Annotated in this window: 38 protein-coding genes, 1 tRNA gene and 2 pseudogenes (1 of these 41 only partly in view); 15 read left to right on the top strand and 26 right to left on the bottom strand. The window is 38.5% G+C overall.

Annotated features, from left to right (window positions below; genetic code table 11):
• The first annotated feature begins 30 nt into the window (after positions 1 to 30).
• The 8 genes from M2265_RS21010 to M2265_RS20975 are packed head-to-tail and all read left to right on the top strand — an operon-like array spanning position 31 to position 17,854.
• Positions 31 to 7,014, top strand: coding sequence for a type I polyketide synthase (locus M2265_RS21010; RefSeq protein ID WP_132770896.1), 6,984 nt, complete (start codon positions 31 to 33; stop codon positions 7,012 to 7,014).
• A gap of 19 nt (positions 7,015 to 7,033) precedes the next feature.
• Complete coding sequence (locus M2265_RS21005; protein ID WP_132770897.1) at positions 7,034 to 11,311, top strand: type I polyketide synthase; 4,278 nt, start codon at positions 7,034 to 7,036, stop codon at positions 11,309 to 11,311.
• Positions 11,299 to 11,598 (top strand): acyl carrier protein, encoded by a 300-nt coding sequence (locus M2265_RS21000; RefSeq protein WP_033564928.1) that lies wholly within the window; start codon positions 11,299 to 11,301, stop codon positions 11,596 to 11,598. Before M2265_RS21005 ends, M2265_RS21000 begins: the two co-directional genes overlap by 13 nt.
• Positions 11,589 to 12,371, top strand: coding sequence for an alpha/beta fold hydrolase (locus tag M2265_RS20995; protein WP_132770898.1), 783 nt, complete (start codon positions 11,589 to 11,591; stop codon positions 12,369 to 12,371). The genes M2265_RS21000 and M2265_RS20995 overlap by 10 nt, the downstream gene beginning before the upstream one ends.
• Complete coding sequence (locus M2265_RS20990; protein ID WP_132770899.1) at positions 12,364 to 14,769, top strand: glycosyltransferase; 2,406 nt, start codon at positions 12,364 to 12,366, stop codon at positions 14,767 to 14,769. Before M2265_RS20995 ends, M2265_RS20990 begins: the two co-directional genes overlap by 8 nt.
• 3 nt (positions 14,770 to 14,772) lie before the next feature.
• Entirely contained in the window at positions 14,773 to 16,044 is a 1,272-nt protein-coding gene (locus tag M2265_RS20985) for a condensation domain-containing protein (protein ID WP_132770900.1), read from the top strand.
• The gene (locus M2265_RS20980; RefSeq protein ID WP_132770901.1) at positions 16,041 to 17,288 is read left to right on the top strand and encodes a condensation domain-containing protein; all 1,248 of its coding nucleotides are present in this window, start codon (positions 16,041 to 16,043) and stop codon (positions 17,286 to 17,288) included. Before M2265_RS20985 ends, M2265_RS20980 begins: the two co-directional genes overlap by 4 nt.
• The gene (locus tag M2265_RS20975) at positions 17,285 to 17,854 is read left to right on the top strand and encodes a hypothetical protein (protein ID WP_132770902.1); all 570 of its coding nucleotides are present in this window, start codon (positions 17,285 to 17,287) and stop codon (positions 17,852 to 17,854) included. Before M2265_RS20980 ends, M2265_RS20975 begins: the two co-directional genes overlap by 4 nt.
• A 111-nt stretch (positions 17,855 to 17,965) precedes the next feature.
• On the opposite strand, the gene M2265_RS20970 is transcribed toward M2265_RS20975, so the two are convergent.
• The 14 genes and pseudogenes from M2265_RS20970 to M2265_RS20905 all read right to left on the bottom strand — a co-directional run bounded on the left by M2265_RS20970 (position 17,966) and on the right by M2265_RS20905 (position 38,916).
• Entirely contained in the window at positions 17,966 to 18,565 is a 600-nt protein-coding gene (locus tag M2265_RS20970; protein ID WP_132770903.1) for an HdeD family acid-resistance protein, read from the bottom strand.
• Between the two features lie 388 nt (positions 18,566 to 18,953).
• Positions 18,954 to 20,240, bottom strand: coding sequence for a sensor histidine kinase (locus M2265_RS20965; RefSeq protein WP_132770904.1), 1,287 nt, complete (start codon positions 20,238 to 20,240; stop codon positions 18,954 to 18,956).
• Between the two features lie 551 nt (positions 20,241 to 20,791).
• A complete protein-coding gene (locus tag M2265_RS20960) occupies positions 20,792 to 21,583 on the bottom strand; it encodes a DUF1080 domain-containing protein (RefSeq protein WP_132770905.1) in 792 nt (263 codons plus the stop codon).
• 27 nt (positions 21,584 to 21,610) lie between these two features.
• Complete coding sequence (locus tag M2265_RS20955) at positions 21,611 to 22,768, bottom strand: Gfo/Idh/MocA family protein (protein ID WP_206368406.1); 1,158 nt, start codon at positions 22,766 to 22,768, stop codon at positions 21,611 to 21,613.
• A gap of 20 nt (positions 22,769 to 22,788) precedes the next feature.
• Positions 22,789 to 23,826: a TIM barrel protein gene (locus M2265_RS20950; RefSeq protein WP_132770907.1), complete on the bottom strand. Its 1,038-nt coding sequence runs from the start codon at positions 23,824 to 23,826 to the stop codon at positions 22,789 to 22,791.
• Between the two features lie 24 nt (positions 23,827 to 23,850).
• Positions 23,851 to 25,062 (bottom strand): hypothetical protein, encoded by a 1,212-nt coding sequence (locus M2265_RS20945; RefSeq protein ID WP_132770908.1) that lies wholly within the window; start codon positions 25,060 to 25,062, stop codon positions 23,851 to 23,853.
• Positions 25,063 to 25,085: 23 nt separating this feature from the next.
• Positions 25,086 to 26,150, bottom strand: a complete 1,065-nt coding sequence (locus M2265_RS20940; RefSeq protein WP_264599364.1) for an aldose 1-epimerase family protein — start codon at positions 26,148 to 26,150, stop codon at positions 25,086 to 25,088.
• A gap of 1 nt (position 26,151) precedes the next feature.
• Complete coding sequence (locus M2265_RS20935; RefSeq protein WP_132770910.1) at positions 26,152 to 28,833, bottom strand: c-type cytochrome; 2,682 nt, start codon at positions 28,831 to 28,833, stop codon at positions 26,152 to 26,154.
• Positions 28,834 to 28,877: 44 nt separating this feature from the next.
• On the bottom strand, positions 28,878 to 30,359 hold the full coding sequence (locus M2265_RS20930; protein WP_132770911.1) for a RagB/SusD family nutrient uptake outer membrane protein: 1,482 nt from the start codon (positions 30,357 to 30,359) through the stop codon (positions 28,878 to 28,880).
• A gap of 10 nt (positions 30,360 to 30,369) precedes the next feature.
• A complete protein-coding gene (locus M2265_RS20925) occupies positions 30,370 to 33,657 on the bottom strand; it encodes a SusC/RagA family TonB-linked outer membrane protein (RefSeq protein ID WP_132770912.1) in 3,288 nt (1,095 codons plus the stop codon).
• Between the two features lie 562 nt (positions 33,658 to 34,219).
• The gene (locus M2265_RS20920) at positions 34,220 to 34,627 is read right to left on the bottom strand and encodes an alpha/beta hydrolase (RefSeq protein WP_132770913.1); all 408 of its coding nucleotides are present in this window, start codon (positions 34,625 to 34,627) and stop codon (positions 34,220 to 34,222) included.
• Between the two features lie 683 nt (positions 34,628 to 35,310).
• Positions 35,311 to 35,468: pseudogene (locus M2265_RS27035) on the bottom strand (IS982 family transposase); the annotation flags it as partial.
• A gap of 377 nt (positions 35,469 to 35,845) precedes the next feature.
• A complete protein-coding gene (locus M2265_RS20910) occupies positions 35,846 to 38,287 on the bottom strand; it encodes a tetratricopeptide repeat protein (RefSeq protein WP_243655439.1) in 2,442 nt (813 codons plus the stop codon).
• Positions 38,288 to 38,839: 552 nt separating this feature from the next.
• Positions 38,840 to 38,916, bottom strand: a tRNA-Pro gene (locus M2265_RS20905).
• A gap of 342 nt (positions 38,917 to 39,258) precedes the next feature.
• On the opposite strand from M2265_RS20905, the gene rplS reads away from it, so the two are divergent.
• From rplS to M2265_RS20870, 7 genes are all read left to right on the top strand, one after another.
• Positions 39,259 to 39,606 carry a 50S ribosomal protein L19 gene (gene rplS / locus M2265_RS20900; protein ID WP_021189535.1) on the top strand — a complete coding sequence of 116 codons (348 nt, stop codon included), beginning with the start codon at positions 39,259 to 39,261 and terminating at the stop codon, positions 39,604 to 39,606.
• 156 nt (positions 39,607 to 39,762) lie between these two features.
• Positions 39,763 to 40,863, top strand: a complete 1,101-nt coding sequence (locus M2265_RS20895) for a carbohydrate-binding family 9-like protein (protein ID WP_132770915.1) — start codon at positions 39,763 to 39,765, stop codon at positions 40,861 to 40,863.
• A gap of 137 nt (positions 40,864 to 41,000) precedes the next feature.
• Positions 41,001 to 42,125 carry an acyltransferase family protein gene (locus tag M2265_RS20890; RefSeq protein ID WP_132770916.1) on the top strand — a complete coding sequence of 375 codons (1,125 nt, stop codon included), beginning with the start codon at positions 41,001 to 41,003 and terminating at the stop codon, positions 42,123 to 42,125.
• A gap of 163 nt (positions 42,126 to 42,288) precedes the next feature.
• Entirely contained in the window at positions 42,289 to 43,923 is a 1,635-nt protein-coding gene (locus M2265_RS20885) for a CTP synthase (protein WP_132770917.1), read from the top strand.
• 15 nt (positions 43,924 to 43,938) lie between these two features.
• On the top strand, positions 43,939 to 45,750 hold the full coding sequence (yidC, locus tag M2265_RS20880) for a membrane protein insertase YidC (RefSeq protein ID WP_021189531.1): 1,812 nt from the start codon (positions 43,939 to 43,941) through the stop codon (positions 45,748 to 45,750).
• A gap of 131 nt (positions 45,751 to 45,881) precedes the next feature.
• Positions 45,882 to 46,670, top strand: coding sequence for an META domain-containing protein (locus tag M2265_RS20875; protein WP_132770918.1), 789 nt, complete (start codon positions 45,882 to 45,884; stop codon positions 46,668 to 46,670).
• Between the two features lie 202 nt (positions 46,671 to 46,872).
• On the top strand, positions 46,873 to 47,760 hold the full coding sequence (locus M2265_RS20870; RefSeq protein WP_132770919.1) for a helix-turn-helix domain-containing protein: 888 nt from the start codon (positions 46,873 to 46,875) through the stop codon (positions 47,758 to 47,760).
• Here M2265_RS20870 and M2265_RS20865 read toward each other — a convergent pair.
• From M2265_RS20865 to M2265_RS20810, 12 genes and pseudogenes are all read right to left on the bottom strand, one after another.
• On the bottom strand, positions 47,757 to 48,560 hold the full coding sequence (locus M2265_RS20865; protein ID WP_132770920.1) for a DUF2490 domain-containing protein: 804 nt from the start codon (positions 48,558 to 48,560) through the stop codon (positions 47,757 to 47,759). The genes M2265_RS20870 and M2265_RS20865 overlap by 4 nt on opposite strands.
• Before the next feature lie 106 nt (positions 48,561 to 48,666).
• Positions 48,667 to 49,563 (bottom strand): urea transporter, encoded by an 897-nt coding sequence (locus tag M2265_RS20860; protein WP_132770921.1) that lies wholly within the window; start codon positions 49,561 to 49,563, stop codon positions 48,667 to 48,669.
• 50 nt (positions 49,564 to 49,613) lie between these two features.
• Complete coding sequence (locus M2265_RS20855) at positions 49,614 to 50,405, bottom strand: urease accessory protein UreD (RefSeq protein ID WP_132770922.1); 792 nt, start codon at positions 50,403 to 50,405, stop codon at positions 49,614 to 49,616.
• Between the two features lies 1 nt (position 50,406).
• Positions 50,407 to 51,045, bottom strand: a complete 639-nt coding sequence (ureG, locus tag M2265_RS20850) for an urease accessory protein UreG (protein WP_132770923.1) — start codon at positions 51,043 to 51,045, stop codon at positions 50,407 to 50,409.
• A 14-nt stretch (positions 51,046 to 51,059) separates the two neighbouring features.
• Positions 51,060 to 51,749, bottom strand: coding sequence for an urease accessory protein UreF (locus tag M2265_RS20845; protein ID WP_132770924.1), 690 nt, complete (start codon positions 51,747 to 51,749; stop codon positions 51,060 to 51,062).
• Positions 51,750 to 51,754: 5 nt separating this feature from the next.
• Positions 51,755 to 52,252: an urease accessory protein UreE gene (locus M2265_RS20840; protein WP_132770925.1), complete on the bottom strand. Its 498-nt coding sequence runs from the start codon at positions 52,250 to 52,252 to the stop codon at positions 51,755 to 51,757.
• A gap of 2 nt (positions 52,253 to 52,254) precedes the next feature.
• On the bottom strand, positions 52,255 to 52,845 hold the full coding sequence (locus tag M2265_RS20835) for a hypothetical protein (protein WP_021192447.1): 591 nt from the start codon (positions 52,843 to 52,845) through the stop codon (positions 52,255 to 52,257).
• Between the two features lie 61 nt (positions 52,846 to 52,906).
• On the bottom strand, positions 52,907 to 54,628 hold the full coding sequence (gene ureC, locus M2265_RS20830) for an urease subunit alpha (RefSeq protein WP_021192448.1): 1,722 nt from the start codon (positions 54,626 to 54,628) through the stop codon (positions 52,907 to 52,909).
• Between the two features lie 65 nt (positions 54,629 to 54,693).
• A pseudogene (locus M2265_RS20825) lies at positions 54,694 to 54,999 on the bottom strand (urease subunit beta); the annotation flags it as partial.
• Between the two features lie 21 nt (positions 55,000 to 55,020).
• Positions 55,021 to 55,323, bottom strand: coding sequence for an urease subunit gamma (gene ureA, locus M2265_RS20820; protein ID WP_021192450.1), 303 nt, complete (start codon positions 55,321 to 55,323; stop codon positions 55,021 to 55,023).
• A gap of 177 nt (positions 55,324 to 55,500) precedes the next feature.
• The gene (locus tag M2265_RS20815) at positions 55,501 to 55,887 is read right to left on the bottom strand and encodes a hypothetical protein (protein WP_132770926.1); all 387 of its coding nucleotides are present in this window, start codon (positions 55,885 to 55,887) and stop codon (positions 55,501 to 55,503) included.
• A gap of 124 nt (positions 55,888 to 56,011) precedes the next feature.
• Positions 56,012 to 57,671: the 3' portion of a TonB-dependent receptor gene (locus M2265_RS20810; protein WP_021192452.1), read on the bottom strand. It continues 779 nt past the right edge of the window; 1,660 of the gene's 2,439 nt are visible here — the last part of the coding sequence; its start codon lies off the right edge, out of view; its stop codon occupies positions 56,012 to 56,014.

Genomic DNA, 57,671 nt, shown 5'->3' with positions numbered 1-57,671 from the left:
ACCTGCTACCATTTCAACATCATCAATGTAATGAGAAATTTAACCATATTTGGATTAACCCCTTTTGAAAAGCCTGACATCAACCTTATGTATAAATTACATCAGGCAGGTGCAATTCCATTCTTAAGTTTAGGACATCAGTTAACAACAGCTCAAGAGGCGTTGCAACAACTTGATCACCTAGATATACCTGCCTGTGGTATTTACTTTCCAGACGAAAGTTTTACATCACTTCAGATTCCGGGAAAAGTACAATATATTATTCTTCCATCTGTGACCGTGACTAAGCCAGCTTCAGATCTATCCGTTTTTTACCAGGTAAATAGCTTAGAAGAGGCAAAATCTGCCGAAAAATTAGGTGCGGCAGGAATCATCGTAAAAGGCAACGAAGCTGCTGGCCTTGTTGGTTACGAATCAACTTTTGTCTTATTTCAACGTATAATCAAAGAAATTAAAACTCTACCTATATGGGTTCAAGGTGGTATTGGTGTTCATACTGCAGCTGCAGCAATGGCTTTAGGTGCTGCTGGTATTGTATTGGATAGCCAGTTGGCACTATTTCCTGAAAGTAGTATACCTAAAAGCTTAAAAGAGCTTTGTTCAAAACTAAATGGCACAGAAACGAAGATTATTGCAAATCATAGGGTGTTGGTTAGACCAAACTCCCCTGCTTTACCAGAGGAAATTAATGCCGAAAATCTGAAGCAATATTTCAAAGACCTTGATCCTACCCATAGCTATATACCAATGGGACAAGATATTTCATTGGCCATAGATCTATATGAAGATTTCAAAAGTCTAAAGAAATTGATCTTTGGATTCAAGGAGGCTATGTATGGCCATTTGAAACAGGCAAAGACGTTAAATGTCATCAGCAAGGATAATATTATGGCCAAAGAACTTGGTCTACGTTACCCAATTGCACAGGGTCCTATGACGCGTGTCAGTGATGTTCCAGCTTTTGCCAGTGCTGTTTCTGAAGCAGGAGCATTATCTTTTGTCGCACTATCCCTACTAAAAGGAGAGCAAGCAAAAGCTTTGATCATGGAAACTAAAACCCGCGCTGGTGAAAAGCCTTGGGGGGTTGGTATTTTAGGTTTTGCTCCTCAAGAGTTAAGAGATGAGCAATCTGCCCATATACTAGCCGCAAAACCTCCGGTGGTATTAATTGCCGGTGGAAGACCTGCACAAGCAAAAGTCTTTGAAAAAGCGGGCATAAAAACTTTCCTTCATGTGCCTTCGCCAGCACTTTTAGATATCTTCTTAAAGGAAGGGGCTAAAAACTTCATCTTTGAAGGTCGGGAGTGTGGTGGACACGTAGGCCCCCTTTCCAGTATGGTACTTTGGGAAAAACAGATTGAACGTCTTTTAAAGGAAGATCATCCCGAAAACATCAGTGTGTTTTTTGCAGGTGGCATCCATGACGCTCTTTCAACTGCTTTTGTATCGATTATGGCGGCACCACTAGCTGCCAGAGGTGTAAAAATTGGTGTCCTTATGGGTACTGCTTACCTTTATACACAAGAAGCAGTAAGCACGGGGGCTATTCAACAGGAATTTCAGAACCAAGCACTGCACGCAAAAGATACCGTTTTATTAGAAACGGCGCCTGGACATGAAACCCGCTGTCTTAATACTGCTTTTGCTACCCATTTCAATACCGAAAAAGCAAAATTGCTAGCCGCAGGGCTCGATAAAAAACAAGTGTGGGAACAACTTGAAAAATTAAATGTAGGCCGCTTAAGAATTGCAGCTAAAGGTATAGAACGTCAGGGGGACAAGCTTGTCACTATAGCGAAAGATGATCAATTAGACTTGGGTATGTATATGATTGGACAAGTTGCGACGATGCAGAACCAAGCGCTATCACTTACTGAACTTCATGAAAATGTGAGTGCAGCTAATTTTGTTCATATTCAACAAGCCGTTTTACCTGAAGAACCTGCATCACTGGAAAAACCGTTGGATGTTGCTGTTATCGGTATGGAATGTATATTCCCGGGTGCAAAAAACCTTGAAGAATATTGGCGTAATATTATTTTAGGAAAAGACAGTGTAACAGAAGTTCCTGATGAGCGCTGGAATAAAGATCTTTATTATCACCCGGATGTAGATGGTCCTGATGTTTCGCATTCGAAATGGGGCGGTTTCATTCCTAAAATTGATTTCGATCCCTTAGCATTTGGAATTCCACCGCAATCGCTAGCCGCTATTGAACCTACTCAGTTATTAACACTGCTTGTTGCAAAACGTGCTATGGATAATGCTGGATATGCCGACAAAAGCATTGACAGAGAAAACATTTCAGTTATCATTGGTGCCGAAGGCGGTAATGATCTCGCCAATAGTTATAGTTTTAGAGGATACTATAAGCAAGTTTTTGGAGAACTGCATGAAGAAGTAAAAACAGCATTTCCACATACAACGGAAGATTCTTTCCCAGGTATTTTAGCCAATGTAATCGCAGGTCGAATTACAAATCGTCTTGATCTTGGTGGCCGCAATTTCACTGTTGACGCAGCTTGCGCATCCTCATTGGCAGCGGTTGATCTGGCTTGTCAAGAACTGATTTTAGGAAAATCAGACGTTGTGTTAGCAGGTGGTGCCGATTTACATAACGGCATCAACGATTACCTCATGTTTTCAAGTACACACGCACTTTCACGTAAAGGCCGCTGTGCAACATTTGACAGTGATGCCGATGGTATTGCATTAGGTGAAGGTGTTGCTATCTTAGTCTTAAAACGATACGAAGATGCTCTTCGTGATGGTGATCGTATCTATTCTGTGATTAAAGGTGTAGGTGGATCGAGTGACGGTAAAGCATTAGGTCTTACTGCTCCAAGAAAAATTGGTCAAGTACGTGCGCTAGAGCGTGCGTACTCACAAGCAGGTATTAGTCCCGCACGTGTCGGTTTAGTAGAAGCACATGGTACAGGAACCGTAGTCGGTGATAAAACTGAACTAAGTGCCCTCACCAATCTTTTCAGCAAATCGGGAGCACTGCCCGGCCAGACACATTTGGGATCTGTGAAAACTCAAATCGGACATACAAAATGTGCGGCTGGTTTAGCAGGCCTGATCAAGGCTTCCTTAGCCGTATACTATGGCGTAAAACCTCCCACCCTACACCTCAAACAGCCAAATGCATATTATAATGCGCAAACGAGCCCATTTGCATTTTATGCTGAAAGTGGCTTATGGAATGATAAGAATCGTTATGCGGGTATTAGTGCCTTTGGTTTTGGTGGTACAAATTTTCACACAGTCATCGCTAACCATCCTACCGCAGATAAGAACGCTACTTTACAAGCTTGGCCATCAGAGCTTTTTGTCTTTCGAGGAAAATCCTATGAAGAAGCCAAAAATCAACTGAAACAGATCAAATCTGTATTAGATACCAACGATGAACTTCCACTAAAAAATATTGCTTATAGTTTAGCCACAGGCTCGACTGATCCGATTCAATTAAGCATTGTTGCGGATAATGCAGAAGATTTAATGATGAAAATTGAGTTGGTACTCTCAGGTATTGAAAGTAAAGACACGTACATCGTCAATAATAAACCTGGTAAAGTTGCCTTCCTCTTCCCCGGACAAGGTAGTCAGCGCATCAATATGGCGCGCGATTTATTCGTGGTATTTCCAGAAATGCGCCAATTATTGGCCGATCATCCGGAACTAGAACAAGTCGTCTTTCCGTCAGCTACCTTCAATGATAATGATTTAAAGCAACAAAAGGAAACCATTAAAGATACCCGTTTAGCACAACCCCTTTTAGGTATTATAGATCTTGCCATTGCAAAATTCCTGAAGTCATTAGGCATCGTGCCCGATATGCTTGCTGGTCATAGTTACGGTGAACTACCTGCTTTATGTTTTGCCGGTGTATTTGATGAAGAAAAATTAGTTGAATTAAGTTTGAAACGAGCTCAGTCTATTTTAGACGCAGTAGAAAATGGCGATCCAGGTACGATGTTAGCTGTGAATGCTGGAACAGGCCGTCTAAAATCTATTGTTGATCAGGTAGATAATTGCTATCTCGTTAATTTCAATGCACCATCGCAATGTGTAGTAGCAGGAAGTTCCATTGGTATCAATAAACTAATGGAATTATTAAAACAGGAACGGATTTCTGCAAAAAAATTAGAAGTAGCCTGTGCTTTTCACAGTCCACTAGTTGCTAAATCAAAAGAACTATATCACAGCGTCCTAAAAGATGTAGCTTTTCAGGATATGCAAATTCCTGTTTGGTCTAACACATCTGCTACCTTATATCCAATAAATAGTTCGGATATCAAAACCAGATTAACGGATCATTTAGTAGAACCTGTCCGATTTGTGGAAGAAATTCAAGCCATGTATACCGCTGGCGCACGTATATTCATCGAAGTCGGTCCTGGAAAAGTACTAACAGGTTTAACAAAATCCTGTTTAGATAAAGACGAGGTAGCACTTCATGTCGAAGACAGCAGCCGGAATAAATTGACCCATCTGCTAGGTATGCTCGCACAATATCTCAGTACAGGCCGCAACTTTAAAATAAGTCAACTTTTTGAAGGTCGCGACACAACTTTTATTCAAATCGATCAACCCGAAATTTACAAAAAAAATCCTGCTATTTGGCGTGTAAATGGCCAATCTGCCCTACCAACTACGGGAACATTGCCAACCAATGGTGCATTACCAATATTAACTCCTTTACAAATGAACAACTCTGCCAATCAACCGGCCTCTTCGTCTGATAGTCAACTTGCTACCGAACGCATGTTGCAAGAATATCTGAACAGTATGAAGATGCTTATACAGGCACAACGCGATGTGATGCTCACTTTTTTAGGACAAAATCCGGGCATAAATCCCATTCCGCCCCATACTCCTGCCATACCTAACACAATCATCGACTGTTCGGCAACACTTCCTGCTGCACCCATCATACAGCAGTTAACAACAGTAAATCAAGTAAAAACAGCTCCAGCTAAAGACATCAAAACTATATTATTACAGATAGTCAGTGAAAAAACTGGTTATCCACAGGAAATGCTTGGTATGGAAATGGATCTTGAAGCAGATCTAAGTATCGACTCGATCAAAAGAGTTGAGATTATCGGAACACTTCGTACCGAACTTAATCTATTTTCTGATGATCATAGCAATGAAGATACCATAATGGAACAATTAGCAGCGATCAAAACCTTAAGCGGTTTAGTTTCTTGTCTAAAAGAATACACAAGTACAGCAGCGACATCCGAAATCGAAACAGCACCTAATGAGACCATAGATTTAAAAACTCAAGTCCAGGATCAGCTGAGCCTTCAACAGCTCCAAACAGCAATATTGGATATTGTAAGTGAAAAGACGGGATATCCAAAAGAGATGCTCGGGCTTGACTTAGATCTGGAGGCCGACTTAAGTATCGATTCCATTAAACGTATGGAGATCATCAGCGATCTCAAAACCAAAATTGGTTTTGGAGACGATATGGAGCAAGCAGATGATTTGATGGAAAAACTCGCAGCTATCAAAACGTTGAATGGTTTAGCAACTTGGATTAAGGACATCAGTCAAGATGAGCCTGTACCAAGCAGCTTGTCACGCCTAAGCCTTGGATTAGCTCCAGCAGACTTACCATTAACACAAAACATGGACCTTATAAAAGGAAAACGCTTTGCCATTACACAAGATAATAGTGCTCAAGTAGCAGCAATAAAAAGTAATCTGGAGAAATATGGTGCTCATGTAGAATTGATCGACATCAATACCGAAATAGCTGATTTTGATGGACTCATCATGTTACACCTTTTCACATCTACGGTCAAGCATACCATCATTGATTATATTTCGTTAATTCAGAAACTTGATTTTGATAAAGCGAAGTGGGTATATTTAATTTCAGACACTTCATCACATCTTGGTGAAGTTAAAGATGTCAATGTATTGAGACATTATCAGGGTTACGCTGGTTTATTCAAAAGTTTAGCGAGAGAATTTGATCACACGACTTGTCGATTGATTAATTTAAGTACACCGCTAGGGACTGAACAAATTGCAGAGATAGTGCTAAAAGAAATCCTAACAACAGAAAAGCAAGCGGAGGTCATCTATAAGAATGAACAGCGCCACCGGATGGATTTGACACCTTCACCATTTCCGAACAGTCTCGACAAAGCACAGATCCAACTAGATTCAAAATCTGTCGTATTAGTACTTGGTGGCGGACAGGGCATTACTTCCGAACTTGTGAAACACATGGCTGAAGCACACCCTTGTACGTATATTCTGATCGGCCGTTCAGCCGATCCAAGAATCGAATCAGCTGAACTGAAAGAAATGGAAGGTATGACGACCAAGGAGGAAATTAGAAGCTATCTGATTCAAACTGCAAGATTCACTTCTCCTGCTCAAATCGAAAAGGAGACTGTACGAATTTTCAAAAACAATCAAATCCTACGTACGATCCGTCATATGGAGTGTCTTGGAAGCACGGTCGTTTATCAATCCCTAGATCTTTGCGACGAACTAGGACTAAGCGCTTTATTAAATAGTATCTATACGGAATATGGGAAAATAGACGGGGTCATTCATGGTGCCGGTTTATTAGAAGATAAACTTTTCAGACAGAAGACAGCAAGCTCATTCAGCCGTGTTTTTGATACAAAAGTAAAACCATTACGTGTACTTGCAGAACAGTTACGTACTGATTGTCAGTTTGTCGTGTTGTTTTCAAGTATTGCCTCCGTTTACGGTAACAAAGGCCAGACCGATTATGCCGCAGCCAATAGCGTTATGGATGATTATGCGCAAGCATTAAACCAGCGCATCGCTGGTAAAGTGATTTCAATCAACTGGGGTCCATGGAAAGGTGCTGGCATGGTTTCTCAATCTTTAGAAACAGAGTATGAACGTCGTGGTATTTCATTAATTCCTTTAAAAGAAGGAAAAGAAGTTTTTCTGAATGAAATAAATTACGGAACGGAAAATCAAGTGTTGATTATGTCGGGAAACAATTGGTAAACATCGGTATAGAATAATTATGACAAATACAGATGTTGCGATCGTTGGACTATCATGTGTCTTCCCCGGAGCAAAAGATGCAGCTACTTTTTGGCAAAATATTGTCAATAAAGTTGATGCGACGCAAGAAGCTCCAGAAGATCGGATCGACCCCGTTCATTTTAGTAAAAACAGCAATGCAATAGATCGCTTTTATTGTAAGCGAGGTGGTTTTATCCCAGACTATACTTTTGACCCAACTGCCTTCGGTATTTTACCGTTGGCAGTGGAAGGTACTGAGCCTGACCACCTATTAACACTCGATCTCGTACAAAAAGCGTTGGAAGATGCGGGTGTATTCCGTAAACAGGTATCACTTGAGAAAACCGGTATCATCATTGGTAAAGGAAACTATGCTGGCCCAGGTGCGACTCGTGCTATTGAGATCGTACGTACCGGTGAACAGATTTCTTCTTTACTACAAGAGCTACTGCCAGAAGTATCTTCAGCAGACCTAGAAAAAGTCAAACAAGCTTTTCAGGAACGTAAAGGACGCTTTAGTGCCGATACAGCCATGGGATTAATTCCCAATTTGGTCGCTTCTCTAGTTGCCAACCGCTTCAATTTAGGTGGTGTTGCATTTACAGTCGATGCTGCTTGTGCCAGTGCGCTAATTGCTGTTGACCATGCGGTACGGGAACTCCACCGAGGACGATGCAATATGGTTGTCGCCGGTGGTGTACATACAGGTCAAAATGCAGCCTTTTGGAGTATTTTCACACAACTAGGCGCCTTATCCAGACAAGAAAAAATCAGACCTTTCAGTAAAGATGCCGATGGGTTATTGATCGGTGAAGGTTGCGGTTTTGTTGTTTTAAAACGATTAGAAGATGCGATTCAGGATCAAGATAAAATATATGCTGTCATAAAAGGTGTAGGTGTGAGTAGTGATGGTAGTGGCACTAGCGTCATGAGTCCATCTGTCAAAGGTCAGTTAAAAGCTCTTCAACAAGCTTGGAGCAATGCCAATCTCGATGAAAAACAAATCGGATATTTAGAGGCACATGGTACAGGAACACCCCTTGGAGATAAAACAGAACTGCAGACTTTAGCGCAATTTTTCGGAAAGGATGACGATGCTCAAAGCGCTGGTATTGGCTCTGTCAAATCAAACATAGGTCACGCCATGCCTGCTGCAGGTATAGCAGGATTGATCAAAACCTGTTTGGCACTTCATCATGACATTTTACCACCGACACTGTACTGCGAAGATCCAAACGCAGACATGCAGCTCACCCGATTTGCTCCTGTACAGGATGCTAAAAACTGGTCTCAGACTGGTTTGCCTAAAATAGCGGCTGTCAATGCTTTTGGATTTGGTGGTATCAACGCGCATGTCGTGCTTGAAGGCTATGATATGCCGAAAAAAGATCCAGTTCTGCTTCTTGCGAGAAACAGTCAAGAGGAACTTCTTATAGCTTTGCAAAACAACGAGCATACAGTCGGTGAAGGTGACCATCGGATTGCAATCTTCGACCCGACTCCAGAACGAATACAAAAAGCAGTGAAGATTGTCTCTAAAGGCAACCCGTGGCGCAGCAAACAGGATATTTGGTATACCGCAACACCTCTACTAAAAAATGGTGGCAAAATTGCCTTCGTATTCCCAGGCTTAGATGGCCTTGCAAAAGGCGAAGTAGATACTGTGAGCCGTTATTTTGGATTGACAGCACCCATCGAAACTGAGGGTGAAGGATTATTAACAGAAGCATTAGCTATTTTTAATAAGTGTAGCATACTGGATAGCGCTTTAAAAAAATTGGGCATATACCCTGATATGAATGCTGGACATAGTTTGGGCGAATGGCTTGCGGGCTACTCATCCGAATTGGCAGAAGCGAGCTCTGTAACAGCCTTGATCAATGTACTCCATCCATCAACTTTTGAATTAAAAGATTCAAAATTTATTGCGATCGGTACGGGTATTGAACAGATATCACCCATTATTGAGCAGATACCTAATCTCTATATTTCGAATGATAACTGCCCACACCAAGTCATCCTTTGCGGTAGCAATACTGCTCTAGATACTTTGGTGCCTATATTAAAATCGAACCAGATATTTCACCAGATATTGCCCTTCCAGTCAGGTTTTCATACACCATTTGTGGCCGACAAGCTTGATGTGATCTTAGCGGGTATGGATCAGGTTCGTTTCCAAGAGACAAAAATTCCCTTATGGTCAGCAACAACCTTAGCACCCTATCCAAAGGATCAAAATGCAATCAGAAAATTAAGTGCCGAGCATCTTGTACAACCGGTTCGTTTTCGAGAACTGACTAAAAAACTCTATGAAGAGGGCGCACGCTTCTTTATTCAGGTCGGTGCCGGCGGGTTAATCGGTTTTATTGATGACACATTAAAAGGTAAACCATTCAGTACAATTACGTCAAGCGGTCCTACTCGTTCAGCACTGGCCCAGTTACAACGTGTCATCAGTGCTCTTTTTGTTGAAGGTAAGACCGTCGCACTAGATTTTCTAGATTTGCACGCAACCACAACAACAAAGTCAACAGCAAACAGCATAAAACTTCAACTGGGTTTACCGATTATCCGGAACTTTAACGAAGTTAAGTCCTTAGCCAAATCATTTGGAACAGCAGCACCACTACGTGCTACAACTAGCAAAGTTAGTCATCCGCTTGTCCAAGCCTTTCAGGAAAACATAGCAGATATGATCAGTATGCAAGAAGAAGTATTGGCTCTTTTCCAACAGCGTTCTGAGAACAATTTATTGAACAGTACCACTGCTCCCCTAACTCCAGATACAGCGCACTCACCTTCAAGCGTAAGTGTCGTTCATGCACTAGCAAGTACAAGTTTCACTAAACTTTTACAAGTCAGTTTAGACAGCGATCCGTATTTAATCGATCATAGTTTGCTTAGACAGCCTGCTGGTTGGACACCTGTTTCAGATATGGAACCGGTCATTCCGATGACGATGATCTTTGAGCTACTAGCGGAAACAGCACAGGCTGAAATACCAGGAACACAAGTACATAAAATTAAGCATGTGAATGTATTCCAATGGATGAATGTGGCAAAGACATTTGAGAAAACCATAAAAGGTGAATGGCGAGCATCACATCATGCCTATCTAGATATTGAAAATTTTGCGAATGCCGAGGTCCTTTTAAAAAGTTCAGCAATACCAGTACCTGCATTCAATTTATCTATTGGAGATTTGTTACCAATCCATAGAACACCTGAAGAAATCTATGAAAATCATATGTTTCATGGACAAGCCTATCAGGGTATCACAGAAATTATGGCCGTTGGAACCAAAGGTATCATTGGTATGATTAAAGGTAATGGGGGGAAAGGATCATTATTGGACAATGCAGGCCAGTTATTTGGTTTGTGGTTACAGCTCACTTTAACGCAAGATCGGATCGCTTTTCCTGTTAAAATCAGAGAAATTGAATTCTTCGAAGAGATGCTTGACCAAGAAGGTATGTTTGAATGTACCTGTATGCTGACGGAGTTAAATGCAGAATTTGCTATTGGAGAAATCATACTCAAGCGAGATGGAAAAGTATGGTGTGCGATCAGTGGATGGCAAAACCGAAGACTGGAAATTGATGACGCCTTATGGAACGTTTCCATGTCCCCTTCGCATAACCGTTTATCTGAGCAAATAACTCCTGAAGTATTCTATTTCCACCAAGCTTACTCTCGAGTTGCATCTTGGGATTTTGTACTTAAGCGTTATTTCAACCAAACAGAGAAACAACACCACGCGAAGTTGATGCCCAATAAACGAAAAACCTGGATGGTTAGTCGAGTAGCAGTAAAAGATGCTGTTCGTCACCTTTTACTCAAACAAAAAGGAGATGCACACTACCCCATTACTTTTGAAATAAGTACTGATGAAGCAGGTAAACCCTATCTTATTGGTGAGGCTACGGATAACATCCACGTTTCATTAGCCCACAAAGGAAAAGACGCCGTTGCTATTGCACGCTATGATAGACCAGTAGGTATTGATATGGAGATTATAGAAGAACGTAGCGCTGGATTCTATCCACTGGTATTTACCGATGCTGAGCTCCAATTATTAAAAGAGAGAAATCAAGCAGAGTGGACGACCCGCTTTTGGGTAGCCAAAGAAGCCTATGGAAAATTCATCGGTAAAGGACTACAGGGAAATCCCAAAGCATATGCTGTCGAAAAAATTCTTGACGATCACCTGTGGATCAACAATATTGAAATTAAAACTATAAAACATAATAATTATATTATCGGATGGACACTGTAAACCCAACATTAAAAATGAACCACGAAGAGTTATTCACACTTTTAAAAGGTTTTATTACAGAAGTAATAGGTGAAGAATTTGTAGAAGAAATGGATATCACTCCTGAAAGCTCTTTTACAAAAGATCTGGAAATGGACAGTATTGAGATTGTATCATTTTCAGAGAAAATCAAAACATATTTTGGCGATCAAATCGATTTTACAGGATGGTTATCTTCTATGGATCTAGATCAATTGATCAACCTTGACCTCCGCATGATTATCAACTATATCTACGAATGCCAATAATTGACATAAACAACAAAAAAGTTCATATACAAGAGCTAAACAAAGGTGCTAAGCAAACCGTGGTATTGATCCACGGTATGTTTAGCAATCTTTCTGTTTATTATTTTAATATTGCGCCAATCTTGGCGCAGCACTTTCACGTGGTGATGTATGACTTGAAAAGTCATGGAATGAGCGAACGTGTTTTGACCGGCTATGATCTGGATCATATGGCGACGGACCTGTTAGACCTGATGGATCATCTGCAGCTCGAGCAAGTATTCCTAGTTGGTTATAGCTTTGGAGGTCTTATTGCCTTAAAAACCGCTATAATCAGCCCAAGTCGCATACAGAAACTCGTTATCATGGAAGCTCCTGATCCACAAGATGAGAAAGCACGTGATATCATCGAAGAGTACAGTAAGGAATTTCTGGAACACTACGTCGCTAACTTTACCGATACGACTAAAGTCAAAATGGGTAAAAGACAGATGGAAAAAAACCATCGTCAATATGAATTCTTGTTTCAACAAACCAGTATCAAAACAGATATGGTCACGGAGAAGCATTTTCTAGAAGACATTCGTCATGCGCAATTGCCCATGCCGTCCCTATTGCTGTATGGAGCTGATTCAAATTGCAGACCAACTGGCGAATGGCTAAAAGAGCAGATCAATCATGCATCACTTAAGTTAATACCGGGTGATCATAACATTCCTATACAAGAACCTACTCGTATAGCAGAAACCATCGTTCATTTTTTCACCAACATCTTTATCAAAAATTATGGCTAAATATGTATTCGTTGTTCCACCTTTAACAGGCCATGTCAATCCAACCTTAAGTATCGGTGCCGAATTACTGCATAGAGGGCATGAAGTTGCATGGATCAGCCTCGATAAAAACCTGATTTCCAAGCTTCCAGAAGGCGGACAACTACTACTCATTCAATATGATCAAACGGATGATGAAAAACAGGCAAGTGAACAATACCTGGACATCATTTCCCGAAAGGTCGTTTATGGTATCGATAGTATCAAGTTTTTATACGAAGACGTTCTCATCCCCCTAAATAGACACTGCTATAACGGTATCATTACCTTATTAAAAGCATTCCAACCAGATTTGATCATTTCAGACCAGCAATTATTTGCAGGTCCAATTGCGGCAAAAACACTTGGAATCCCATATTGTACCACTGTTACAGCTCCAGCAGCTATTAAAATCATGAATGAACTGCCAAAAGTTCACGAATGGGAAGTCAATCAAATCGTGGCATTACAGCAAGAATTAGGAATTCTTGACGCGCATTCATTGGCCTGTTCTGATTTAATGACGCTTGTTTTGACATCCAAAGATTTCTTTGGTGAAATGGAACTAACTTCAAATTATCAATTTACGGGTCCTGTTTTGACAACGCGCCGAACATCAAGTCAATTTGATTGGGATACATTTCATAAAGATACCAATAGAAAGATCTTGGTCAGTATTGGTACAACTTTCGATCATGACCATAAAAAAGCATTTTTTCAAAAAATAATTGATGCATTCCAAGACGAACAAATTATGGCAGTAGTCGTATCAGATCCTAAGCTTTTTGACCAATGGCCAGATAATTTCATCGTCTATGAGCAAGTACCGCAATTGGAGCTCTTACCACATTTAGATGCTGTTGTTTGTCATGGTGGTCACAATACAGTTTCCGAAACATTAATTCATGGCTTACCACTAGTTGTTATCCCGATTGCATACGACCAATCGCATGTAGCTGGTCGTGTCGTACGTACAGGTGCTGGTGAACGTTTAAATTTTAACAGATTTAAATCGCATCACTTAAAAGATGCCGTTTACACCATCTTGGATGATCCAAGTTATCGCAAAGCTGCTCAATCCGTTGGTCAATCATTTATTGATGCTGGTGGCACTTCCACAGCTGCAGACTTATTAGAACAAACAATCACGACCATAACAGCTAAATCCATGATAAAATCTAAATTTTTATTTGTTATCCCTCCGTTTTTTGGACATATCAGCCCGACATTGAGCGTAGGAGCAAGTCTTATTGCCCGTGGCCACGAAGTCAAATGGTTTGGTATTACCCCATTGGACAGCAAACATATTCCAGAAGGAGGATCTTATTATTATCCTGAAGAAGAACTTATTCCGCATCAGAATGAAATTAAACGTATTCTAAAAAGACAGGATGACGGCCCAGCCTGTTCAGGTCCTGAAGTCATGAAACTAGCATTAGAGGAAACATATGTTCCATTTGCCAAAATGATGATGCCAGGATTAACGCGTCTAACGCAAAACTGGCAACCTGATGTCATCATCAATGACTGTATTACTTTTGGAGGAGCACTTTTTGCGCACAAACACAATATTCCTTGCGTTACGACTACTCCTGTCCCTCCGGATGTAATGGGTGATACCGAAAAGAGCGCACCCAAAATATTCGAATGGCAGCAAAATCTGATCAAAGGACTCCAAAAAGAAGTGGGCATTTATGATGAAGGAATTTTTATTCATTCGCATAAATTAAATATGGTATTTACCTCACAGGCTTTTGCCGGTTTTGATACCGTTCCACCGCACATGAAATTTGTCGGTCCAGTAAAAGGACGTCCCAACGATGCACCTTTTGATTGGGAAAAGTTAAATGCATCTACCACACCAAAAATATTTGTATCATTAGGTACCCTGTTGGTCGATATTCGAAAAGCCTTCTTTGAAAAAATCATTGCAGCCTTTGCCGATCAACCAGTCACTATTGTAGCAGCTACTCCACCCGAAATTTTTGACGAATGGCCTTCCAATTTTATCGTAAGCAGTTTTGTACCCCAATCAGCATTAATGCCACACATGGATATGGTTATCTGTCATGGTGGTTTCAATACGGTTAATGATACTTTCCGCAATGGATTGCCGATGTTAATTACTCCGATTGCCTATGATCATTTTCATATCGCAAAATTAATTGAACAAGCAGGTTGTGGTATCAGTATCCGATACAAACGATTACGAGTAGAAGCACTACGTGAAACCGTTTTTGAATTATTGGAAAATCCTAAATACAGAGATGCTGCTAAAGAAGTGTTAAACACCTTTACCGCTGCTGGCGGGAATGACAAAGCGGTAGCATTGTTAGAAAATTTTGCAGAAAAAGAACAAGCAACATTAGCGACAGTATAAGGTATGAAAAGAAAATTGTTATTTGGAGAACGTATGCTTTTGGGTGATGGAACAGAACCCTTCAATGCGGTTATTCCATTTAGACTAAAAGGATCGTTTGACGAAGCAGCCATTCAACATGCTTTATTTAGAATTCAAGAAAAACATCCTTGGCTAAAAGCACTTATTAGTCATGATCAAAAACAAATACCTTGGTTTGAAGTACCCCAAAAGGATATTCCAATACCAATACGCGTAATAACCAGAAAAACAGATGATGATTGGTTACATGAATCAAAAAAAGAATGGAATACATCATTTGATGGTCATAAACTGCCCCTGATAAGATTCATCTGGATAAAAGGACAAGAAGTTTCCGATATGCTGTTGGTTTTTCACCACTGTATATGTGATGGTGGTTCTGCTATGTCCTTGTTGCGCGAATTTCTAGTCGTACTGGACAACCCTACTGTGGATATTGGTATAGAGAAGCCCATATTTGGTATTCAGGACGTCGTTCCTCAAAACTTACTTGCTAGTCGTAAACAAAAGTTCAAAGCCAAGTTCATCGGCCGTTTGGCCGCTACTGCTATTAAATTTATTCCTATTGGCAAAAGAACAGTCGAACGTAAAGAAGACTACCTGATTCACTGGAAATTTGACAAAGAATTAAGCAGACAAATCATCACCCATTGCAAATCAAAAGGTTTCACAGTCAACACATTCCTATGTGCGATCTTACTTCAAGCATTTTCAAAAGTAAGAGGAAAGGCAGCTTTCAACAAAGTCTCCTGTCCTGTGGATATTAGAAGATTTGCCCCACAGATAAAGGACGATCATCTTTTTGCATTTGGACTCATGATAGTATTATCCTCGAATAAAAAGATAAGTTTCGAAGACAATCTACATTTCATGCAAGAAAGCGTAGACCGCAAAACCACTAAGCTCAATCCCTACATCACCATGATGGTTATGGAATCAGCACATGATGCTTTAGATAATTTCACCAAGTTATTAAAAAATGGAAAATCATCGAATGATTGTATGTTTTCAAATTTAGGTCGCATTCAAATTCCACATGAGTATAAATCCTTTACATTGGACACTATTTTCAGTCCAACTGTCATCGGTCCATTGGGAAATACGACTACACTTGTAACATCCACCTTTAGAGACGAAATGGATTTTTCCTTTGTTGCAAGCGAAGGATATTTACCACATGCAGAAGCATTAGCTATGCGAGATGAAATAAACCAAACGATCCAACTACAACTAGATTCTTTGATAACAGCATGATAAAGAGAAAATTATTGATGGTAGAGAGGATCATGTATGTGGACTCTACTACACCTTTAAATGCTGTTTTTACAGCAAAAATCAAAGGAGAATTATCAGAAGCACAGATACATACCGCCTTAGTTAAAATACAAAAAAAGCATGCATTACTAAGAGCAACAATAGATAATAGCAACGAGAAGCAACCACTCTTTGTTGAACAGAAAAATATTGACTCCATCCCACTTCGTATCATTGAACGAAAAACGGATCAGGATTGGCTTACCGAATCGGAAAAAGAATGGTATCGTTTATTTGTAGAAAAAAACAAACCATTAGCACAACTAGTTTGGCTCAAAAGCGACTGCGTATCCGAGATTCTTTGGGTCATGCCCCACTGCATCTGTGATGGCACAACAATCGCCAACTTAATGCGCGAGTTTCTTTGTTTACTGGATGACCCATCGTTATCATTAGAAACGTACAAGCCCTACCAGTCTATCCATGAATTCCTGCCTGTGGAATACAGCAGTAAAAACAAAAAGTTCAAATCAGAATTCTATTTAGGGTTAGCGCGATTATTTTTTCTAATAAAACGATGCAGCAAAAAAAAAGCTTCGGACGCCAATTATGCCCTACACTGGAAATTAGATCTGCAAACTACCAATCAAATCATTAAAAAATGTAAAACGAATGGTATCTCGGTACATACTTTTATTTGCGCCGTCTTTATGCAGGCATTTCAACAAATACAAGGGAAGAGTGCCAAGGGCAAAGTAATTAGCCCTGTTGATATCCGTCACTTTATACCAGAAATCAAAGAAGACCATGTATTTGCATTTGCACCTACAGTCGAACTCACGTTGAAATCAGGAAGTCTATTAGAAAATGCAAAAAGAATCAAACAAGACCTCCTGCATAAAATAAACAAAATGAACGTAAGAGAACTTCTTTGGGTAGGCGAACAAATGCACCCCATTGTCCAGAAAATGATAGCCATACTGCGATCAGCTCCAGGTGGTCATGATATAACCCTGTCCAATATGGGTAAACTCAATATACCAGATAACTTCAAAAATTTTGAACTTGAAACACTATATAGTCCTACAGTTGCGTTTCCTTGGCTCAACCCGAACACACTGGTTATAAGCACTTTTAAGAACCAAATGGATTTCATATTGATGTCTAATGCCGATTTTCTAACTAAAGATCAAGCTATTGCAATTAAAGATCAAGCGACGCAATTATTAAACGAGCCTTTATGAAATTTAAATTTCCCACCCCTCGTCCTAAAAAAATAGCGAAAACAACGCTTAGCCGCTTTTTAAGAAAACGTATGATCTATTATGTTGTTCCCAACATCCTGTTCAATACCCTCGTGGCTTATGCTAGTTTTCAGGAAATTGGATTTACACATTTTTTTGAAGGACCGCAAAGTCTTGCACGTCTAACGTTGCCTATGGCCATATTTCTACCGCTGATTCTAACAGTCGATATCATCAAAAGAGTAGCAGTGGCCGCAGATCAAGGTGCCATTGAATACCGTATTGCTGACGAATTGAATAAAAATAAGTTTATGGCTAGGTTAGGTATTCTACACGCCGTAGTAACGGGTCTCTTGATTTTAAGTTTCTTACTCTTTGCACAGTTCAGCTTATCAAAATATTACAAATTAGATCCGCTAGCAATGGCAATTCTAGATGGTGTCCTTGCGGGTATATTATCCGTTCTGTTCACTTATTTACCTATTTGGAAACTAAAAAAACATTTTTATAAGCCCGAACCGGACATAAAAGTGAGTTCAAATGAGCAGGACTCTATTTTACAGTAAAAATCAAGAACATATACAACACTTATCATGTATCTGTTATACTAAGTAGAATTTATCGACAATTGACTTAATTAAAAAGCGCAAAGGGTGTTGCGCTTTTTATTCCAAAATCTAATTTATTTCGCTATAGCGATTGTCTCTATTATCCAGATTTTCATTGATTTTCTTTAATCTTCGACCAATAAGGCTTAATACTACATGCATGACCCCTACCGTTATTAATCCTATCCCCATCCAGATACCAATGGTAATACCTGCTATTAAGGGGTTCCAAAGCAACAAGAATGAAAACAAAACTCCCAAGATACCGGTAAACAAGATCCAGCCCCAATTACCAATTCCAGCACGTTTGATCTCAAATGCATTAGCTATCGTAGCAATAGATCTAAATAATAACCAAACTCCAATAAATACCGATAACATCAATGCTGTCAATCCCGTATTGGCAATAAGCAATACACCAATAAACAAATTCAGCATACCACCAACCAAATGCCAACCCCAATTATCACTGTTCTTACGGTTCGATAATGCATAAAACAATTCAAATACGCCACTGATCAAAATCCCGACACTTAAAAATATACTCAAAGCCAGAAAAGAGCTAAAAGGTGCAGCCGCTGCATAGACACCCACTATAATATACAATATGCCAGCAATTAAAGGTAAATACCAGAATTTTAAAACCTTTTGAACAATACTTTTCTCCATAATTCGTGTGTTTTTAAATGTTAAATATAAATTGGAAGATCATTACTTGTAGATCTACACTGACTATTTACATTAGATTTAGTTATTTTGTTTAATGATTTAAAAAAAACTTTTTAAAAAAAAGTTCAAATACTAAAAATTTTATTTTCATATCTCAAACGAATAAATACTCAATTAACCTTAAAAACCTTTTTTCCATATTGAAGATTTTCATATAACTAGATTCCTTAAATAATAAATTTATACATTTATTCTCACAAGAGAGAATAAATGCAAGTTAATAAACCCCAGTTATTCAAAAAATGGAAAATGAAATTATCGCTTGAAGTGGTTTTATATGTCAATAAGTCTCTATTTAATATATTGATACCCCATTAAAAAAGGACTACTAACTATTTTTAGGTAATGAAACGGCAAATACTGAACCTTTATTTAACTTACTTTCTACCCGAATAGTTCCTTCATTCAATCGGATAAATTCAGCACAAAGAATTAACCCAAGACCAAACCCCCTTTCTCCTATCGTCCCTTTTGTAGATAACTGAGAGGAGGTAAACAACATATTTATTCGGCGGTCATCCATTCCCATTCCCTCATCTTTAATAAAAATATCAATCATGTTGCCTTTAACATCGGCAAAAACCTTTACACGTCCGCAAACCTCACTAAATTTGATCGCATTGCTCAATAAGTTTCTTAAGATAACAGCCGTCTGATCATAATCAGCAAAAAGACTCATGGACTCAGGAATATTTATATCAACCGTAAGTTGTTTTTGTCGTACAAGGAAATCAAAAAAATGGAATAATTCCAGCACTAAAGGCCGAAGTAAAAAAGTAACTTTTATAGTTTGAATTCCCTGCATCCCCCGCACACTCCATCGTAATAAATTGTCCATAACCGAGCCCAATTGGGAGACTTGATCTTTCAAAAGACCGATAGTTTCGATTCTTTCATTATGCGTCAGCAAATCCTCATGAAACATCTGCAGTAAATTTTCAAGTGTTACCATAGGACTGCGAATATCATGTGCCAAAATTGAAAACATCTTTTCTTTATCCTTATTTAAAGAAAATAAGGCTTGACGCTGTTTTTCAATTTCTTGCTGATAGGTACCCTGGATACTTTTAAAGAAACTCACCACACCGACTATCAATAGAATCCCTACAATCATATTAGCATAAGCCTGTTCTGGAGGAACGGGAGATCCCAGTAAAGGTGGTTGAGGAAATAAAATCACGGCCCCACATGCTATAAAAATTAAAAAACATAAAGAAAACCTGATCCATTTGTTATCAATCATCAAGCTGGTCGTGATCAGCAATGCCACCAGAAAGTATTCGCCACCGTTATGAAAATACAATCCAGCCACAGTATAGATAATTAATCTTGAGATCACCATTACTAGTCGTGCACTCAGATACTTTCGATACTTATTTAATATAAGCACTGTTGTCGCATCGCAAACATTCAATAAATTTAGAAAAGAAAGAAAATAACGTTCATTACCGAAATTAACAATAGCATAACTAAGCATACAGCACATTCCTATCCAATTTAAGATATTGATCAGCTTAGTATACTGAGATTCAACATAAGACATTTCAGGGTCAACCCCTACATTACTAAGCCGATATAGGATATTCTTTACATATACAGATAACGTATTGGCCATTAATTTTTGATGGTTAATTTGGATATTAAATCTAGTACAATTTTCTATTTAGGTACTTTCCTGCTTTATTAAAATAGATATGAAATACTCCCCCATTACAAGAGAACTTCATTATCCGAATTCATTCAAATAGAACATCTACTAAACTAATGAAATACTTTCCGGGTATGATCTCTTCATTTGAATGGAGAAAGTAAACGAGATTCAGAATTTACGAAACAAAACTAGTAAAATTTATAAGGTCTTTCCAACTTTTTATAACTGAACTAAAATTCGACAAAAACACTTCGTATTAAGAGATAAAGAGAGCTAGTCCTATTTCAATGGCCTATGAGAGGAACCTAAAAAATGAGAAACACAAATAAACAAAAAGCACAACGTGAAGTTGCGCTTTTTGTTCTTAAACCTAATTTCAAATCCATTGGCAATTAAGGTAAATTAACCAAAAGATTGTTATGCATAAAATCTATTTAAATATGCGGCATATAACACAGATCATAATGACCATATAATCATTTTTTAAAAAAATTATTTAAAATGATTATGATAATTTAGTCCAACATTTTAATTTTCATATCTTTATATTCGATTTTCATCGGTGGTCCCACATGAACCTGTACACCGATCAACCCTTTTTGCTTCCGATGCAACTCATCATTATCAACAACTTCAGAAATCAATTTTCCATTGATATAATGGGATAACTTATTGCCCTTTGCAACAATTTCAATTTCATTCCAATCGCCCACTTTAACCGCATCCGCCAATTCTTTAGCAGTCGCCAAAGTATCTCGCACGATCAGGGTACTCCAGGCATTTCCTTTCGAAGCGCCAGATTCACCTGCAGTTGGATTCGGTATCTCTGTTTGCTGTCCACGATAAGCTAGCGTAGTACGATTACGTTCCTCATAATTCTGACCTGTATAATGATGTTGGCCATCAATATCAGCCTGATACCCCTTCAGTGCATAGGGTAATTCCGTAAAACGTTCACTACGATAATTGATACCACTATTGCCATCAGCAGAAATTCGGAATTGGGATTTTAGTACAAAATCCCCCGGTTCACCACCTTTCCAGATTAAAAAAGTATTATTCTTTAAAGGTTCTGCATCAGCTTTAATTTCACCAATCAATATACCACTCTCCATACGCCAATAGCTACTGTCTCCCTCCCATCCTTTCAATGTATTAGAATCAAGCATTGCGACAAACCCTTCTTGTACTGAACTATCAAGAACGGTATGCTGCCCCTGATCATGTTTCGTATTTCCGGCATTGCAGGCCAGCATCAAAAGCGAAGCTGTAGCAGTCAGATATCCATATTTTATCATCTTGTTCATTGTTATGAGCTAAAAGTTAATTTAACATTAATTGTTCCAATCTACATCAGTGTCCGCCCAACATTTGTTTTTAGCAGACAATAAAACGGCTTCACACACCTTTTGGGTCTCATAGGCATCTCGAAAATTAGGATGACATTCTTCACCAGTTTCTACACTTTTTAGAAAATCTGCTACTTGATGAACAAATGAGTGTTCATAACCGATGGATAATCCCGGTACCCACCATTTATCCATATAAGGTTGATCACCATCGGTCACATGAATCGAGCGCCAACCTTTAACGATTGACTCATCCGCATTATTAAAATATTCCAATTTATTAAGATCATGCAGATCCCAACGTAATGAGCCTTTCTCACCATTAATTTCAAATGTAAAGAGCGCCTTATGTCCTCGAGCATAGCGGGTAGATTCAAATAATCCCAAGGAACCATTATCAAAATGACAGTGAAATATACAAGCGTCATCAATTTTGACATCTTCCATTTTCCCAGTCTCCTCACGTAGACGTTGCTTCACAAAAATTTCTGTCATTGCAGAAACATCTTTAATACCACCATTAAGCCACATGGCCAAATCAATACAGTGCGCTAAAAGATCTCCTGTCACACCAGAACCTGCAGCTTCGGCATCCATACGCCAAAAAGCTCGGCCTCCCTGTGGTAAATTTTCATTTATAGTCCAGTCCTGCAAAAAGTTCGTCCGATAATGAAAAATCTTACCCAACTTTCCACTTTCCACTAGCTGTTTAGCTAGAGTAACAGCTGGCAGCCTGCGGTAATTGTACCATACCGTATTCTTAACTTGACTTGTTTCCACAGCCTTGACCATCTGCGCCCCTTCCTCAAGATTTCTAGACAAAGGTTTTTCACATAAAACCATTTTTCCTGCCGCTGCCGCAGCTACAGCTATTTCCATGTGCATATTATTCGGAGTACAAATATCAACCGCATCAATATCATCACGACTGATTAATTTTTTCCAATCCGTTTCATAAGATTCATAACCCCATTGCTCAGCAAAAGCGATAACCTTATCCTCACTTCTAGAACAAACCGCTTTCAAAATAGGTTTGTATGCTAAATCAGGAAAGAAATCACCAACCCGCTTGTACCCATTGGAATGAGTTCTTCCCATAAATCCACAACCGATCAATCCTATTCTAAGTTCTTTTTTCTTCATAACAATTAGTCTATAACCTTTTACACCGACCATCCATGTGCATTTCGCACTTTAATCATGGTTTCCAGAATTGAATTCCAGGTCTCTTGTTTATGCATCACTTCATTTGGAAACATACAGCCATCCCAACAAATGTGGTCGAAAACTTTGTTTGGGTTACCATTCTCATCGCGCAACCAATATCCAGCATCCTTTACAATATCTAGCTTACCATTCGGATCAGTCGGCAAACAATGTCTTCCCGTTTTATCATGCGAACCCGAGCCAAATACGGTTCCATCATTCTGAGCAACATGAAAATCTATCGTCCATGGACGAAGCTTATCTGTCAAGAATTGAAGACCACGTTCCAGCTCGGCTCTATCTTCCCATTGAAAATCAGTTTTAAGAATCCGGTCCTTAGGTTCATTATACCCCAGTAGATATAAAAAAGTATGAGACATATCTGCCTGAAACCCCATATTATCCCTATCCACCATCTCCAGCGTTTCCAGCATCGTTCTCCAACTTTGCATGCCACCCCAGCAGATTTCCCCTTCCGCAGCAAGTCGTTCTCCATACGTAGCTGCTACGTCACATGCACGTCTAAATGTTTCCGCAATTATTTTGGTATTTTCAAGAGGATTTTTAGCCCATTCAGCTACGCTGGTAGCCGAGTCGATCCGGATCACGTTATTAGTTCGAATACCTAGTTTTCTTAGTTTATAACCAAACTCACTTGCCTTTTGCACAACAGCTACAAAGCGATCCCTATCTGCTTGAGTACCCATCGCAGAACCACCATCAGGTGGCCAGATCGGTGCAATCAAAGTACCGATTTCTAAATTATACCCCCCCACTTTGTCCACAACAAAATTGACATTGTCATCTGTAGGATCTAATTTTACATGTGCATTGAAAAGACCTAGATCAATGCCATCAAACTTGACACCATCAACATTAGCATGAGCTGTTTTTTCTAAAAGCTCATCCAAAGAAATAATAGGCTCATGATCGCCCTTGCCTACAATACCTGGCCAGGTCGCATTGTGCAATTTTGGAAAATTGTTCTTGCTCATCTGTACGTTTTTTATCTTTAGTAATTAAGACTCCATTATCAAATCCGGATTATCAGGTCCAAAATGTTTCAACATGACGATCGGATCTGTTTTCGAATCATTTTTAATGATGACACCTTTCATCGCAGCCGATTCTGAAACAAAATATTCGTCGTAGGTCAACTGCCCATAACGGATCAGAGCCGGTGTTTCCAAAGTCCAATCATTCAACTTACCGTGCCCCTGCATCATAATTAATCCATAAGCCGCATTATCGGTGATCGTAACAGTTTGACCAGGAAAAACAGTCAATTCTTTTGCACTAAAAGCTGTCGATTTATAGCATATCCATTTCTCACTATAACCAGATTGCTCCATCTCAGCAATTGCCTTGACCGGTTTAGGGTACATAAATCGGTTCTCCATCATATTGGGATCGACATTTAGATCCCAATCTATAATGTCCATTAAAGCATCATAATCACCCTGCTTATTATCAGGAACTCCTTTCCATAACAATTCCTCTGGAATGATCGCCTCATTAACCAAGGATTGATACATAGCAAAAACATCAGAAGCTTTTTGTGGTTCATATGTACACATACTACCTGGAGCATGCAATAATCCAGGAGGGACATCCCAGCCGGTTCCAGGTTCTAAACGGTAGGCTTGCGAGTAATTTGTGATCTTATTATCTCCTTTACTGAAATTTTCCAGGCATTCTTTGATCTGTGCTTTTGAGGTTCCGGGCGCTATACCCATAAAAGTATAAGGAAAATCGCCTCCATGGTTATTTAGCTGTGGAGGAAAATAGTACGCTTCAGGTTTGCCCGCTTGCCCAATCAAAGCCGCTTTCTCATCGTTATGGTGAATATGGTGGGGTAGTGGCCCCATGTTATCAAAGAATTTGGAATACATAGGCCAGCTTTGGTAATCAGACCAGATACGATTTCCAATCAATCTTTCTTTGAGATAAGAAACGCAATCCGACAACAAAAGTTGTTTAATCTCACCATCATGTTCATACACCACGAAACTAAGACCTTCAAATTCACCCGTCAAAGGACCATTTTTCGCAGGGGTAGTAGAAGACAGCCACCGCTCATCGATACCGCCACGTTCACCACCCAATACATAATAATCGTCTGGATGAAGTTTTATCCTTCTTCCAGGTACACAAAATGACCTAGGCACCCAGTTTGGCGCCAATCTAAAAATCCCTTTACCTTGTTCAAAAGCTTTTTCTATATTTTCCATTCCATCGTATTTATGTTTATAATCTACATGTTATCTTTAAAGACCTGAATTTCTTCAAGTGTATCTAATATGCTCAAAGAAAGTTGATATACTTTTTTTTCCTGAGGTTTAAGAAAAATCAGTTCTTTACGTTCACGCATCATCTTTTGCCCCAACGGTGGATTTGTACCCGGTTCTAATCCAGTCACATATTCCCCAGGGCCCCAGTGTTGCCAATTGGTCAACCAAGGAAGCTGTTCTTTCTTAAAAGTTAGCGCAACCGCAAAACCCAGCTTTTCATTAAACAGCCCACAATGGCTATTTCCTTTCTGATCGCTTTTAGGAGATATAAACACCGCTTCTTCTCCTGCTCCCCGATGATCTTCACGTGGTTCTTGACAGGTTTTAAAATCATAGCCTGCTTTAAATATTTTATTGGATTCACCTGATTCCCGTGGCAGCCATTTTCCATTCCAAAGTAATTGAGTACCCGCATCCACAAGAGGCCAACCAAAGTTAAAGTGGTAGAGCAACATGTGTGGTGCATCCATATTACCAACATTTTGGACCACATCTTCAATATGTATTGTAGGATCCCCGAGGTAACATCGGATTGTCCGAATCAACTCAAGAGGATGTCCAAGAGGATGTCCCTGTAGTATCCTCCCAGTGATCGATATTTCAAGATCTCCATTTAACAAATCCGGTTGTTTTATATGAATAATTTCTGCGGGAATATTACTAATCTGATCATGTAGTCCTCGACTTCCAAAAACATCCGCTTCAGGACCACCAACATGAGTAAGTCCACAAGTAACCAACAATCCACCACCAAAAGTGCGTAACCAATCTGCTCCCTTATCCGAAAAAGGTTGCGGTGCAGTTACACCCAACTTACTGATCCAGCTCAAATTAAATTGGTTGAAATAAGCATCCGCAATATCCATAGCTCGATCTATAACAACTTTAAAACGCAATCCCGTACCTGTATTTATCCAGGCAATACGGGTACCACGTCCCCGTCCATTATCCAAAACCGAAGTCTCGATACCACCGACCTGTGCCACATGAGACACTTTTTCCAACCAATCTTTCTTTGAAAAATCCACTTTATTTATTTTTCTTTTTATATACATCACTATTCTCATTTCCTCCCGACATGAGGTATGCCATTAGATCCCGTAGTTCCTCAGGATTCAAGACATTTAAAGTCCCTGGAGGCATAATGGATACTTCGGAGACTTTGATGTCCTGAACATCTTTTTTTGCAATTTCCTTCGTTAACTGCGGTGCATAAGGATTTTGCGAAATGGTATAACTCTTTTCACTTTCACCCATCAGTCGTCCCATTTGCTTAGTTCCATCTTTCAGATGAAAAACTTTAGATTCATATTGATCAGAAATCACTTTGCTAGGTTCAATCATCGCTTCCAACATATCTTTAGGAGAGAAACGTGTTCCCAGTTGAGTAAGATCAGGTCCAACCGAACCACCCGAACCTTTCATAGTATGGCAAGAAGCACAGCGCAAGGCAACAAAAAGCTCACCCCCTCGTTTGAAATCACGTATCTCAGTATTATCATTAATATATTTGAGCGCTGTATCGATCTTCCAATCTCTTCCTGGCCCTTTGGCATTCTGAACTTTTTCGGCTAGTCTATTACCCGATTGATTAACCAATGAATCACCAGAAATCTTACTGTAATAGGCCAATTTATCCTTATTTACATGACTCAGTGCAATTTTTCGGGCTTTATCAATAAATCCGATGTAGCTATTGCCTCCTTTGTAACCAAAACCTTTATAGAACCACTTGAAATATTCATCATGCAATTCTGGGGTCCAACCCGTATGTGCAGAACTCAACATCGTTGCTAAAAATATCTGTTGCGCAGGAGGAATATTGGCCAACATGTCAGCGATATCCAGACCATACTGTGGATTACGCAAAATAAGATTGGAAGAACTCATAAAACTGGTATTGGTCGAATCATCCTTTGCTGAGTATAGTAATGGTACAGTCTTAGGTACAACACTCGCATCGCCAATAGCTACCAATACTTTTCCCAGTTCACGATTGACAAGGTTTATCTTCGAAGGATATAAACCCGCTAATCGCTCCGAAAGTAGAATACGTTGCGATTCAACAGGTGTCCCCATTCGAGCTATACTGACCTCATAAACACGCAAGAGATTTAAAAGCATCTGTTGCGGAAGCTTCCTAATGTCAATAGTTGCCAGCTTATTAAACATTTCTGCTTGTAAAGATTGATCTCCATTTCTGGCCAGAGCCAACATCGCTTCGGTGAGACGGAGTACATTTTTTTCCTGAAAAACAAGATGCTTCCATGTATCCACGGGTTGATGCTCCACTGCAATGCGTGCTGCATAACGAATAAAACGATCTGGATCACCAAGGTATTTCCACACTTTCTCAGCAGTGCCTGGTGCAGATGGTTTATGAAATTGTTCAATCTCGCGACGCAAGGCAATCCCCTTAGGAATTTCATTTTTCGTTTTCTTAGGCTCAATATCAGCATGTCCCTTATAATACACGCGATAAAGATCAGACTCCAACTTTCTCCCCCCTGTCAAAAAGTATAAAGCACCATCAGGCCCAATCTCTCCAGATGTCAATGCAAGTGGAGATCCCGATATAAATTCTTCCGCTTTTGCCTCATAAGTCGCTCCTTTTGGTGTTAACTGAACAGAATAGATAATACCAAAACTCCAGTCAAATGCCAGAAGACTATTTCTATACTTATCCGGAAATTTCGCTTTGCTTGCATAGAGAAGATTCGTTGGCGAGCCCTGTCCGATATTCAGCGTACCCGGTAGGTTATCGGGGTAACTGGGATCCCATTTGGCATTACCAGTCCTCCATCCGTACTCAGCACCACTTGTTACATGACAGATCCTTGTTGGGCGATACCAAGGCATCCCAAAATCCCATTCCATATCCGAATCGTAGGTAAACATTTCGCCATCATCATTAAAAGTAATATCAAACGGATTTCGATACCCACCACTAATCATCTCCCAGTGCTTACCTTCAGGATCAGTTTTAGCAATCCAGCCCCCCGGTTCTTTACGATCGGTGGCATGACCCTGTGGATCTACGATATGAGGTAACAAATTATCGTGATGCCAGTTTGAGGGTAAACGATAGGCATCCATCTTGGGCAAATCAGTATGATTACCCGCAATTAAATATATCGCCGAATCAGGTCCAAGCACAACACTATGCGGTCCATGTTCACCCTCACCATTTAAGGCCAATAATTGTGTAATCTTATCCAGCTTATCATCCTGATTTGTATCCTGTAAACGGTACAAACCACTACCTTTCGAAAGCTGCTCATCCGGATTATGGTTCACCACCACATATAGACTGTTGTGGGCCCATAACAAACCTTGAGCAAATCCAATTCCTACTTTCGTCGAACTAGTATCAGCCGGATTATCTAATGGAAAATCTAACTTTTCAATCTTAGGTTTCATCGTACTATCTGAACCTATAGGTGGCAATTCGATACGGAACAATGCTCCATACTGATCCGAGGTAATCATCCTCCCCTTATCATCAAAGGTCATCGCGACCCATGATCCCTGTTTATTATCCGACGGGCTATAGATATGATCTACTGCAAAACCCTCAGGTAAAACAATTTTCTTAGTCTTCGGATTCTCATCCTTAGTACCTTCATCTTTAATTTGTTCACGACATGCCCCCGCCAAAATGAGCAGGAAAATGGCAAACAACACGAGCTGCATGTTATTAATTTTTCTCATTGTTATTTGTTAAGCTGATATATTGTTTTGATTTAGATCATGGATTAATACCCCGTGTTTTGTGAAATCCCATTGGTTAGCACTTCACGCTGTGGAATAGGAAACAATAACTTAAAGGGCTGCACATTATAGGAAGCCGAGCTTAAGCGCGAAAGACGTTTTTTCTCTTCCACTCCGTGAGCATTTAAGACTTCTTCCGCCTTTCCCATACGTAACAACTGGTACCATCTATGGCTCTCAAAAGCAACCTCGACACGCTGTTCCTTTGCAATAGCATCCCGTAAACCTTCCTTGGTCAAACCTGATAAAGGTTCCAATCCTGCTCGTTTACGTACCAAGTTTAAGTTTAGATAAGGATTTCCAACCCCAGACTCATTTTGCGCCTCTGCCAACATCAATAAGACATACCCATATCGGTATACTGGCCAGTTCTCATTGGACCGTCCATCTTCAATATAAGGTGCATGATAAAATTTCTTGATGAAGGGCATTTTTCCACCAAAAGCGATTGCCTCTTGATAGGACGCATTTGAAGGATCATCGAACAAGGCTATTGATTTATCCTTCCGCAAATCCCCCGCTTCATATAGGTTATATATACTTGGCGTTGGAATATTAGATCCACCAAGATTTCCAGAATACCCCACTAACTTCAACTTGCCATTTCGGGGTCCGAACATATAAATAAAATTACTATTCTCACCTTCAACAGATTGATCATATTGCACTTCAAAGACAGACTCCTCATTATTTTTATTATTCGGGTTGAAACAGTTGGCATAATCAGGCAATAAAGCATAGCCCAATTGCGTGACTTCCTGAAAAGCAGAAGCAGCTTCAGCAAATTGCTTTCTTGTTAAGTATACCTCACCCAATAGCGTTAAAGCAGCGCCCTTAGTAATACGTCCGGCATTATTCTTATCATAGCTATTTGGTAGATTTGCAACTGCATCCTTAGCATGTTGTATAATTACACCGTATACTTCTTCGACCGATGCCTTACCTTTGGTAAAAGCATCCGTTGGATTCGCAACTTCCTTCGTGTGTAATGGAATTTCTCCGAATAAGCGTACCAAATGAAAGTAGGTGAAAGCCTGTAAAAACTTCACTTCACCTATATATCGCTTTTTCAAACCTTCGTCGGCAAAAGAAACCTGATCAATTCGGCTAAGGATAACATTAGACTCTTGTATAACACTGTATAATGTTGCCCATACAGTATTGATATAATTATTTGAAGAGGTTATCAAAAATTCATCTATCTCTTCCCTTTGTTGCGCCCCTCTATCGGTTTCATCATATTGATAGTTGGTATTATCAGCAACCATTTCAGTCATCGCCCAAAAATCACTGGTGTACAAACCTTGTAAGCGGCCATAGACCCCGTTCACAGCGCGAAGGACTTGTCCTTCATTTTCATAATAATTATCACCGCTGGAAAATGTATATGGTTTAACATCTAATAGGTGATTACATGAGGAGAAGCTTAGTAGTCCCAAACTCAATAAAATATATTTTATATTCATAACAGTAGACTTAAAAATTGAAATTTAATCCGAGTGTATAGATTCTTGGAACTGGATAAGCAGAGTAGTCAAGTCCTTGCACCAATGGACTAATATCACCTCTATTAATGTTGGTCCCTTCTGGATTACCATCATACCCCGTAATCAAGAAAGGATTTTGAATATTTCCATAGACTCGAATGTCCTTGATAACTCCCTTTATACTTTTAGGAAATGTATAACCGAAATTGATATTACGGATCCATACATAATCCGTTTTCTCTATAAACAAGGAATGCGTATCGCGATACATAACACGGCCCCTGCCTGTACCATTTGTAGTCGGAACTAATCCACTACCAGGATTTGCTTCAGACCTCCAACGATCTGCCACCTCTTTACGTACATTAAAAACCCCATCAATATTATCCGTGTAAAAACGCGTGGCATGCAACATCTCTTGTCCCATTGATCCGACCATCAGCACACGCAGGTCGAAATTTTTAAAAGAAAATGTATTGGTCATACCCCATGTAAAATCAGGATACGGATTGCCTATGACGTCAAAATCATCGTTCGGTGTAATCTCTCCATCACCATTCACATCCCGCATCCGAAGATTGCCTGGAATAGCCCCTGGAAATGAAGCATATTTCTCTAGGTCAGCTTGATTTTGATAAATTCCATCAACCACATAGCCGATGATCATACCAACAGGCTGTCCGATTCGGGTAACATTAGTAAAGTTACCTTCCGAACTTGCCCCAGAGAAAATCGGATCAGTGCTTCTTCCTAAAGCAATCACTTTATTCCTATTGAAAGAAATGTTGAAATCAGTATTCCATTTAAAGTTATCATTGGTAATATTGATGGAACTCACGGAAAATTCAAAACCGGTATTTTCAACATCCCCTCGGTTTTCTGTTACAGAAGAAAAACCAGAGGACTGGGGAATCGGCGTATTTAACAATAAGTCTAAAGTATTACGCTTGTAGTAGTTTGCTGCAATTGTCAGACGGTTATTTAAAGTCGCAAAATCTAAACCTACATTTAACTCTTTCATCTTTTCCCAACCTAAGAAACTATTACCTAAGCTGTTCATAATACGACCTGGTGCCAAACTACCACCAAAGACATAATTACCCGTTCCAATACTACTTAATGGCGCATAATTAGAAATATTGAAATTACCACTTCTACCGTATGATGCTCTAAGTTTCAATTCATCAACCCAAGTCGCATCTTTTAAGAATTTTTCTTCTGACAGCCGCCAGCCTAGTGCAACAGATGGAAACGACCCCCATCGATTATCTTTACCAAATCTCGAAGAACCATCCGAACGGAAAGATGCGGTCAGGATGTATCTATCTTTAAAAGTGTAATTTACACGGGCCAAGTAAGAGATTAATGCCCAATCTTCAATGCCCGTACCACCTGTGATCCTAGCCGCTGCATTTAAGGTCTGAATATCATCATCCGGGAATTGCGACCCATTGAACCCTGCCGACTTATCTTTTTGGGACTGAATGGAGTAACCCGCCAGCGCACTTATTGTATGACCATTATCCGAACTGTAATCATAAGTTAATGTATTCTCATTTGCCCAATTGATATATTGACCACGTGTATAGTTTCCACTGGGAATCGACGGTCCTGGAGCATTTTGGTTTGCTAGAGTTGAAGGTCGAAAGTATTCACCACTTTCATCCTGATAATCAACGTTAAAAGTTGTCTTAAATTTTAGTTTAGGAAGAATGCTATACTCCGCATAGGCACTCATCAAAATTTTCATTTTGCTGCTTTTATCAACACGTTCATTCAAGAACATAACTGGATTAGGGTTCCCAAAAGTACCCGGTGAAACGATATATGGATTGTAAGTACCATCTGCATTATAAATGGTAGAAACGGGTGTGGAAATTTCGAAAAATTCATCCCTACCCTGCCCACTAACACCTCCTTTGAGATAAGATAATGTAGGTGCAATATTCATCCCCAATTTTAATTTATTAGAGATATTGGCATCTACATTACCCCGGACGGAAAACCTTTCAAAACCAGTGTTTAACATCACCCCCGATTGATTCAGGTAACCTGCCGAAACAAAAGAGCGTATCTGTTCATTCCCTCCACTAAAACTCACATTAAAATCAGACATTGGTGCAATTCGGGTAACTGCATCATACCAATCTACACCAGCCCCTAAAGTTTCAGGATTACGATATTCCTCTGGAATATCATTTAATGTAGGCTCCCTACCTTCCTCATATCGGATTTTATCTTCTATAGCCTCTTTACGAAACTGAGCAAATTCCATAGCATTCATCATATTGGGACGACCTTTTTTTGGTACTTCCTGAATACCTGAACTCGCCGCAACATTGATCTTCAATTTTCCAACTGTACCCTTTTTCGTATTGATCAAGATAACACCATTAGAACCTCTCGATCCATAAATTGCTGTTGCAGATGCATCTTTTAATACAGTCATAGATTCGATATCACTGGGATTTATTGCCGTCAAAGGATTTGAGCGTTCGCTTGAAGAAGACGGAACCGGAAATCCATCAATAACATATAATGGCGATCCTCCTGCTCCGATAGCACCAATTCCACGTATACGAATCCTGGGACCACCTCCTGGTGTTCCATTGGAGGTACTTACCTGAACACCTGAAATCTGGCCCGTTAAGGCTTGATCAGGACTAGCAATAGCTTGCCCCCGAACATTATTCATCGATACCGATGCGATAGATCCAGTAACATCCTTTTTCTGTTGACTACCATATCCCACCACCACAACTTCATCGATGTCTTGTGACATACTGATTAGTGTAACGTGCTGCTCTCCTGCTTTTGTAATCACAATTTCTTGGCTAGAATAACCTATATTCCGAAAAGACAAACTTTGGCCTTTATTTAAAGTTATGACATAGCTCCCGTCCTCAGCAGTAGATGTGGCAACATCTGTACCTTTGACCTGTATAGTAACACCCGGGATAGGAAGTCCTTTTGCATCACGTACGATACCGCTAACAGTAATTTGCTCTTGGATGTTGCTACGGGTAATTCTAGCTGAATTACTATTAAAAAGCATTCCATGATTTTCCTCCAAATCAAAGACACGACCCGAATAACCCACCACTGAAGCTTGAATATGAGACAGTTGAATAGAAAATATTCCAGACAATAATAATGATGCTTTCAAAAGACTAGAACGTCCTAGTAGCGGATTTGAAATTTTTTCAGTCTGCGTTCTACATAAATTTTGGACTGTAAAATTCTCAGTTATTTTTTTGTTAAATTGATCATATTGCATAACTTTGCAAGGTTTGATGGTTTTAAGATTAAGAGTTTAGACGCTCTCTATTAATTTAAAATAAGGCCTTAAATGCATACCGATGGTGCTAGAACACTATCGGTTTTTTATTCAAGCTCGTTCTTAGTACGATTCTTCTCCCATACCTAAACCTCCTTTTTTATTAAAGTTTTTCATTCTATATTCTATTAAAGATATTAGGACCCAGGATAAAAGGCACCTATAAGTTGTTTATAATCAAAAGTATAAGGGTTGCTTTTTTTAGCTACCTCAAATATAAAAATCCGATATAGCTTAAGCATCCTGCACTATCCTGACTGACAATAAAAAATTAAAAGCAATTTGTTAAAAAGGGCTAATCAACGAAAGTAGAAGCATGTTTTTATAGAGAATCACCCATTTTCATTTCACAACAGGTAGATTGATGACATACTAAATATGGTTCTTTTAATGTCACAAATAGCCACATAAGATTTCTGTAGGGCTACATTAATCTTTTTGATAGATTCCATATTGTTACTTTAAGCTTATGGGGAGAAAAGATGGATAATCTATCGAATAGTTACTTGAGCAGTCTCTTTATCCACGTCAAATATGTTTCATTTTTGGTAAAATCATTATGTCCTTCGCCAGGAAGGGTGATAAACCGATCTGTTGGTTTTATAAATCTTGATAATTTCTTTGAGGAACCATAATATACAGCATCATCAGCATCTCCGTGTATCAGAACTAACTGGTAGGTTATTTTCTTCAAATAACTATAAATTTCCAACTTAAATGAGTTATTTACAATTTTAAGAGCTGGTACCAACTGATGTATCCAATCCGCTATTGAATAATAAGGGGCTTGTAAAATTACCATTTTCGGCTGGTTGTGAGCACTAAGGAATGATGCCGCTCCAGACCCAATGGATTGCCCTATTACCACTATTCTGTTTTCACTATATTTGGCTTTTAAAGTGTCATACATCAATTATACATCGTCGTATAATTGTTCCTGATTGGTCACTGTTCCCCCACTCTTACCATAACCCCGATAGTCCAGCAAGCAGAAATCATAACCTATTTTGGTATTTACACAAACGTAGGTCCTCTCTTTAATTTTTAGGTGCAGCAAACGAAGATCAGATGATTAACAAATTATACTTTTTAACATTACTTGTTCAGTGTTTGTTCAGTGCTTGCTCAGTGATTACTCAGTGTAGACTGTATCAATATTGACTGATTACTGTCTAAAAATTGATTAAAAATTGCTATTAGCTAAAATTTGGTATTAGGATGTTCCCGTTTTAATGTTTATCTTGATTATCTGTAAACTAATCAGGTAATTATGGCAATCATCAAAAATGGCGTTAAGGGGACTGTTTCCGGGAAAGCAGGTTCTGTTGTGGTTGTCTTAAAGAAAACAGGAAATTATTTGCGTTCTCTTCGTCGCGTTAAAAAATGAGCACCTACACCTGAGTAACTGCTGAGTAGAACACGCTTCAAAATTGTTAGGTCGCATATTAGTATGTTAAATCCCATTATCAATATTGGTTATAAGGCATACAGCTATCCTAAGCGGGCATATGATGTGGCGATGTCTTATGACTTGAACGAAACACTTAATACTTTTACTTGGTATAGAAATTTAGTAATAACCCGTTGTGCATTTTAAATAATACTGATTTTTAAATTATTGATATTTCTGATGAATATATTTTTGCCTATGTATTAAATGATGTTATAGCTATAATCTTGGTCAAGATTCTGGTTTTGAATCCATCGAAAGATTTAGCATAATTAAGCCTTATCATGAACTGATCACACATTTAATGAAGGTAAGCGTAATTGGATAGCAATGTTATAAAAATATGCTAACTTAGCTATATGAAAAAGATAACTTTAATACCTTGTTTATTTTTGTTTTCTCGCCAAAATGAAGCTAAAAAAAACAATGATGTTGCTATACAGTGGCATTTGTAAACCTACTATTCACTTGCTATTCACTTTGTAAGTCCTCATCGCACTTTCAATTTGACTCTCTTCTGTTATATCAGGATATAAAAATAACTCGGCACCTGAATGCTATTCACACCGGACACTATTTTCAGTCTTACTGCTATTGGTCCTTTGGGAAACATAACTATACTTGTTACGTCTACCTTTAGAAACGAAATGAATTTTTCTTTTGTTTCACAAGCGAAGGTTACTTATTGTTCAATTTCTTTAAACGTTCTTTTGCTGACGGAATGATATCATCTTTTTCTTCATAATTTTCAATTACACTTTCCAACGTACTCTTCGCCTGCAAAGTATTGCCTTTACGCGCATAGCTATCAGCAAGCAATAGGAAACTCTTGGCTTCCCAGTATGCATTTTCTTCCTCACTATTAATCACCTCAAAGGCAGTTTCAATGGCTTTGTCGTATTCCTTGTTATCATACTGCAGTTGCCCAACACGGTATCGCGCTTCTGCGCCAACCGCCTTTTGGCTCTTCAGAGCAGCCAGATTGAGTTCCTTCATGGCAGACACGATGTTCTTTTGTTGTAGCAATACCCTTCCACTGTATAAATGAGCTTTAGCAATTTCCTCCTGCGATGCGCCATCGTAATCTTTTATCAACTTCGCATACTTGGCCATCTGCTCCATGTCGCCGAGTTCGAAATAACACATCATCAGGTTACTTATTGCGTAACCATAGTTCTTTTTATAATCTGAATTGAGTTCCAATTTTTTGAGGTGCACAATCGCCTCGTTGTATTCTTTTAGATCAAGATATAGGGCAGCCACTGTCAGCAAGGTGTTTTCTGTATACTTGCTTGTCCAGTCGTTTAGGATGATATTCAGATCGTGCAGTGCTTCCTTTGGATGCCCAGTGCGGTACGAACTCACCCCGCGGATGTAACGGGCATATTTTTCTTGTTTGGGCTTCGGAAATTTATCAAAATACGCATTGATGGCTTCCACCGAAGCTGCGTATTGCTGCTTGGCAAACAGAGATTGGGCTGCTTGAAAAGCCATATTATCTTGCTCCGCAGGGCTCAGGTTACTGACATTGGTGCCGATTGCGTAATGAATATAGCTCGTAGCATCCCCTTGGTCTAGGTAGATGTTTTCAATAAAACGCATCGCTTGCTGTGCCTCATTGGTTTTGGAATATTTCTCCACAACACTTTTGAAAGTGGCTTTCGCCGCTTCGGAATCATCTTTATTATACTGCACGAGCCCTATGGTCATCAATGCGCGGGGCACATAGCTGCTGCGCGGGTATTTTTCGATCATCCGTTGCAAACCATCGATAGCGCGATCATAATCTCCCGTAGTGAAATAGGTATAGGGGATCTCAAAGGCGGCGTCATCTGCATAATTCGAAGCCGGAAATTGTTTCAAAACAGACTGCAGGATCTTTAGCTTGGTTTCATGGTCTCCCTGCAATCCAAAGATAACACCTCGTTGGAACAACGCATAGTCCTGATTGGAAGTTTTACTGTTGATAAGCTGATCATAATATTGGTTGGCACGGTCGTAATTGCGCATAGACAAATACGAATCGCCCAAACGTGCTATTACGTCATGACGTATATTTTCATCTAGCGAACTTCCCTCGACAGCCAAAAAGCGCTCAAAATAATCGGCCGACATACTAAAACTGTTATTTCTGAACGCGGCATAAGCCAGCCCATAATTTGCATAATTATATACGTCGGTATTTTTTGCAACAGGCAACCGTAAGAACCGGGAGAAGTTTTCTACCGCCTCCCCATATTTGCGCACTTCATACATCGCTTCCGCTTTCCAATAAGTAGCAAGCGCGGCCATTTTTGCATCGATCGGGAATTTTTCAGATCTCATGAATGTCGATATGCTATTTTCGAAAGCGCGCTCGTTATAAAACTCCAATCCGCGATAGTAAGTTGCTTTTTGATAAGTAGCATCGACTTCCCGCCCTCTATCTTTCAACGACTCCAACAGACTTACTCCAGTATGGAAGTTACTCGTCCCCAACAGGATTTGAGCCGATAATATTTCCGCACTTTCCTGTGCTTGAGCGCCTAGTTCACGCCCCCCATATTCTTGAGCAATATATTTTTCCAGAACTTGCTGAGCGGCTTGGGTAGAGTCCATTGCATACAAGATTTTGGCATAGTTAAATTGCGCATCTGCTTTCAATTGGGGGTCGAAATCTAGTCTCATCGCTTTGACAAATGCATTTCGTGCGCGTTGCTTATCGCCGGTTTCCAGTGCAATATGACCCAAAGTTATGATCGAACCCTGATAAAAGGCATCCGAAGCTTCCAGCGACTCCAAAATAGAGGCCGCTCTTGGATATTCACGTGCCTGGTAAGCCAGATAGCTGATACGGTAACTATCAATATTGCTGCGTGAAGCGTTTGGATGCTGTTTAAGCAATATAGTGTAATAAGCTTGTTTAAACGTTTTATTTGCAAAATAGGTAGCTGTGGCTATTTGACGTAGCTCCGTCTCAATGGCTTCCCGATTGATATGACTCATATCTGGGCTCCTGCGAACCTTTACGGCATCGGCCAGAACAGGTCGGTAGTCGCGTACGACATCAATGGAATCCATCGTTTGCACTTGCTCTGCATTTAGTTGCTTCTCTACTTCCTGCCCATAACCCGTAACCACCAAAGCGGAAAGCATCCCGGTACACAGGTATTTGAAGCCAATTATTTTTTTTAATATCATTATTCGTCCGTATTTCTGAGTTTTTCCAAACGTTCCTTTGCCGAGGAGGCAATAGTGTAATCTTCCTTAGCTAACAAGCCAAAACTAAATAATTCCAACCATATTGAGTAAATCGTCATGGAAAAAATTGAATCCTAAAAGTCAATTTATAGATCATCACCATCTCGTTTCCGCGATTTCCAATTTCTTTGATTGCTATCGGCAACTGAATTGACACAATAATGGAGCCAAGAAGACAGATCGAGGGAAAGAGATCACTTTGTGACAAACAGCACAAAAACGAATGTTAATTGTTGAGCATATTTCAAAAATCAAAGATTAGTATAGAAAATGAGTAACCGAATTGGTCATTTTCTTAAGGTTTGAAGTATATTGATCGGGAGGCTAGAATACTTTAAGCCTGTTGGTCATAAGCTTATTCCAAAAGATGCTGCGATTCGAATCTGCACGTAAACAAAAAAGCCCTAACTTTCGTTAGAGCTTTTATTTTCTTGGTCGGGGTGGCAGGATTCGAACCTACGACCTCCACATCCCAAATGTGGCGCGATACCGGGCTACGCTACACCCCGAAAAGGTATCCCCTTTTGTTTACTGTGATGCAAATATACAGCGTTTTTTCAATCTGTCAAATATAATTTTAACATTATTAAATAAAAGCCTGATTTATTGAGAAATAAAATATCAGCATTCAATTCGATAGCATTTAAATTCACATCCTAACCTCGATGTGTAAAACTTTTTAAAATATATCGTGAGCAAGGGTCTAAATATTAAAAGTGTTTTTCTATCTTTGCAACAAACTAAGGCAGCTCAATATTTTTTGAAAAAAGTATTTCTTAAAGTAAAAAAAAAGCTGTAATATTGCATTCCGATTTTTACAGGCTAATAATCGTATTTAATTACTCATAATCATGGATTTAGTAAAATTTGTAGAAGAACAAGCGGTAATCAGAAATGAAGTTCCCGCATTTAAAGCAGGAGACACCATAAGCGTTCATTATAAAATTCGCGAGGGAAATAAAGAGCGTATCCAAATTTACCAAGGTGTGGTTATCCAATTGAACAGCGAAGGTGTTAATTCAACTTTCACTGTACGCAAAATTTCAAATGGCATTGGTGTGGAACGTATCTTCCCTATAAATTCGCCAAACATTGAAAAAATTGTAGTAAACAGCTACGGTAAAGTACGTCGCGCTAAATTATTTTATTTACGTGGTCTTACTGGTAAAGCTGCTCGTATTAAGTCTAAAAGAATCTAATTACGACTACACAAGTATAAAAAAAGGCATTGAATTCAGTTTCGATGCCTTTTTTTATTGCCATAAATCCCCAATATAGCAACATTTTCTTTACAAGTCAAAAACTTCTTCCATGCTAAATCTTTTTAGTTTATCTTATGACCTGAAAAGTATTATATGAACAAGTCTATTTTTACCCTCGTATTCCTGTGCTGTTTCCTGAACAGCTATGCCCAAAATTCAATTCAAGATTTTTTAGCACTACAGTCCATTCCAAAAACATATCCGGTACTTAAAATCAGTGAACCGTTAATAATTGACGGTAAGGACGATGAAATTAGCTGGACAAAAGCAAAAACAATTAATAATTTTGAAGATATTCAAGGTGGCGAGCACAAAAAACCTTTGTATAAAACCGAAGTAAAAATGCTTTGGGATTCCACCTACCTATATGTGTACGCAAAACTGTATGAACCTCATATTTGGGCAGATATCTACAAGCACGATGAAATTGTTTATCTAAACAATGACTTTGAAATATTTTTAAAACCCAATTTATATCAAGCAGAATATTACGAAATAGAGGTCAATCCATTACATACCATTTTCGATCTTATGTTACCAAAACCATATCGATTCGGGGGTCAGGCCATTACACATTGGGATGTTAAAAATCTAAAATCCGCAGTACATATCAATGGTACCCTTAATAATCCCCAGGATATAGATACATACTGGTCTGTTGAATTTGCAATTCCACATCAATCATTATATGCTTTCGGTAAATCCTCAATGCCTAAAGCAAATGATTACTGGTTATGTAATTTTTCACGTGTACAATGGCAACATGATATCACAAATAATCATTACAGTAGAAAAAAAGAAAATAATAAGCCCTTAGCTGAAGACAATTGGGTATGGTCACCGATCGGTTTAATTAATATGCATTATCCAGAAAGATGGGGATATATACAATTTGTAGAACAAGCACAAAAGCAGGAAGCAACACTTCCAAATAGTTATGCCGTCACTAAACTAGCTTGGAATATTCATTATTTACAACAATTGTTTAAAAAGGAAAATCGTCGATATAGCGATCAATTAACGAAACTTTCATTATATAATCAATACCTACTACCCGCTTTGAAAGATTATGAGGTCACTTTGGATCTAAATAAAGACAAACAAAGTTATAGTATGAAGATCAAGGAAAAACAGTCAAAAAAAATTCAAGTATCCTTAGATAATAGAGGTAATTTTGATCTTTATAACCAGTAACTCTACCATAGCTTATCTGAACGTCTGCATCAATTCAAAAAATGCTATTCACACAACATTTATAACGCTATAACAATAATTTGTAGAAACAAAATAACGCAGAAACATAAACTAATATTGCTATTTTTACAGCAACAATGTATAAGAACATATCTTTTTTTCCAAATCTAAATGCGTTCCGTTTTTTTGCCGCACTCCTCGTTCTATTTCACCATGGAGAAGTCATTCGGACAAAAAATGATTTCATCACCTATGAACATTTTAGTTTTTTTCAAAATGGAACTACTGCTGTCAAATTTTTCTTTGTCTTAAGTGGTTTCCTCATCAGTTATTTGTTACTGAAAGAACAAGATCAGAAAAAGACAATATCCATTAAAAATTTCTATCTGAAAAGAGTCATTCGCATCTGGCCTTTATATTTCTTATTAGTCGCCATAGGCATAGTTATCTTCCCTTTTCTATTTCAGGTCTTACATATTAACTATTCATTCCCCTATACCATAGGGCAGGTCTGGCTGTTATTTGTTTTATTTTTGCCCAGTATCGTCACCTTTACCTATGGCTCACATCTACTCGAACCCCTATGGTCTATCGGCGTTGAAGAATGGTTTTACATCATTTGGGCACCCCTATTTAAATGGATAGACAACAAGTTTGCACTTATTATAGGTATATTTTTACTCAAAATTCTTTTACTGATACTATGTTTTAACAACATCATTACAGACGTACTTGTTGTGCATCTTATCAAAACTTTTGCTTTCGAATCAATGGCAATTGGTGCACTGGGAGCTTATTTCCTATACCACACCAATATAAACTTACAGGCTTGGTACAAAAAATATGCAGCGGTCAATTACTTTTTATTAGCCGTATTATTTTCATTCTTATTCTTCCGAAATACATGTATAGCATTTATTGGATCAAATATTTTTGATCATTGGATCTTTTCATACATCATTCTAAATGCACTCTTTCTCAATCTCATTCTGTTTATCGGTATCAGATTAAATTCAAAATCATTTTTCAACAATACTTTTTTAGACTACGGAGGCAAAATCTCCTATGGAATTTACATGTATCATATGATCGTGATCTTTGCCGTTATTCATTTAGCGAAAAAACATTTACTAACACTTGATCCCTACTTAAGTTTTCTGATTTTCTACAGTTTAGTTATAGCAGGTACATTTATAACAGCACATTTATCAAAAAAATACTTTGAAGATTTTTTCATGAAGTTTAGATCTAAATTGAATTAGCAAAGATTAAACCTCATGCAACCGTCATGTCAAAAAATTAGTGTTTTAAAATTAAAGACAAAAAAAAACGTCGTCTTCCACAAATATTCTTATCTTTGTATCCCGTACATAAAGCAGATATTTAGGCCATTTTAGGCCTTATATTTTGAAATCCATTATTGATATGACTAAATATATTTTTGTTACGGGCGGCGTTACTTCGTCGTTAGGGAAGGGTATTATTGCATCCTCTCTTGCTAAACTTCTCCAAGCACGTGGCTACAAGGTTACGATTCAAAAATTTGACCCTTACATTAACATTGATCCAGGAACATTAAATCCATATGAGCATGGTGAGTGTTACGTAACGGAAGATGGTGCTGAAACAGACCTTGATTTAGGCTATTACGAACGTTTCTTAAACGTACCTACTTCACAAGCTAATAACGTGACGACAGGTCGTATTTATCAATCTGTTATTCAAAAAGAACGCGCAGGTGAATATTTAGGAAAAACAGTTCAAGTTGTTCCTCATATCACAGATGAGATCAAAAACCGTATGCGTTTATTAGGTGAAACAGGAAAATATGATATTGTCATCACAGAATTAGGTGGTACAGTAGGTGATATCGAATCTTTACCTTTCATCGAAGCAGTTCGTCAGTTAAGATGGGAATTAGGCACTCATGATTCTGTAGTTATTCACTTAACATTAGTACCTTACTTAGCAGCAGCTGGTGAATTAAAAACAAAACCAACACAACATTCTGTTAAAACATTATTAGAATACGGTATCCAACCTGATATTTTAGTTTGTCGTACAGAACATAAATTGACGCAAGAAATTCGCAAAAAATTAGCATTATTTTGTAATGTCAATATTAATGCTGTTGTAGAATCGATTGATGCTCCTACTATTTATGACGTTCCTTTAAATATGCTGAAAGAACAATTAGACAAGACTGTCCTTGCTAAATTGAAACTTTCGAATAAGAATGAACCAGATTTAGATAGCTGGAAAGCATTTTTAGGAAAATTAAAAAATCCTACTAATGAAGTAAATATCGGATTAGTCGGTAAATATGTTGAATTACCAGATGCATATAAATCTATAGTCGAAAGTTTTATCCACGCCGGAGCGGCCAATGAATGTAAAGTAAAATTACAATATATTGCCGCGGAAAGTGTAAATGATCAAAATGTCCAAGACAAGTTGAGCGAAATGGATGGCGTACTTGTTGCTCCTGGTTTTGGTGAACGTGGATTAGACGGTAAGTTAGCCGCTATTAAATATATACGTGAAAACAATATTCCTTTCTTTGGAATTTGTTTAGGCATGCAATGTTCAGTAATTGAATTTGGCCGTAATGTATTGGGATTAAAAGATGCAAATAGTACGGAAATGAATCCAGATACACCACATCCAGTGATCAACTTAATGGAAGATCAAAAAAACATCACTAACATGGGCGGTACAATGCGATTAGGTGCGTACGATTGTGATATCAAAAAAGGTACAAAAGCATTCAATATATACGGAAAAACAAGAATCTCCGAACGTCACCGTCACCGTTATGAGTTCAATAATGCTTATTTAGAGCAATATGAAGCAGCTGGAATGATTACTTCAGGAATCAACCCAACTTCAGGATTAGTAGAAATTGTTGAGTTGAAAAACCATCCTTTTTTCGTAGCAGGACAATTTCATCCAGAATTAAAGTCAACTGTTGCAAATCCTCACCCACTTTTTGTTAGCTTTGTAGCCGCTGCTTTGTCGAATAAGAAAAATAAGATACAAAAGCAGGAAACAATTAAGTAAGTTTAATTTAAAAAAATGGATAGAAATACCCTTATTGGTTTACTTCTGATGTTCGGAATTATAGCCGGTTCATTTTACTTAATGAAACCGTCCGACGTAGAAATAAAAAAAGAACAAGTTCTACAAGATTCGTTAGCACGTGTTAAAAAAGGTCTAGCACCTTTAACAGACTCGACAAAAGCGAATACACAACTAGGAGCAACACAAGAGGCCAAGCCTCTTGACTCTGCAGCATTAAAACTTCCTTTTGGAGCTGCGAAATTTGGCACAGAAAAAATCATTACAGTAGAAAATGATAAAATCATTGCTAAAATAAGCTCTAAAGGCGGTCGTGTAAAATCTGTACAATTAAAAGGTGAAACAAATTTTAATGGTAAACCATTAGTATTGTTTGAAGGTGACCACAATAGATTTGGATTGAAATTTAATGTCGCCGGTGAAAACATCAATACCAACGATTTGTTCTTTACTTCTGAAGATGCTGATGTAAAGATAACAGGCGAAGATTCAAAATCGATTAAATTACAATTAGCTTATGGAGCTGATCAGTATATTGAATACGTATATACCATCAAAGGTAATGGTTTCAATTTAGGTCTTGATATCAACACAAAAGGTATTCAAAACAAGATCGATCAAAAAACGATTGCTTTAGATTGGGAAACGATTTTACTACAGAAAGAACAAAATATTGATTCTGAACGTCAAAAATCTACCATCTATTATAAAGAAGCAGGTAATGTAGACCATTTGTCAGAAGCAAAAGATGAAGAAAAAGAGTTAAAAGAAAAAGTAGAATGGATTGCATTCAAGCAACACTATTTCTCAAACATTCTTTCAAGCAAAACAGGATTTACAACAGCAGATGTAAATGTAAAAACAACAATCGAATCCGATGTTGTTAAACTTTATGCGGCTACAGCACGTCTTGATTATGCAACTCAAAAAGACAACAGTTATTCGTTAAACTTCTTTTTTGGCCCTAATCAATACAAAACGCTTAAAGCAGAAGGTCATGATTTTCATAAAATCATTAATATGGGATGGGGACCAATGCGTTGGATTAACCAATTTATTACAGTACCTGTATTTGATTTCTTAGACAATTTCCATTTGAGTTATGGTATAGTTATCCTTGTTCTAACATTATTGTTAAAACTGGTATTATCACCATTAACATACAAATCTTACCTATCAATGGCTAAAATGCGTGTATTGAAACCGCAATTAGATGAAATAAAAGCTAAAGTAGGTGAAGACAATGCAGTATTGTTGCAGCAAGAACAAATGAAATTGTATAAAACAGCTGGAGTAAACCCATTGGGAGGTTGTCTTCCATTGGTATTACAAATGCCATTTACAATTGCTTTCTTCTACTTCTTCCCGAATTTATTCGAGCTGAGAGGTGAAAGTTTCTTGTTTATGAAAGATATGTCAACATACGATACCTTATTCTCATTCGCACCGATTTTCGGCGTGAATCACGTATCATTGATGTGCGTATTGATGACTTTAACAACATTATTGACCACTTGGTACAACAATGCGACTTCGGGTGCGACAGGACAAATGAAATACATTGGTTACATTATGCCTTTAATTTTCTTTTTCGTCTTGAATAGTTTCCCTGCAGGATTAAACTATTATTACTTCTTAAGTGCAATCCTAACATTCTTAACACAGTTGATCATCCGTTCAATGGTTAATGATGATAAGATTTTAGCGAAATTAGAAGACAATAAAAAGAATCCAAAGGTGCAAAAGAAATCGTCATTCCAATCAAGAATGGAAGAAGCGATGCGTCAAGCACAACAAAATAAAAAATAACAGCAATTCTATAGTGCTGATTAAAAGAGGAAACCCGAATAGGTTTCCTCTTTTTTTGTATAAAATGTAGCATTCACTCAAACCAAACGTTCTAATTATTGTTAAACAATCATATCAAAAAAAGATAAAAGATGAAATTTAATCAGATTTTAATCATGGCAACGCTGATCGTTGGATTAAGCAGTTGTTCAGTTTTCAAAAAAAATACGAACAAAGAGCATTCGACTACAGAAACTATGCAGCTAAAAGGAAACAAGTGGCAACTGATCGAAGTAGATGGAAAAACAGTACCAGCACAGGTAAACGGACGTGTCCCCTTCTTACAGTTTGAAGACGATAGATATGCTGCAAATGCAGGTTGTAATACTTTAGGTGGAGCAGTAAATATCACGGGAAAAAACAAAATTAAATTTGAACAAGGTATTTCCACAATGATGGCTTGTCCTGAGTTCGAGATAGAACAGGCGTTATCAAAAAACATTATAGCAGTAGATACCTACACAATAGAAGGAGAAGTATTGAGTTTAAAAAAAGGTGGAAAAACATTAGCTAAATTTACGCTTATCAAAGCAGAAAAAGGTGAGCAAGCACTAGCAGGTACATGGGAATTAGATTATGTATCTGGACCACGTATTGCATTTGAAGGTCTATATCCAAATAAAAAGCCTACGATCACCTTTGATTTGACAGCAAAAAAAGTATCTGGAAACAGTAGTTGCAATAATTACAATGGAACTTTCAAAACCGAAAACAACCACATTAGTTTTGGTCCACTAGCATCTACTAAAATGGCCTGCGAAGGTTCAGGAGAAAGTGTATACTTCAGCACGCTGGAGAAAATCACTTCCTTCGATGTCAACGGAAATACATTGACTCTGATTATGGGCGATATTGCGATGATGCGATTCCAAAAAAAATAAAAACAATAAAAGATTAAAACTAAACATAAAAAAGCTCCGGATTGGAGCTTTTTTTATGAGATAATATGAAGAAAAATTCCAGTTAAAAACAAATTTTATCGATAGGATTACACTGTAAATTAGGTCGCTAAATCGTATATTTGTACATACACAATCTCTTTCATCAACATCATATGAAAAGGTTTTTTAGAGAAATAGCACTATGAAATCGTCGATTAAGATTATCAACAATTACGAATACAAAAAGCTTTTTTTGCCTGATGTAACAGATCATAATCTATTCAATGAAAGCAAAATACAGGTATACCGCATCGAAAATTACCTACGAAGTATTCTCATGCCTGTCATTCCTTACCGTACTACCTTCAATTTCCTAATCTTTGTTACTAAAGGAACTTTAACACAACATCTGGAATCAGGGGCATACACCTTAGCTGAAAATCAAGTGATTAATGTCAAACAGGGAAATATTACTGCTACTTTAGCGATTTCAGATGATGCCGAAGGTTTTTTTGTCGTTTATGAAAACGAAATCGTTACAGATATTGAATTAGGCATCAATGATATCCGGTTTTTCAATTCACATCCCTTTACCCCCTTGTCAGAGCACGTCTCTGTATGGATTCAAAAAATGCTTGAACTCTTGGAAGAAGAGCTGTTTACCGAAGGAAAAGTTATGGAGATCTGTGTATCAATGCTACAATGTATACTGTTAAAAATAATTAAAACAGATTACGAAGTAAAAGCACCGATGAGTAGACAATTGGATATTGCATTTCGATTTCGAGAATTCGTACAAAAATTTCACACAGATCACAAGAATGTTTTATTCTATGCCAACTTATTACATATATCCGAAAACTACCTCAACAAATGTGTGAAGGAAGCAACCAATAAGCCTCCTAAACAGTGGATCAACGAAATCAGTATACTACATAGTCAAATCTTATTACAGGATGCGACAAGAGATATTGCAGGCATTGCATTCGAAATGAAATATAAATCCCCATCCTACTTTACACGTTTATTCAAGAAAGTCACCGGTTATTCACCCAGTGATTATCGCAAACACAAATTTCTTTCCGATTAATGCTTCTTTTTATAAGGCAGATTCCAAATCAGATCAACAGCAAGATAGTGAACACCAAAGTCCGCTTGACTATAGCCTTTAATTAAATCATTCATATATCCAACATCAAGGTGCAAGGGTGTATGCGCAATATCCGTCATGTAATATAAAGCGAAACGCGCTTCCTTATAAGCAAATTTTGACCACTCATCTTTCGGCTCATACATTTTGCTTACTGCAAACAGACCCTCAGCACTAAATGCAAGTTCCTGTTTATTTCTATCCGAGAGTTTCAGATTCATCTGTGTTTTAAGCCTAGTCCGCAATTGAAAATTCTCCTCAGCTTTATTAAAATCTGCTGTAAAAAATTTACGAAATTCCTGTCTGACTGTATTTTTCCATTTCCAGCGCTCACCGAATCTGAAACTATAAGCATAGCGCCCATACAAGCGAAACTCCTGCTCTACTCCTTCACCATGATAAGGAGCATCTGCATCATATACATTTTGACGACGATAGCTCAAAGCATAACTATATTGCTGGTTCTTAGCAAACTTATGATATACCTCGTGATTGAGGACAAAAATAGCTTGTTTATGAAAAGGATTTGAATCATCAAGTGTACTTTTGGTTCCTAGGCCGAGGTAAGTTAAAGCTTCTTTCGTACCAGTACTATCCAGTTGTCTTTTAAGACCAATGGCAGACCAAGAAGCCGTTTTTGCTTTTCCCAATCCAGGAGGACTAATCTGAGCATGAAGTAATAAAAATGGACTGATAACAAGAAAGAGTAAGGATAATATTTTATAAAGAGTATTTTTCATCGATTATATAGTTTTTTATGACCACTGGTCTGTTATATACCAGTACAAACTAATCAATGGCCACTCAACCATTGATCAGTTTGTATAGCAGCTAAGTTTTATTGTTTTAGGACAATCGGCTTTTAAAAGTTTCTTCAAACCGCCCCACGATCCATTTATCCAGACGTTTAACAGGTTCCATTGCCCACATAGCCACTACAAACGGAAAAGTCAATGTCGTCCACCCATAGTGCACAAGCACATGATCACAATAAGTCGCAATCACGACAGCAATAAGGACATATAATCCATCCCGCACACGAGTACCGCTTAAAGCAATGCCACAGAGTACAGCATTAAAGCTAAACGTTCCGTTGCTGATCATAGTTTCCGATTCATGACCATAATGAGATAGGTAAATGCTGATAATCACAGCGGCGAAAGCATAAAGTGCAGCCATCGGATTGCTCATAAATACCCCAAGGAAAAAGACCAATCCCGCAATCAGGCTTCCTTGAAAGATCACTTGCCCGAAAGCATGTCCCTCGATCAAGAAATCATCCATTTCTTGGATATCAACAAAATGTTGTGATACAGTAGGCATTGCAAGCTGTGGAATACTCAGGATATACAGTGAAATCCAGGTAACAGCTATGAAAGGAAAAGTAAAAGCAGGTAAATTTCTTTTGAGCGCAAAACCCATCATAAGAGTGGTTAACATGGAACCAAGAATCAATGTCATCCAGATCCAGATATTCGCTTCAAAGTAAAAAACAAGCGCTACACCAAACAAAGAAGCATTAAAACCAAATAATCCATTATCAATATGATCTTTATCATATTTCAGTATTTTAGCTGTTGCAACCCCTACAACATTAGCCAATATACCCGCAAAGCCCATTAAGGTCGAGTCATATAAAATAGCACCAATAAATAATATGCCTGTCCAAGCATTACCTTGCAACATGATCTGTCCGAAACCTCTAAAAAAAGCTTTTATATAAGCTAAAACTTGATCCCTCATTTTGAGATAAATTGATAAGATAAGACTAAAATATAGTCTCATTAAAATGATTAAATAAGGAGTTCAGCATCCCACAGTTCCTGCTGGATCTCCTGAAAAATAGTAAACAACTGCTCGGCACCATAACCCAATATTCGGATCATAAACCCATCATACTGAAGCGCACTGATTCCAAATTCGATATCCGTGACATGTTCATACTGTTGATGGAATTTTTCAATCCAGCCCCCAACAGCTTTCCCAGCAGAATTGAGATAAATAAACGTTCCCTGATGGGTAAAACCTTCCAATATCCCGATATCCTGTATCGGCAATTTATCAGGTTGCAACAGTACATTATCTTTCAATATCAGTCGGCCATCCACATAACATTGAGTCAGATTCTGAAAATGATTATACTCAAAAATCTCTCCCGACAGTTTCCGTCCACAAGTCACAATATCACTCAAGATGAGGTGACAGTTTTTTTGCATGTGGATAATATTATGGCTGAGAAAATGAGAAGAATTTTGAGGAACAATAGGGTGCGGAACAAAAGAAAACACCGCACCTTCGCCGAGCGTAACTTCCGTTTTTTGTACCGATTTACCTTTCATATGAAAAAGACGCTGATACGCTTGAGTCTGCAATTGCAATTTAGCACCAGGATCTATCGTAATTTGGATACGATGATCATCACCATCCAATAACCCCGGTGATGAGCTCATAATCATCAAGTATGCCCCTTTATCCCTCCTGTATTGTCCTACTGGAACGATACGAAAAGGCTGTGTGACATAAGCATCCTTGAGATAAGACTTGCCTTCACGATGGGCAACGTTGATATTTAAAGAACAGATCATATTAACGCAATAAATTAGGTTCAGCTACATCATGCAGTAATGCATATTTTTTGATCCATCCAATGATTTCATCCAATCCCGTTCCTGTCTTCAAATTCGAAAATAAAAACGGTGCCCCTTTTCGCATTTTCCGAGCATCATACTCCATCACCTCCAGACTAGCACCAACATAAGGAGCCAAATCCATCTTATTGATCAACAATAAATCTGATCGGGTAATCGCCGGTCCACCTTTACGGGGCATCTTTTCGCCCTCACCCACATCGATCACAAAAATGGTGATATCCGCAAGATCAGGACTATAAGTTGAAGTCAAATTATCACCGCCACTCTCAATCAAGATCAATTCAAGATCTGGAAAGCGTTCAGCAAGTTCTTCCACAGCCTCTAGATTCATGCTCGCATCCTCACGGATAGCCGTATGCGGGCAACCACCTGTTTCTACTCCAATAATACGATCAGGAGACAACGTACTGTTTTTAGCCATGTATTCAGCATCCTCCTTCGTATAAATATCATTGGTAATAACCGCTAGATTCAATTCATGTTTCAAACGTTTACATAAACATTCCAACAGTGCAGTTTTTCCAGATCCAACCGGACCACCCACACCTATCTTAACATATTTTCTATTTTCCATTTGTTCGTATTTAATTAAGAAATGTAAACCCGTGTGTACAACCGCTCATGTTGCATACACCGGATATCAAATCCAACATTACATAAACCGATCAGATCACGATCCACCTCCAAAGTCTCATCACATAAAGTCATCAGGTCATCATGCAGATAAAACAAGATATCCTGCCCATCCAACTGTCCGAGAGGAACTAATTTTACAGCATTAGTCACCATAGTGATAGCAACATTGTAATAGTAACCATGCAAAGCTTCCCGAATCGGGATGTCTAATAAAGCAGCCAACATACCATACACCAAACAATAATGACTATCCACTTTCTTCTGTTTAATCAACTCACCCCAACAAATCAATATCGGTTGCTCCTGATATCGCGAAAAAATCTTATACAAGCGTACACCCAATTTCTTACTCGCTTCACGGATTTCCTTCGGACTCTTCAATGCCGTACACTCCTCATCCAAAGAGCGCAACAAATCCAAATCATCATTTCGAGTAGCATCATAAGCAAGACGCATCAAAGCTGCATCATTAAACTTCAAGTTGTACCACAAATTGTGTCTCACATACGACTCTGCAGTAGCTTTATTATGTACGATCTCCTTCTGCACATAGGTCTCTAATCCATTCGAATGGGTAAACCCACCGATTGGTAACGTCGGATCTGACAAATGAAGAAGCTTGCCTAGAAATTTATTTTCCATATATTTTATGCTTTAATAAATAAAGGGATACCCTTTGTCGAAAATTTGAGCTCACGATGATAATTTGCATCGACATTAGCATTCAACTGACTTAATAACTGACGAGAAGCAAGCGTGTAGGGAATCCCCTGCTTATTCAGCCAACTTTGCATCGTTCGCTCAAAAGGGATAAGCAATTCATTCCCCTCAATAAATAGAGGCAAATGCTTATTTCCTATTTCACAACTAATAAAAGCAATCTCCAAAAAATTCAACGATTCTATACAGATTACATCACAACTACGAATAGCAATCACAACAATTTTGTCAGCATCCTCATATAGAATATCCCCATTATGCAATTGAGAAGTATTCCCCAATAATTTAAAGGCGATATCCATGCCCTCCTCCGTACGCAAACGTTGAATACGTTTCGTAGATTCGTACCACTCAATAATGAGCAGATCACAACGCTTACTGACCACCTCATTTTTGATATTCCTTGTGATTTCTGTAATAATCATTATTATCCCTTAATAAATAAATTTTTTGATATCCCTAGACCAACCGTAGAACCATTGATTCCAGTGATAATTTCATGATCATTTGCGATAGAAGCATCTTTACTGTGTTTTTTCTTATAAGAAAGCTCTGCAACTTTTGCTTTAAGTGCCCAACCTTTACCTAAGCTAATACCAACCAGAGGATAGGCTCTCAGTAAGTAACCGTTATAGCTACCATCAGCCATCACATTAGCGGCATTGACAACATGCTCATTTCCCCATATATAATGAGCCTCAACCTGACCAATTAAATTAAAATGTTTACCTAAAGGCCAAGTATTGCTGTAAAATGGTCCGACCTCATGAAAATGATCAGTAAAATCCAATGCCTTATTTTTCGAAGTATTGAAACCATAGTTCAGCCCCACATTCATATTATCATTAAAAAAATAACCGACCCCCAGTGGTGCCGCACTTAGCTGATGACCTGCTTCAGTTTCATGGTAATTAAATGAACCATAAAGCATAACACCACCTTTTTGTGCGTAGGCAGATTGTATCGAAAAGCATGCTATTGCTAAACAGCTTGCCAAAAATAGTTTCAAATTTTTCATTATTATTTATTCACAATTTATGGTGTGACCTAGTGTCACACCATAAAAATTAGCGATCATATTAAAACAAGAAATACAATTGTCCCAAAGCAACCTTATCAATCGGTTCACATTTGATCACCTCACCATCGACACTCACTTCATAGTTTTCTGGATTAACGATGATTTCTGGAGTAGCATCATTGTGAATCATATCTTTTTTGGAGATATTACGGCAGTTTTCCACAGGTAGTAATGTTTTACTCAATCCGTACTCCTCTTTGATTCCCTTTTCAATCGAAATTTTAGAAACAAAGTTGAAACAAGTCTCTGTCAATGCTTTACCATAACCACCATACATCGTACGCAAGATGATCGGTTGAGGTGTAGGAATAGATGCATTGGCATCTCCCATTTTCGAAGCGATAATCATTCCGCCCTTAATAATCATTTCAGGCTTAGCACCAAACAAAGCAGGACGCCAGATCACCATATCCGCTATTTTACCCTGTTCTATAGAACCCACGTATTTAGAGATACCGTGTGCTATCGCAGGATTGATCGTATATTTAGCAACATAACGTCTAGCTCTAAAGTTATCATTTCCAGTACCTTCATCTTCAGGAAGCGCACCAGTCTGTTTCTTCATCTTATCAGCAGTTTGCCATGTTCTGGTAATAACCTCACCTACGCGGCCCATTGCTTGAGAATCCGAACTCATGATACTGAAAACACCTCGATCTTGTAGAATATCTTCCGCAGCAATCGTTTCAGGACGAATACGGGAATCCGCAAAAGCAACATCTTCAGGAATATCTTTACTTAAATGGTGACAGACCATCAACATATCCAGATGTTCATCAATCGTATTTTTAGTAAACGGACGAGTCGGGTTTGTAGACGCAGGCAATACGTTCGGGTACATCGCCGATTTAATGATATCTGGGGCATGACCACCACCAGCACCTTCAGTATGGAAGGTATGAATGACGCGACCATTGATCGCTGCCATAGTATCTTCTAAAAATCCAGCTTCATTCAACGTATCCGTATGAATTGCGACTTGTACATCATATTGATCAGCCACAGAAAGTGCACGGTCGATAGTCGCAGGAGTAGCGCCCCAATCCTCATGAATTTTCACCCCCAGTACACCAGCCTCGATCTGCTCCACGATCGGTTGTTCTGTCCCCACATTACCTTTACCGAAAAAACCAAAATTCATAGGTAAAGCTTCAACAGCCTGCATCATTTTACGGATATTCCATTTCCCTGGTGTTACCGTTGTCGCATTCGTACCATCAGCAGGACCAGTACCACCACCGATCATAGTCGTAATACCACTGTATAAAGCAGTTTCCGTCTGTGTAGGACTGATGTAGTGAATATGCGTATCAATACCTCCTGGAGTAACAATAAATCCAGCACCACCATGAACTTCGGTCGAAGCACCAATAATCATATTTGGTGTGATATTATCCATCGTATCCGGATTACCCGCGCGACCTACACCAACAATTTTTCCGTCTTTGATCCCGATATCACCTTTTACAATACCCCAGTGATCAATGATAATCGCATCTGTGATCACTAAATCCAATGTACCTTCATCACGCGTATGCACCGAAGATTGACACATACCATCACGAATAGTTTTACCGCCTCCAAACTTTGCCTCATCACCATAGTAAGCATAATCTTTTTCAACTTCTATGATGATTTCTGTATCTCCTAAGCGAACTTTATCTCCCCCTGTAGGTCCAAATATCGCCGCGTAATTTAATCTACTAACCTTTAAGCTCATGATTTTTTATTTTTAAAGCCATTTGCATCTGCTTTTTTCAAAGCGTTCATTTTTCCTACCTCTGTTTCAGTATCGCCATTCACCAGATCGTTGTGACCATATACTCTTCTCGCTCCAGCATATGGAACCAATTCTACAATCTTGGATTCCCCAGGTTCAAAACGAACAGCAGTACTCGCGATAATATTCAATCGTTTCCCAAAGGCTAATGCACGATCAAATTCCATCATTTTATTGACCTCAAAAAAATGATAATGAGAGCCCACCTGAATCGGTCTATCTCCCGTATTGACAACTGTCAATGTTGTTACTTCTCTACCTTCATTACAGATGATATCGCCATCTTGAATGAAATATTCTCCAGGAATCATATTTTCAATGTTCTTATTAAATTAACGAATAGGATTATGTACCGTTACCAATTTGGTACCATCAGGAAAAGTTGCCTCGATCTGTATATCGTGAATCATCTCAGGCACACCCTGCATCACATCTTCACGGGTCAACAAAGTCGCCCCATATTGCATCAGTTCTGCAACAGTCCGACCATCTCGTGCACCCTCCATAAGCTCACTGCTGATATACGCAATAGACTCTGGATAATTTAATTTGACACCTCTGGCCATACGCTTTTTTGCGAGTTCACCAGCTACATGAAGCAACAGCTTCTCAGTCTCTCTAGGTAATAAATGCATCTAATTACTATTTTATATTAACTTATATGTAAGAATTATATTACTATTATTTGATCCACAACGTACTCTTTTGATGTTTATAAGAAACAAAAAAACATGCAGATAATGCCCGAAAGTTTATGGCACAACCTTACTGGCCTGCATAACTTTTGGCAAAAGAAAGAAATTATATTAAAACTAAATTGGAATTTTGATACACTTGAATAGTATGTATCGCGGATTGAGGATTACTCCTATGTGTTCAGTTGGGAAACTAAAATCCTGCTTCCTATCATACGTTACCCCCATTGCCGATAGCCAAATAGGAATAATAGTAAAATAAAGCAATTGATCCGGCTCATTGAGTTCGTGCGGATCGTTACACTCCCATGCATCGAGCATACCTGAAAACAGCGTCAAATGATGGACATTGGAACTGATTTCAGGTAACTCAAATGATGAATAGTCTGTTGATAAAAATTTTACCTGTTTCGAAACACTAGCCTCCTGATGTAAATACGTATTCCCTTTGGCCGTAACCAAAGCAAACAGCATTACAAAAAGTGTCAATATATTCCGAAACATTACTTTCATTTTCATCTAAATTTCCAAGACAAAAGTACCAACTAAAACAAGTTTTAAATAGCACAAATCTTGAATAAAATAGTCTATATTATATCTTAAACTAAGATTTAGCTGTTTTTTTTCATTAAAAAGCATAACCTAATGAAACCATCACGTTGCGCGGTGCTCCAGGAAATGCACGTGTATAATCAAAGCCACCCAAAAAGTAGTACTTATCAAACACATTATTGACATTAACAGCCATCTTCAATGCACCGATATGGTAATATACCGCAGCATTCACAGTAGTATAAGAAGGCCAGTAACCCCACATAGCTTGACCATCACTATCTTTACCAATACTATTATCCATACGACGGCTATCCACGTAATAAACCCCTGCACCAAAACCAAGACCTTTCAAAGCATGTTGTGAAAACACATATTTTAACCAAGCACTTGCCATATTTTTAGGAGCTCCCGGTAATGATTGCCCAACCTCAGAAGCGATCGATGATGCTTTCACATCAGTATGATTATAAGTATAGTTTGCCATAATCTGAAATTCTTTGGTCAACTGCCCACGGAGATCCAATTCAACACCCTCAGAAATTGCTTTTCCAGATTGACGATATTCAGAAAATCCTGAATCTAATATCACACCAGTTGCGATCATCATATTTTGACGTTCTATACGGAATAAGGAAAGATCCATCTGCAACTGATCTTTAAAAAAACCAGTTTTAAAACCTGTTTCTAATTGAAAACTGCGTTCCGGAATAAAAGGTTTATCTGCACCATAATCTTGGTAATTTTGAATAAAACTTGCACCTACCGGGACGAAACCCTGAGAATAGCTCGCAAAATAGTTGATCTGCTTATTCAATTCGTACGTTAATCCCGCTCTAGGTAGCCAGGCATTTTGTGTAGCTTGATAACGCTTCTGCCCGTCGATAGTCTCGGAAGCATAATGTTCGTGACGTAATCCTACGATAACTTTAAGTTTATCAGCAATCGACATCTGATCTTGTATGTATTTTCCTGTAGTTTTATAAGGACTTAAAAATGGATAAGCTACATGCTCTCGCCACACGTAAGAAGTTAGATCATGTGTCGTATAAGTTGGATTGTTCAAATCAAATGTCAGAGGTACAACCTGTCCGTTCACCGTCTTTTGTCTAGCTTCCCGCAACTGATTTTCCTGATCACCTCTATACTCCGCAAAATCAACTCCTGCTACAATGTGATGATCTACAACAGCACCATAATGGTCCCATTTAAAATAACCAACGACATTATCCGTATAATCTTTACCATGACGATCAAAAAAACGCATATTCATGATCGTATTTTTAGGAGCATCAGCAAATGTATTCAACGTCCGATGTTCATTGACATCTTCTTCATACACAGATTTCATATAGCTCAAGTGAAAGCTTAAATTCTCCGTAAGCTGTTGGGACAACCTACCGCTCAGTGAAAATGTCTTCGAATTATAAAAATCGGAAGGTTGACTTAACGTAAATGATCGAGGTAAAGCATAAAAATCATTTGCTTTAATTCCCATCCCCCGATCGAGATAACCATTAAATTGGTTATAAACCACATCAACGTCCACCTGCGTACCAGCTGCAGGTTTAAAAGTAAAAGATGGTGCAACAAGAATTCTTTTTTGACGATTGACATCACGGAAAGTTTTAGTATCCTCATACCCCGCATTGAAACGGTACAAAACACGCTTAGCGCTATCCAAAGGCCCTCCCAGATCCAGTGTTGTACGCATCGTCTGAAAACTTCCAGATGCA

It is taken from the genome of Sphingobacterium kitahiroshimense (assembly GCF_025961315.1).
GTDB classification, from domain to species: Bacteria; Bacteroidota; Bacteroidia; order Sphingobacteriales; family Sphingobacteriaceae; genus Sphingobacterium; species Sphingobacterium anhuiense.
The sequence above is the reverse complement of the archived record's forward strand: the minus strand, read 5'-3'. Positions and strand labels throughout refer to the sequence as shown.

What these genes read in the sequence shown, in the direction of transcription:
- M2265_RS20865 (WP_132770920.1), bottom strand. Translation starts at nt 48,560, where the DNA reads ATGAAAAATACTCTTTATAAAATATTATCCTTACTCTTTCTTGTTATC.
- M2265_RS20930 (WP_132770911.1), bottom strand. Translation starts at nt 30,359, where the DNA reads ATGAATATAAAATATATTTTATTGAGTTTGGGACTACTAAGCTTCTCC.
- M2265_RS20990 (WP_132770899.1), top strand. Translation starts at nt 12,364, where the DNA reads ATGGCTAAATATGTATTCGTTGTTCCACCTTTAACAGGCCATGTCAAT.
- M2265_RS20995 (WP_132770898.1), top strand. Translation starts at nt 11,589, where the DNA reads ATGCCAATAATTGACATAAACAACAAAAAAGTTCATATACAAGAGCTA.
- M2265_RS20950 (WP_132770907.1), bottom strand. Translation starts at nt 23,826, where the DNA reads ATGAGCAAGAACAATTTTCCAAAATTGCACAATGCGACCTGGCCAGGT.
- M2265_RS20845 (WP_132770924.1), bottom strand. Translation starts at nt 51,749, where the DNA reads ATGGAAAATAAATTTCTAGGCAAGCTTCTTCATTTGTCAGATCCGACG.
- M2265_RS20835 (WP_021192447.1), bottom strand. Translation starts at nt 52,845, where the DNA reads ATGAAAAATTTGAAACTATTTTTGGCAAGCTGTTTAGCAATAGCATGC.
- M2265_RS20965 (WP_132770904.1), bottom strand. Translation starts at nt 20,240, where the DNA reads ATGGCCAATACGTTATCTGTATATGTAAAGAATATCCTATATCGGCTT.
- M2265_RS20890 (WP_132770916.1), top strand. Translation starts at nt 41,001, where the DNA reads ATGTATAAGAACATATCTTTTTTTCCAAATCTAAATGCGTTCCGTTTT.
- M2265_RS21000 (WP_033564928.1), top strand. Translation starts at nt 11,299, where the DNA reads ATGGACACTGTAAACCCAACATTAAAAATGAACCACGAAGAGTTATTC.
- M2265_RS20975 (WP_132770902.1), top strand. Translation starts at nt 17,285, where the DNA reads ATGAAATTTAAATTTCCCACCCCTCGTCCTAAAAAAATAGCGAAAACA.
- M2265_RS20885 (WP_132770917.1), top strand. Translation starts at nt 42,289, where the DNA reads ATGACTAAATATATTTTTGTTACGGGCGGCGTTACTTCGTCGTTAGGG.
- ureC (WP_021192448.1), bottom strand. Translation starts at nt 54,628, where the DNA reads ATGAGCTTAAAGGTTAGTAGATTAAATTACGCGGCGATATTTGGACCT.
- M2265_RS20970 (WP_132770903.1), bottom strand. Translation starts at nt 18,565, where the DNA reads ATGGAGAAAAGTATTGTTCAAAAGGTTTTAAAATTCTGGTATTTACCT.
- M2265_RS20895 (WP_132770915.1), top strand. Translation starts at nt 39,763, where the DNA reads ATGAACAAGTCTATTTTTACCCTCGTATTCCTGTGCTGTTTCCTGAAC.
- M2265_RS20925 (WP_132770912.1), bottom strand. Translation starts at nt 33,657, where the DNA reads ATGCAATATGATCAATTTAACAAAAAAATAACTGAGAATTTTACAGTC.
- M2265_RS20935 (WP_132770910.1), bottom strand. Translation starts at nt 28,833, where the DNA reads ATGAGAAAAATTAATAACATGCAGCTCGTGTTGTTTGCCATTTTCCTG.
- M2265_RS20870 (WP_132770919.1), top strand. Translation starts at nt 46,873, where the DNA reads ATGAAATCGTCGATTAAGATTATCAACAATTACGAATACAAAAAGCTT.
- ureA (WP_021192450.1), bottom strand. Translation starts at nt 55,323, where the DNA reads ATGCATTTATTACCTAGAGAGACTGAGAAGCTGTTGCTTCATGTAGCT.
- M2265_RS20855 (WP_132770922.1), bottom strand. Translation starts at nt 50,405, where the DNA reads ATGATCTGTTCTTTAAATATCAACGTTGCCCATCGTGAAGGCAAGTCT.
- M2265_RS20840 (WP_132770925.1), bottom strand. Translation starts at nt 52,252, where the DNA reads ATGATTATTACAGAAATCACAAGGAATATCAAAAATGAGGTGGTCAGT.
- M2265_RS21005 (WP_132770897.1), top strand. Translation starts at nt 7,034, where the DNA reads ATGACAAATACAGATGTTGCGATCGTTGGACTATCATGTGTCTTCCCC.
- M2265_RS20875 (WP_132770918.1), top strand. Translation starts at nt 45,882, where the DNA reads ATGAAATTTAATCAGATTTTAATCATGGCAACGCTGATCGTTGGATTA.
- M2265_RS21010 (WP_132770896.1), top strand. Translation starts at nt 31, where the DNA reads ATGAGAAATTTAACCATATTTGGATTAACCCCTTTTGAAAAGCCTGAC.
- ureG (WP_132770923.1), bottom strand. Translation starts at nt 51,045, where the DNA reads ATGGAAAATAGAAAATATGTTAAGATAGGTGTGGGTGGTCCGGTTGGA.
- rplS (WP_021189535.1), top strand. Translation starts at nt 39,259, where the DNA reads ATGGATTTAGTAAAATTTGTAGAAGAACAAGCGGTAATCAGAAATGAA.
- M2265_RS20815 (WP_132770926.1), bottom strand. Translation starts at nt 55,887, where the DNA reads ATGTTTCGGAATATATTGACACTTTTTGTAATGCTGTTTGCTTTGGTT.
- M2265_RS20945 (WP_132770908.1), bottom strand. Translation starts at nt 25,062, where the DNA reads ATGGAAAATATAGAAAAAGCTTTTGAACAAGGTAAAGGGATTTTTAGA.
- M2265_RS20920 (WP_132770913.1), bottom strand. Translation starts at nt 34,627, where the DNA reads ATGTATGACACTTTAAAAGCCAAATATAGTGAAAACAGAATAGTGGTA.
- M2265_RS20960 (WP_132770905.1), bottom strand. Translation starts at nt 21,583, where the DNA reads ATGAACAAGATGATAAAATATGGATATCTGACTGCTACAGCTTCGCTT.
- M2265_RS20985 (WP_132770900.1), top strand. Translation starts at nt 14,773, where the DNA reads ATGAAAAGAAAATTGTTATTTGGAGAACGTATGCTTTTGGGTGATGGA.
- M2265_RS20980 (WP_132770901.1), top strand. Translation starts at nt 16,041, where the DNA reads ATGATAAAGAGAAAATTATTGATGGTAGAGAGGATCATGTATGTGGAC.
- M2265_RS20955 (WP_206368406.1), bottom strand. Translation starts at nt 22,768, where the DNA reads ATGAAGAAAAAAGAACTTAGAATAGGATTGATCGGTTGTGGATTTATG.
- M2265_RS20860 (WP_132770921.1), bottom strand. Translation starts at nt 49,563, where the DNA reads ATGAGGGATCAAGTTTTAGCTTATATAAAAGCTTTTTTTAGAGGTTTC.
- yidC (WP_021189531.1), top strand. Translation starts at nt 43,939, where the DNA reads ATGGATAGAAATACCCTTATTGGTTTACTTCTGATGTTCGGAATTATA.